Raw genomic sequence first — 57,671 nt, forward strand, 5'->3', positions numbered from 1 at the left:
GGGTTCTGTAATATGGAATAAGTTTTCCAGGTCATTGAATTCTACTAACATTTGAAAACCACCTGTCGTTTTTAATTAGGTAGTTTCCAGTATTTCCAGGTTCATTCATTTTAATCAGCGAAGAAGCAAAATGATTATTTACATAAGTTATCAAAGCAAATTGTCGAAAGCCAAGATATTATTTGTGTTGAAAACTTAAATGTAAAAGGATTAATGAAGAATCATAAATTAGCTGAATCAATCGCTGATGTATCGTGGTATGAGTTCACACGACAGTTGCAGTATAAATGTGAATGGTATGGGAAGAAACTAGTCAAGATTAATCGCTTCTTCCCTTCCAGTCAAATTTGTTCTAAATGTGGATGTCGATCAGGTAAAAAGACACTGGATATTCGTGAATGGAATTGTGACAACTGCGGAACTCATCACGATAGAGATATTAATGCGGCTAAGAACATTCTTAATGAAGGAATAAGACAGTTACAGACTGTATAAACAAAAACAACCGTTGGGACGACGGAGTTAGCCTATTAAAATAAATCTGCCTCTACTTATCGCTTTATCCAGATAAGCAAACAGATTGTTCATAGGAAATTCTAATTGAGAAGTTAGAAGCACACGACTTTAGTCGTGTGAGGTTCACGAATAAAATCTTTCATCTAGGTTAATACAGATAATGTTTAACCAGTTGAAGGCAAAGGAGACAGGCTGCATGACTACAGAAACAGAAATCCCCCGTGATGATGGGCTGGATAATAGTCTGGCTTTGTTAAGGGAAGGGTATGTGTTTATCCGAAACAGATGCCGTCAGTTGCAAACTGATATTTTCCAAACCCGTCTTCTCGCTCAGAATGTGATTTGCATGACCGGACCTGAAGCGGCAGAACTCTTTTATGATGAAGGGCGGTTTGTTCGCAGGGGAGCGGCACCAAAAAGAGTCCAGAAAACACTATTTGGACAGAACGGCGTTCAGGGACTGGATGGCGCCCGGCACAGGCACCGCAAACAAATGTTTATGAAGCTGATGAGTCCTGAACGTCTGCAGGTGATTGCCGATCTGACAAAAATACAATGGCGGGAAACGAGTAAAAAGTGGATGCAAAAGGATCGGGTTGTCCTCTTCGATGAAGTGCAGGAAATGTTGTGTAAAATCGCCTGCGAGTGGGCAGGCGTCTCAATCATCGACCAGGAAGTGAAAAACAGAGCGAACGATCTTGGCAAGATGGTGGACGCTTTTGGCGCAATGGGACCGAGGCACTGGCAGGGAAGAAGTGCCCGGGTAAGATCTGAACAATGGGCAGGACAAATCATTGAACACGTTCGAAAGGGAGAGATGGATCCCCCGGAAGATTCAGCCGCATACGCTATGGCCTGGTATCGCGAGCCAAATGGCAGACTTCTTGACACGCAAATTGCAGCAGTAGAACTGCTGAATATAGTAAGGCCGATTGTTGCGATTGCGACCTATATTACCTTTGGTGCCCATGCGCTTCATGAACATCCGGAATGTATGGACAAACTACAGTCCGGGAAAGGGGACGTCCGGCCATTTGTCCAGGAAGTGCGCCGCTACTATCCTTTTACTCCCTTTGTGGGTGCCCGGGTGCGCCGGGAATTCGCCTGGAAGCAGTATCCATTCAAGCGGGGCACACTGGTCCTGCTCGATGTATATGGGACCCATCATGATCCCCGCCTCTGGGATCGGCCGGATGAGTTTCGGCCGGATCGTTTTCATCACTGGGCGGGCGGTCTATTTGACTTCATTCCTCAGGGGGGAGGAGACAGAGATCATGGGCATCGCTGCGCTGGAGAATGGTTAACCCTTAAAGTCATGGAGGCGAGTCTGGATTTTCTGGCAAATCAAATCATGTATCATGTACCCGTTCAGGATTTGAGCATCAGTCTGTCGAGGATTCCCGCTTTACCCGCCAGCCGATTGATTATCAGTAACGTCAGGCAGAGAAATAACTGAAATGATCTAAGCACTCTGTCAGCATGAGCTGCATGATCGGCGAGTTTCAAAAAAATTTATGAGCCGAGAAAAAAATTTCAAAAATCATATTGACTTTATGCTACTTTGATATTATGCTTGGAGCATAGAGAAACCGTTTACAGAAGGAGCTTTCATTTTTGGAGCTCTTATTGTTAACAGTTTCTTGTGAAAAAGTTCACAAAGGAGATGCTGATTATGTTAAAGACGGTTAAACAAAACGACAAAGAGAAAAGTCTGGAACAGAAAGCTGCAGGTCGACCAAGCCGCCCGGAGGCAGATCTGGAATCCATTAAGAAATATATTGACAGTCTGGTTCAGAAATCAACAAAAGCTCTGGATACATTGGAACATTTTAACCAGGGTCAGGTGGATAAAATCTGTGAAGCGATAGCGATTGCCGCACTGGACAATCACATGAAACTGGCGAAGATGGCCGTAGAGGAAACCGGACGCGGGGTCGTTGAGGATAAGGCTGTCAAAAACATTTATGCAAGCGAATACATCTGGAACAAGATCCGCCACGATAAAACGGTTGGGATCATTGAAGAAGATGATCAGGAACAGATCGTTAAGATTGCTGAACCTGTGGGCGTCATTGCCGGGGTCACGCCGGTAACCAACCCGACATCAACGGTGGTCTTCAAGTCTCTGATTGCACTGAAAACACGTAATACGATCATCTTCGGGTTCCACCCGCAGGCGCAGAAATCCTGTGTGGAAACGGCCAGAATTATTGCCGAAGCGGCAGTGAAAGCCGGTGCGCCGCGAAACTGCATTCAGTGGATTGAAAAGCCAAGCATTCAGGCAACTGGCGCGCTGATGAATCATCCAGGCGTCGCGACCGTACTGGCAACCGGTGGCCCAGGCATGGTTAAGGCCGCATATTCCACCGGTAAGCCGGCGCTCGGTGTCGGCCCCGGGAATGGTCCCGCTTATATTGAAAAGACGGCAGACATCAAACAGGCGGTCAATGACATTACCCTTTCCAAAACGTTCGATAACGGTATGATCTGTGCCTCAGAAAACAGTGTGATTGTCGACGAGGCGATTTATGAGACGGTTAAGGATGAGTTTAAACGGCTGGGCAGCGTCGTCATTAATAAGAGGGATAACGACGCGCTTGGCGACGCCATGATGGATCCAAAGCGCGGGAGCGTCCGCGGGCCGATTGCCGGGAAATCCGCTTATGAGATTGCCAGATTAGCCGGGATCAGCGTACCGAAGGAAACCCGGGTACTGATTGCTGAGATCGATGGCGTGGGTCCGGACTATCCGCTGTCGCGTGAGAAGCTGTCCCCTGTGCTCTCCATGTACAAGGTAAAGGATCATGAAGAGGGACTTAAGATCACCGAACAATTACTGGACTTTGGTGGTGCCGGTCATACGGCGGCGATTCATACGAAGGATCAGGCACTGGTTAAACGGTTTGGCGATGAAATGAAGGCCTGCCGAATTATCGTCAATTCTCCTTCAGCTCTCGGCGGCCTGGGCAACATGTATAATAACATGGTTCCGTCGCTGACCCTGGGTACAGGCTCTTACGGGCATAACTCGATTTCGCACAACGTGTCTGACTTCGATCTGCTCAATATTAAGGTTGTTGCCAAACGGCGCAATAATATGCAGTGGGTTAAACTGCCACCAAAAATTTATTTTGAACGGAACGCGCTGCGCTATCTGAAACAGATGCCCGGTATCCATCGTGTCTTTCTGGTCTGCGATCCCGGCATGGTCAAGTTCGGTTATGCCGATCGCGTCGTTGACATGCTGAACCGGCGCAGAGAAGCACCATCGATTGAAGTATTCTCTCAGGTTGAACCGGACCCGACGACGGATACGGTCTATCACGGCGTGGACAGCATGAAACAATTCCATCCTGATACGATTATCGCCTTAGGCGGTGGTTCCGCGATGGATGCAGCAAAAGGGATGTGGCTGTTTTACGAACGTCCGGATGTCTTATTTACCGCCGCCAAACAGAAATTCCATGACATCCGTAAGCGGACCTATAAAGTGCCGGAACTGAAAAAAGTAAAATATATTGGTATCCCGACGACATCCGGCACAGGTTCGGAAGTAACACCCTATGCCGTGATCACGGATGCGAAAACGCATGTCAAATATCCGATTACAGACTATGCGCTGCAGCCTGACGTCGCCATCATCGATCCGCAGTTTGTTGAGACTCTGCCGAAACGGACGGTTGCCTGGACAGGGCTGGATGTGATGACGCATGCGGTGGAAGCTTATGTATCCGTCTACGCCTCGGATTATACACGCGGCTGGTCGCTTCAGGCAATCAAGCTGGTGTTCGAGAACCTGCGCGCTTCTTATGCCGGTGATCAGAATGCACGGGAGGCCATGCATAATGCCTCAACGATTGCCGGCATGGCTTTTGCCAATGCCTTTCTGGGGATTAACCATTCGCTCGCCCATAAGCTGGGCGGTGAGTTCGGTCTGCCGCACGGCCTTGCGATTTCGATTATGTTCCCGCAGGTCGTTCGCTACAATGCGAAGATGCCGACGAAGCTTGCCATCTGGCCAAAATATAATCATTTCAGAGCGGATGAGGATTATGCAACAATCGCCCGGTTCCTTGGATTTAAAGGAAGCACGACAGAAGAGCTGGTTGAAAGTTTTGTTCAGGAATTTATTAAACTGGCCCATGATGTCCATGTCACACTTAATCTGAAAGATAATCGGGTGGATAAAGAGCACTTTGACGCAACCGTGGACAAGCTCGCTGAACTCGCTTATGAAGATCAGTGCACCTCGACCAACCCTAAAGAACCCCTGATCAGTGAGCTGAAACAGCTTCTGACAAATGCGTACGAAGGAGTCGGCACAGAAGTCTGAAGATAAAGTGAAACGTCAATCCGTGGGGGGTTACTTCATCCCCCACGGATTGTTCGTTGAACCCATCGGGCGTTAATGCGGGATAAAAATATACACTAAAAAAACTGCTCTCCTGAGGAAGAGCAGTTTTTTGTGTCCTATGATTTTCCCTGTCAGCGCATTAACTCAAATAAAACGCCTTGATCATCTGTTTTCGTATAAGCCAGAATGTGGTCGCCTGCTTTCAGTACTGTATTTCCCCGGGCAACAATATTTTTGTTTCCTCTCTGAATGGCGATGAGTACGGTTTCATTCGGAATCGGAATATCTTTCAGGGCAAAGCCGTCTGCTTTGGCGCCGCCATGGACTGTTACTTCGACAATTGAATTGTCACCATGATTTAACCGCATCAGCGTGACCATATTATCCATATCAATCTGATCCGCAATGACGCGGGCCAGGAGGTTAGCCTGACTGATCTTGACGTCGACGCCCATTTCCGCTGTAAAAAGCCAGTCGTTTTTCGGATTATTGACACAGGCGATGACGCGATCTGTCTGGAATTCAAACTTCGCAATGGTCGACGCCACCAGATTGATCTCATCGGCATCTGTTACGGCGGCCAGAACATCTGCTTCGCTGATTCCGGCCTTCTCCAGCACTTTCGGGCTTGCTTCATCGCCCTCAATAATCAAATCATCCGGGAAATGATGTCGGATATCTTTGATCAGCTTTTCTCTGTGCTCGATTATTTTCACATCGTTTCCTGACGCTAACATCATCCGGGCAACGTAGGAACCAATCTGCCCGCCGCCTATTACGATAATTTTCATTCAGATTCCCTCCTTATAGATCCAGAATGCGGCTGATTTCATCCATCGAATCAGCTAACACGGATAGATAGACAATATCCCGATTTTGTAATTTTGTGTCAGGAGCAGGAATAAAGGAATGATTTCCCCGGTTAACGGCGACGAGTCCTGCTTCATTCACAGGAAAGGCTTCTCTGATGGTGTGACCCGAAAGCAGCGCGGGGATCACGACGCGGATGATTTCTACAGGGGTATTGCCGATGCTCATGACACGTTCCACACGATTAAAGGTGAGCAGTTCTTTGGTCCGGGCAATCCCCCACTGAACCGTTGTAATCACCTGGATCCCTAAAGAATTAAAGATCTCCTTCTTCCGGCTGTCGTTCAGCTGTGCAATCACTTTGGGCACCCGGTAGTGATTACGGGCAATTCTGGCGACCAGGGCATTGACTTCATCGCTTCTGGTACAGGAAATCAGGCTGTCGGTACGCTGAATTCCGGCCTTCTCCAGTGTGTCTTTATCATATTCCACCCCTTCAATCGTTTTTCCGGAAAAATCTTTTGCCAGTGGTTTGAACAGCTCAGCGTTTGAGCTGATTACAGTGACATTCTCCCCCTGACGGGATAATTCAAGTGCCAGTCCGGAACCAAGCCGGCCGCATCCGGCAATGATGATCTTCATTCAGATGACCTCCTTAAATCTTTTCTTCGAATCCATGCCTTGCGGGCTTCTTCCAGTGCCACAACAGGAATCGGACAGAGAATCAGGAACAGCCAGTCTGCCCAACTGAGCGGAGCCGTATTAAATAACCCGTGTAAAAAGGGAACGTACGATAAAAGACACAATAGAACGATTTCAGTCACAATCCCGATATTGATCAGCCGGTTACCGAACGGGTTTAATGAAAAAATAGACTGAGATTCGGTTCTGCAGTTGATGACCGCACCGATCTGGCAGAAAATAATCGCGCCAAGCGTCATTGTTGTTGCCTCGCGATAGATCTGCCCGGAATCTGCTAACTGGAATAATGAGCCGCTGTGCATCAGGTTGACGAAGAAATAGGCGGCCATGGCAATGATCGCTTCAATCATTCCATACCACAGGAAGGCTTTGACCAGAATGCGCCTGTTCAGCAGTGAATCGTTCATCTTTCGAGGGGGACGATTCATAATGCCCTTCTCAGGTAATTCAGTTCCAAGACCCAGAGCTGGTACCATATCTGTTCCAAGGTCGATGGATAAAATCTGCATGACAGTCAGGGGCAGGGGGATGCCTCCCCGTGAGAACAGGAAAGCAGCCGAAGGAACGGCTTCAGACGTGTTACTGTTGAAGATATACAGGAGGAACTTCCGGATGTTGTTGAAGACCGCCCGTCCTTCCTCAACGGCGTGGACAATGGAAGCAAAATTATCATCTGTCAGAATCATATCTGCTGATTCTTTGGCAACATCGGTTCCGGTCATCCCCATTGCTACGCCAATGTCGGCCTTTTTCAATGCAGGTGCATCATTGACTCCATCTCCGGTTACCGCAACAACATTATTCATTTCCTGAAGATTTGTGACGACACGATATTTCTGTTCCGGAGCCACGCGGGCAAAAATCACTTCATCTGACAGTGCGTCTTTCAGCTGCTCATCAGACATTTTTCCGAGTTCGATACCCGTTACCACTCTCGGGTGATCTCCCTGGACAATCCCGATCCGCCTGGCGATGCTTTCTGCCGTCAGTCCATAATCGCCTGTAATCATGATGATACGGATGCTGGCTTCGTGACATTTTTTAACCGCTGCAGCGACTTCAACCCGTGGCGGATCGACCATCACGACGAGGCCTGTAAATGTCATTTGCTTTTCAATCAGTTCAGGTGTGTATGCGCTCAGGGCTGCAGGAAGACCTTCTGCGTGGTCCAGTCCCCGGTATGCCACAGCCAGGACCCGCAGTCCATTGCGGGCATATCGATCATTTGCCGCCATGATCTTCTGACGGTCGTCATCTGTTATAGAGCGAACCTTGCCGTGGACGCGTATCTGACTGCAGGATTCCACAGTTTCCTTAGGAGCTCCTTTCACGCAGGCGATACGACTGGAGCCGTCCAGTGGTGATTTTAACTGATGGATCGTCGTCATCCGCTTACGGGTCGAATCAAAAGGAAGTTCCCTGATTCGCGGAGCCTCAGTCTCAATATCCTTCAGAGTGAGTCCGGCCTTTTGTGCGGCCACGCCCAGACAGGCTTCTGTCGGATCCCCCAGGACGGTGTAACGCGTATGCTGCTTATCGGGCGGGAGTATCCGGGCATTACTGCAAAGTGATGCGGCTGATAAGAGTAGTTTCAGATCGAAGTTTTCATTTGCGGAAACCTTCCGGCCCTGATCAAGTACCGATCCTTTCGGGGCGTATCCGGAGCCGGTGACCTTCAATTCCTGACCGGGCAGCCAGATATCATTCACCGTCATTTCGTTCTGCGTTAATGTACCTGTCTTGTCCGAACAGATCACAGATGTCGAGCCAAGCGTTTCCACAGAGGACAGCTTCTTGACCAGGGCGTGCTCTTTTGCCATCCGCTGAACGCCCATGGCCAGGGAAAGCGTTACGGTCGGCAGCAGCCCTTCAGGAATAAAGGCGACAATCATCCCCAGTGAAAAGATGAAGGCCTGTGCCATCGGTTCATCAACAAACAGGACAGCTGCGATAAAGAAGAAGATGCCGATTGAAATGGCGATGACGGAGATTTGCCGGGTCAATTTGTTCAGTTCTTTTTGCATCGGGCTCATGTCTTCATCCATTGATTGGGTGAGCCCGGCAATTTTACCGAATTCGGTCGCCATGCCAATTTTGGTCACAACAGCTTTACCGCTTCCGCTCGATACGGTGGTACCGGTAAAGATCATATCTTTAAATTCAAGTCGGGAGACATCCGGATCACTGACCGGTTCCGCATTTTTTCTCACCGGATTCGATTCCCCGGTCAGTGCGGCCTGATTAATCTGTAAATCGGTAGAAGCCACCAGACGTGCATCAGCTGAGATGCGATCGCCTTCTTCCACCAGCATGATATCACCCGGCACCAGTTCTTCTGCAAGAATCTTCTGCTCCTGGCCGTCACGGATGACTCTGGTGTAAGAGGGCAGCATGTTTTTCAGTGCCTCTGTGGCTTTGCTGGCCTTGTTTTCCTGAAAGAAGCTGAAAAGGCCGTTGATGATATTGACGAGCCATATGGCAAACCCCAGCTCAGGCGTTCCGGCGAAGAAGGCGACGGCACCGCCAACCCACAGCAGAATGGCCATTAAACTTATGAAATTTTTCACAAATTTAATAAAAGTCGATTCTTTTTTTGTCTCTGTGATTTTATTGGTGCCGTATTTGCTTCTTAATCCTTCCAGTTCATCCGCGCGACGCCCGTCGGAACGGGTTCCCAGAAGGCCAAACACATCTTTCGTCTGGGCTCTCTGGATGCTGATTTGCTCATCATGACTTGCTTTTTGATCTGTGCGCATATCCATCCTCCTTCCACAAATCGAACGACTATCAGGCAGGTCAGATCTGACTTTATACTGGAATGACCTTATATATATGTTTTCGCTTCCCTCATAATAAACGGTCTCGTTTTAACATAATATTTAAGACAGATCTGGGGGACACGTCCTTCCATTCAGAATGAAAGTTGGACAGTCCCATAGACGGGAATGAGGCTATTCATTGCGGGCAATTACCTTCCCGCTTTATTATCGGCTGATTTTCGATTATTATAGACTTAACATTGTGACAGAAATAGTACATTTTGAGTTTCGCCTTTTTGATGCAGGGACAGCAGCATCTAATGAAAAAACAGGGGATGAGGAAAGAGATCATGAGTATTCAGAAGAAAACAGACGTCATCTTAATCGGCGCAGGAATTATGAGTGCCACTTTGGGATCATTGTTGAAAGCGCTATCACCCGATTGGAATATCAAAGTATTTGAGAAACTTGACAAAGCAGGTCAGGAAAGTTCTAATGAGTGGAATAATGCCGGTACCGGGCACTCCGCTTTGTGTGAACTGAACTATACACCTGAGAAACCGGATGGTTCGGTCGATATTCGTAAAGCGATCACGATTAATGAGCGGTTTCAACTTTCAAGACAATTCTGGTCTTATCTCGTCAGAAACGATTTGTTACGGCATCCACAGAACTTTATTCGTCCGATCCCTCATATGAGTTTTGTTACAGGACAGCAAAATGTTTCTTTTTTGAAAAAAAGATTTCAGGCGCTCTCCGGTCATCCCCTTTTTAAGGGAATGGCGTTTTCCGAAGATCCGGCTCAGCTGGAAGAATGGATTCCATTGATTATGAACGGACGGTCATCACGGGAACCGGTAGCAGCAACGAAAATGGAATCAGGCACGGATGTGAATTTTGGAGCGCTGACACGCATGCTGATTGATCATCTGGAAAAAGAGAACGTCGAAGTCAGTTACAGGCATCGCGTTGAAAACATCCAGCGTTCGGGCGGACAGTGGAAAGTCAGGGTGCGCGATCTGGCCAGTGGGTATAATGAAGTCCATACAGCGAAATTCGTCTTTATCGGTGGCGGTGGCGGGAGCCTGCCTCTCTTGCAGAAAACAGGCATTCCCGAATCCAGACACATCGGTGGATTTCCGGTCAGCGGACTGTTTATGGTATGTAAAAATCCGCAGGTCATCGCTCAGCATCATGCGAAAGTGTACGGGAAGGCGAAAATCGGTGCTCCCCCCATGTCGGTGCCCCATCTGGATACCCGGTATATTGCCGGTAAACAGACCCTTCTGTTCGGACCTTTTGCCGGATTCTCACCGAAATTTCTGAAATCCGGATCAAATTGTGATCTCCTCCGTTCTGTCAGGCCGGATAATGTACTGACGATGCTGGCTGCGGGGGTCAAACAGAGAAAACTGACCCGGTATCTGATCCAGCAGCTGCTTTTATCGCAGGAGAAACGGGTGGATGCCCTGCGTGAGTTTATTCCGGCGGCAAACGGCGCGGACTGGAATCTGGTGACGGCCGGACAACGTGTACAGGTGATCAAAGACACCGCTTCCGGAGGCAAAGGAACCCTTCAATTCGGCACAGAAGTCGTGACGGGCTCAGACGGCTCGATTGCCGCATTGCTTGGCGCTTCACCCGGCGCATCAACTGCCGTTTACGTGATGTTGGATGTCCTGAACCGGTGTTTTTCGCAGAAGATGGCGGAGTGGACACCGAAAATTAAGGAAATGATTCCTTCTTACGGGTTGTCTCTGGCTGAACATCCGGCACTTCTGGATGAAATTCATGCCTCCACGGCGCAGGTCCTCAACATTAAATAAGCGGAAAAATCCCCTGTAATCAGGCGGAATGGTCCGCTCATTTCGGCAGACAGGGTGCGATTCCGGCACACGGCCGGCATGTCGGACGAATCCATCAGCCGGGCAGGGCAGGGTTTTTCAACCCTCCGGTAAAAGATGCGACCAGATGCATGACGATTTCAGCCGGTATTGACCCCTGGTTCAGGATCCAGTAGAATGGGCATTATCACACATTGATGGATTGGACGGACACACGTTTATGCGGGGCCATTCGGGCGCAGTTTTCTCAATAATATACGCTATAATTATTTTCAGCTCCTTTTCGGGTGTCACGACGCTTTGGGTGCCGCTTTCTGGCGGATCTGCTCCGGCGTATGAAAAGAAAATAACGATCATTTTCAAATCGTATGGAATTCGTCTCTTCAGCAGAGGGACGGATTCTTTTTGTCGTAAAAACCGATCAGGTCAATTTCTCAGAACAATCCATATAACGTGTTAAGGGCAACAATAAGATGGCAGTGATCGGCACATAATAGATCTATCTTACCAAAGGAACAAACATCCATCAGGGGGAATGCACAGTGATACGATATGAAGAACTGACAGAAAAAGATGCGGCGATTTACCGGAAACTGAGGCTGGAAGCCCTGCTGAAGAATCCGAAGGCTTTTGCATCGGAATATGCGATTGAGAAGGATTTATCTGTAGCCGATTATGCCGGGCGGCTTTCCCGAGGACATGCGATCACGGTCGGGGCGTTCGATGCAGACCAGCTGGTCGGAGTCGTGACGCTGGTTAAGGAAACATTGCCTAAAATGCAGCACAGGGCAACCCTCGAAGCAGTCTATGTCACACCCGATTACCGAAGAATGGGGATCTCCCGGAAGATGATCGAAAAATTAATGGAAATTGCCCGTGAAGAAGGCATCGTAAAAAAATTCTACCTCTACGTGATGGCCGCCAATGAAAGGGCCATCCAGGCCTATAAAAATATGGGATTTGAAATCTATGGAGAAGACAGGGAAGCCATGAGAGAAGGCGATGCATACGTGGATGAATATATGATGGCGCGGTTTATTTAGCTTCTGAAGATCCGGATTTTTTTTCATAACTCCGCCCGACCGATGGATGTAAAATAGCGCCGCCTTCATGGCGACGCTACATTCTTATTTGCCTGTCTTGCTGTAGGCAGCTTCATCCCTGATTTCTTCACGTAAACCTTCGATACTTTGTTCGCGGCGTTCATTTTTCTCCATGATCTGCCGCTTTTCTGCTTCACTCATCTGTGAGCCGTGCGCCTTCAGGTAATCATCCGCTTCATCCATGTTTTTCAATGTATGGCCGATGTTTTTTTCGATCTTTTCCATATTATCCGAACGATCATCCGGTTTTGCCATTGATATTGCCTCCTTTCAGTCAGGATTAGTATGCCGCCTGATCAGAGGAATATGAATGGGGGACAATCAGAATGTTTTATACTTCAGGAATTTACCATTTAACGTAATCACCACGCGATCGCCATGCGGATCTTCTTTTTTGTCCAGATCCATTTTGAAATCAATGGCGCTCATGATTCCGTCACCAAACTTTTCGTGAATCAGCGCTTTGATGGCATCACCATAAACGAGAACAATTTCATACAGCCGGTAAATGGTCGGGTCGGTCGGAGGGGAAGAAAAATTCATGCCACGATAAGGTATGGACTTTAAATCCCGCTCAGCTTCTTCCGGCAGATCCAGCAGATCGGTAACCGCTTTTGCCTGCTCGGGGTTCAGCGTTTGCTGACCGTAAATAGCGGCAGTGCAAAAGACCTCCGAACAGCCGGCCGTTTCCGCAATCTGCGCGAAGCTCAGATGTTTCTTTTCTTTTGCTTCCAGGATAAGTTCTGTTACTGAAGAATAGGCCATTTTTTTTGCCTCCAGTGTCTGCTTTTAGTAAAAAAGTATATCACTTCCTGAAAATTGTTATGGCTGGTTTGTGAAAAGATCTGACAAAGAATTTATTTCATCCTGTGTTGACCATCCGGTCAATAGATGCTATATTGGTCTTGACCAGGTGGTCAATCACGTTCCAACAAGGGGTGTTATCATGAAATCGGTCATTGAACTGAATCATATCAGTAAGTATTTTGGAAAATTTGCTGCCGTTAAAAATGTATCCTTTCAGGTTCATGAGGGTGAATTTTTCGGATTTATCGGACCAAATGGTGCCGGGAAGTCGACAACGATGAACATGATCCTCAATTTCATCAAGACAAGTGAAGGCAGTGTCAGGGTATTCGGGCAGCCGATGCCGGCCGCAAACCGTCTGGTTAAAAAACGGATTGGCTATGCACCAAGTGATGTACGATTTTATCCGCAGCTCAGGGTGCACGACCTGATCCGCTATACGCTCGACTTCCACCACCTGGCAGAGGACCGGCAGGAACTCGACCGTTACTGCGATCTGTTTCAGGTTGATCTGAATAAAAAATTCGGCGAACTTTCGCTTGGCAATAAGAAGAAGGTGGCTGTGATCTGTGCCCTGATTCATCATCCCGAATTGCTGATCCTGGACGAACCGACGAATGGACTTGATCCGCTGATCCATTCCAGACTGTTTCGACTCCTGAAGGAAAAGCAGAAAGCAGGTGTGACGGTCTTTCTGTCCAGCCACAACCTGAAAGAAGTTGAGGATTATTGCACCAAAATTGCTTTTATCAAGGCGGGACATCTGATCGGGGTTGAAGACCTGACACAAATGAATAAGAAGATCAAGATCATTACTCTGAAAGGGGACCGTCTGCCTGTGGATGAGATGAAAGCGATCGGAGCTGAACTGATTAAAAAAGAGGGTCACGAAGCGCATTTTGTTTATGAGAAAGGGCTGGACCGGCTTTTTGCCACACTGGCAGCGCTGTCCGTCAATCTCGATGATGTAACGGTAACCAACCGCGATCTCGAAGAACAATTTATGTCTATGTATGAAAATCAGGAGGCGGAACGTGTATGACACTTTTCAGACTCGAAAGTAAAACACATATCAAAAGTCTGTTGATCTGGGTGATTGTGGTTGTTGCGCTGATCTTCGGTATGATGGCACTTTTTCCTTCGATGCGTGACAGCATGGCCTCATTTGATATGAGCGCTTTCCCGAAAGAGATGCTGGAAGCTTTCAATTTGTCTGATATGGCGGTTCTTGGGACAGCGGAAGGCTTTTTCGGTTACTATTTTCAGTATATCCTGATCGCTTCAGCTATTTTTGCCGCGATGCTGGGTACGAACGCACTGGCAAGGGAAGAATCGGACGGAACGATCGGTTATCTGTATGCGCAGCCGATATCCCGGGCGTCTATTGTCTCATCGAAAATTCTGGCGAACGCGCTTGTTTATACACTATACTGGGTGGTCACGGTCGTCGCCTCTTTTCTGATTTGCCTGTTGTTCCTTGAGGAAGGTGCTTCGGCATCGGAAGTGTTTAAGGACTTTTCCGTTCTGCTGTTTGCCGGGGAAGTGATGGGCCTGACTTTTCTCAGCGTGGGCATCCTGATTTCTTCACTGCTTGCATCGAGTAAGTCGACGACGTCGATTTCGCTGGCACTGGTATTTTTAACCTATATTCTCGGCATTGTCGGCAGGCTCCAGGCTGACTATGAGTTCCTCGTCTATTTCTCGCCGGTGGACACCGCGCTTCCGAGTAATGTATTCAATCACGGCATTGAATGGAAATATGTGATTACCGATCTGATTGTGCTTGCCGTCTGCTTCCTTGCGACATACTGGATTTACAGGAGGAAGGATTTGAAAGCCTAAATGGATGAATCAAAAGAAAAAGCGATTTTAATGGCTGCTGTTCATGAGTTTGCTGTCAAAGGTTTCGATCAGGCTTCAACCAATCAGATGGCCAGGTCAGCCGGCGTTTCCAAAGGACTGATTTTTCATTACTTTGAGTCTAAGGAGAAGCTCTTTGAGGCCAGTGTGGATTACGCGCTTAAATTTACGCTGAAAGAACTGGATTATGAAAACTGGCATCTGACGAAGCACGTCATTGCGGATATTAAGCAGATCTGTGAGGCGGAATTCCGCTTTTACAAAACCTATCCGGATATTTACCGGTTCATTCTGAGTGCACTGATCAGACCCCCAAAGACCCTGTCAGTGAAAATGAAAAAGTTGTTCAGAGAACTGATGGATACCACGCCGGCGTTTGTTGAGCAGACCATTGACCGACTTGATCTCAAAGAAGGTGTCGACAGAGAGGTATTAAAAGCCGTGCTTGTATCTCATTACGACTATTATGCAAAAGAAACTTTGGGCTATTTTAAAACCCATCCGGGCGCTACTTTTGAAGAGATCATGCCGTATGTCGATAAGCTGCTGGCCATGCTGACGATGAGCCTGCACGGACTGGTGAAGAATGATGAAGATCTAAAATGAATGGTCAGGGGCAGGAAGAAAATAATCTGAGCGATGAGCCGGTTATTGGATTCCTGCCCCTTTTATTCTTTGCCCCGGTACGTTAACAGCCCGCATCACCATCTGGAGTTTGCATGTCAATTGACTCACCTCCTGAATATAATGAATAATAACAGTGGGAGAAGCGGACAGGCAGCCTGTAAAACGTGGACATGATCCTGCCCCATAAGCCGTTCTCCTGCTGGTCAAAACGCCATTTATCCAGTTTCGGTTCTGTTTTTACCTGATGTTTCTGTCACAGACGTCATTCGAAAAGAGGCCAGGACATGTTCAGAAGAAAAATACGGTGGCTTGTATTTGTATCGTTGTCGCTGATTCTTGTAGCCGGCTGCAACTCTGATTTCAGTCGGGGTTCAGACACCCGTGAGATGCCGCTTGCAAAATCGAGATTTTCTGAGGATCAGATGAATAAGAATCCGAATATCATCATGGAAACGGGGAGAAGCACCTATCCTGTCCATACAGACAGGATTACCGTGACCCTTGTAAACCGAACCGGAAAGACGCTCAGTTACGGTCTGAGTTATCAGATCGAAAAATATCAGGAGGGGACGTGGTTTCAGATCCCTTTCCGTGACGATGTGGCATTTATAGAGATAGCCAGGCTACTGAAACCGGGTCAAATGGCAGAGGAAGACATCAGCCTTTCAGAAAAAACCCTCAAATATCCGCTGACACGGGGAAAGTACCGGGTGATCAGAGAAATGTCCGACGGAGTTTTCGCCGCCAGGTTTGAATTGAAGTGAAATTTTACGCTCTATGCCCTCACTTTTGCATGTCATCTAATAAAAAAAGGCTTGCCGGCGGGCAAGTCCGAGGTGCGTCAGAGGCTCAGTTTTTCTGACGTCTTGAACTGAAAAAGGAAACGCCGGTTAACGGGGGCTTAATGATGCACTTTTCTATGGGATAATTCAGACATAAATTAAAAAAAGAAATCAGGATGCTGTCATCCTGATCAATAAAGTCTGAGTGTGAAAATCAATAAAAACCGCAGCCGGTCGTTCCCCATTAATATCCCCCTGTCATCACTTCAGAGAGGGATTCAAATTCGTAGTTTTCCGTTCGCTTTTCGGAATCTATACGCCACCTGGTTCCATCCTTAATCAGTTTGATCGGGTAGCTTTCGTCTGATTCTTTCACATCGGAGTTATTAAAAACATCGGCGATATGTTTGATCAGATACTTATTCCATGCCTTTTGGGCCGTATTATAATCCGGGTATTTCCCCCGGTTGTCATCGATAAACTGATCCCGGAGATCCTGAACCGCATCGTACATATCATTAAAATTCAGCACGGTGGGTGTCACTTCGACCTCAGCCGTTTCGGCGAAAGCCGTCTGCACATTCAAGTCAATTTTCCCTTTTTCACCGTTTGTTTTTTTAAACGCCTGCCAGGCTGCCTCTGTTTCTGATGGTGAGATGTCCTCGCCAAAATCTGCATTTTCCGTAAACAGGTCCCTGATCTGTTCCTCCTCTTTTTTCGCATCATTTGCGACAAGCTTTGCGTAGTTTGTCTCCTGTTTTCCGAAGAAAACGACATTCAGGTAGGCACTGGCGGCATCGAGGATATCCTTTTGCTGATCTTTATAATCCTTGCCGCTGATTTTGACAATAACAGGTTCGGCTTTTTTATCCGGATCGAAAACAGAGGGCTGATAGTGCAGTTCATAGGATTTGCTTTTATCAATTCTGAATGCAATGTATCCCGAGGCGGACTTCCCGTCTGGAAGATCGGCGCTGTCCATCACTTTGAATTTGCCTGAATCGTCATAAATCGTCTCCTCAGCCGGTACTTTCGTCTCATCGGAATCAAACAGCGTAAAATCCCCGGGGTAAAGTTCCAGTGTTTCTCCCATGTGGTTGGTGACGGTGAGATTGAGTGCAAGAAGGGCACTTTCTTTTGTGTTTTCCTGGCCTTCATGCGTGATATACAGTCCGTTTTTTACTTTAACGGATGCAACATCGGAGCTTCCCTTTCCATTTTCATCCTTACCGCATCCGGCGACAAGGAGTACGAGGACAAGACTGAAAATCAATAACCTGGCTTTGTTCTTAATAGTGATCAACCTCCAATTCCGTTTCATAAATAACCCTATAAAACTTCTACAAGGGGTTCTATGCGTCGGGAAAATGAAATAGAATGAACCGGTTTGTCCTTTTTCCCGCCGGAGAAATATACGGGATTTATCTGAGTAAAAATGAAACGGCGATGCCGCGGACAAACGTTCCCGGCATAGAATGCCTGAAGGGAGGGATAATATGCTTCGGAACTATTGGATCATTGCCGGCACGCTTGTCAGTATAGCTGCAGTCCTGTTTCTTCTCACCGGATGGCACCTGTCTGCTCCGGAACGTACGCTTGAAAGGTTTGAACAGGCCATACGGGAAAACAAGGCAGAGAAGCTGCAGGGCCTGATGATCTCCGCGGATAAAAAAACGGCATTCGACAAGAAAGCAGCCGGCGGACTGCTTCTTTATCTGAAAGAGGAGAAAGACGTGTTTACAGAGGCAATGCATGCATTAAAAGAGGAGATCAGAGAAGGCAGCTTTGATTCGGACGCGGTCCTGACTTTAACCCCTTCCGATAAATTCCTGTTCTTTTTTACAACGTACAGGGTAAAAATCAAGCCTCAGATGATCACGGTTTCCGGGCAACAGGAAGGGGACAGGGTGTCACTCAAACTGGAGGGGAAATCCGTTCCGCAGACGGAAGAAAAGGATCGTTTCGGGCCGGTATTTCCCGGAAAATACCGGCTTGAGAAATTTCTGACGAATGAACTTGGACTTTTTGTCAAAAAAGAACAGATAGCGCTCTGGGGAGATGAAGTGACGGTTCAGGCAGATACGGCGCAGTGGGTCCGCTCTGATCCGACTTTTCAGAAGCAGGTAATGGCCTCCGTTCATCAGTTTAATGCTGAGGTATCTGAATGGGAAACTGCTGATTATCATCCGGATAAACTGCCGTCGGCGACGGAAACATTCAGAATGCAGCAATCACAAAGCAGAATGGCCCAGTTTGCGACCATCAGAAGCCACCTTGAAGCCATTGAATCTTCCTATCTTGGTATGACGGTCAATCTTGATTCCATCGAGATTTCCCGGTATGGCGGAAGATGGAATGCATCGATTGAAACAGTTGTTTCCTATAAATATGTCTACTGGATAAAAGGGGATTCACATATGTATGATGACTCCTATCAGCGCGGGGTCGTGTTCCGGATGATCTGGGAGGCGGAGACCAGACAGTGGCTGATTCACGGAATGGACGACACCTGGGAAACGGAGGAGGCAGCAAAAAAATGGACACATAAAGAGAAAATCAGAGTTCAGAAGCCGGAAGTCAGTAGATGGCAGGCGGAGAAGGGGTCCAATCTGTAAGTGGTGCTGTGCGCCGGCGTCCTGTAAAGAACGAACAATCAAATTGAACTGGACTGTAAACGTTCGTTATTTGATTGACTCCTCTGTCTGCACACTGTTATAATGAACGTGCAAAAAAGAGTCTGTACCTCTTCAAAAGACATTCAGATCCTGTACCGGCCGCCTTTTTCTGCTCTTATTGGCTTTTCATAAACTCCGGGATATTCTTGAACGGGCGGCTTGTACCGGTTTCTTTCTGTTTCTAAGAGGACAGACGCTAACAGCTGCAAAAGGAGGATCATTGTGAACGAAAACTGGCTTTCACGTTATTTCCATTTTTCCGAACTGAAAACATCAGCAGGACGTGAATCACTGGCCGGACTGACGACATTTATTTCCATGGCCTACATACTGTTCGTCAACCCGGTTGTTCTTGCCAACGCGGGTCTGGACAAAGGGGCCGTATTCACAGCAACTGCCCTGTCGAGTGCCCTCGGCTGTCTGATCATGGGGCTTGTCGCTAAATATCCGATCGCGATTGCACCGGGCATGGGGGTTAACGCCTTTTTCGCTTTTTCTGTTGTCATTGGCATGAAGATTCCCTGGCAGACGGCGCTGGCCGGCGTGTTCATTGCTGCCGTTATTTTCTTCCTGATTACCATTTTTAAGATCCGGGAACTGATCATCGATGCCATCCCGCAGAGCCTGAAGCTGGCGATGGCGGCCGGCATCGGGCTTTTTATAGCTTTTATCGGACTTCAACAAGGCGGACTGATTGTCGCTAACAAGTCGACACTTGTCGCTTTCGGCCCACTGAACGTCGGCACAACCTGGCTGACGATTTTCGGACTGATCGCAACGATCATTCTGATGGTTCGCAAGGTACCGGGATCGGTTTTTATCGGTATGGTGCTGACAGCAATTGTCGGCATGATTTTCCAGCTGGTTCCGCTGCCCTCCGCGATTGTTTCGGCCGCACCGAGTCTCGCTCCGACTTTTGGTGTTGCCCTTACCCATATTGGTGATATCAATACGCTTCAGCTCGCTGTCGTTGTTCTGACTTTCCTTCTGGTCACCTTCTTCGATACAGCAGGGACACTGATCGGGCTCGCGGAACAGGCCGGATTTATTAAAAATAATAAAATGCCGCGCGTCGGGCAGGCCCTGCTTGCCGACTCGACATCAATGCTTGCCGGTTCTATACTGGGGACTTCACCGACTTCAGCTTACGTTGAGTCATCAACCGGAATTGCAGTAGGCGGCCGTTCCGGCTTTACAGCGGTCGTCACCGGGATTCTCTTCCTGTTCGGCCTGCTGTTCTCGCCGCTCCTGGCTGTTGTCACCTCGCAGGTCACTGCCCCGGCGCTGATCATTGTCGGCGTGCTGATGGCCACCGCGCTGAAGGGCATTCCGTGGGATAAATTTGAAATTGCTGTTCCGGCTTTCCTGACCGTACTGGGCATGCCGCTGACGTACAGCATTTCCGACGGTATCGCGCTCGGATTCATTGTTTATCCAATCACGATGATTGCCGCCGGCCGCGGAAAAGAAGTACACCCGATCGTTTACGGGCTGTTCTTTGTCTTTATCATTTTCTTCTGGGTCCTGAATATCTGAACGGATAGTGCAATAGATCCTTTCTCTGTAAAAAGAGAGAGGATTTTTTAGCTTTAAGGCATGCCTGAGTTGATGATCGCCGTTTTCTTCACAGGAACAGGCTTCTGCATAAGCCGGTCCGGTTACAGGCAAGATAGAAATAACCTCTGTAAAGGACGTGATGGACCATGATTTCATTGATTCTGGCGGTTATTTTCTGGATTGCCGGATTCGCCGTCCTGACGCTCGGATTTATACTGACCAACCGGCTCAGAACGGCAGGAAGAAAATTAATGATGCGTGCCGAGCACGAAAAAGGAAAGGACAATTCGGCAAGCATTGCGATGACGATCGAAGGCAGCGCGCTGAACCATATCCCCAGTTTTGTCATCCATGTTGTGACAGGTGTCACCGGAGCGATTCTGTTCGCATTTGGGTGCGTTGCACTTGGGTTTTATGTTTCCTGAAAAAGGTGGAATGGGTGCGCTCTGCACACGCCCACTGGTATAATAATCAGGATCGCTCATATCAGGTGGTGAAGTTGATTGAAGAAAAGCAGAAAGCAGCATGCGCATCAGAAACGTCATTCGGCCCGGAAGATCTTCATTGTTCAGGAAAATGAAACGATTGATGACTGTCTGGATCGGATGAAAAAAGAAGGATATGATCCCATTATGCGTTCACAGCGTCCTTTTTTCCGGGAAGGACCGGAAGGACCGGAAGTTGCCGGCCGGCATTGTGTGATTGAGGGGCGGCTGCGTCCGGCAAAAGGCGAACAATAAATTCAAAAGCTACGTGTAATGTTCGAATTTTGGTTGACACATTCTGAACGATACTGATATGATGAAGGTGTTAAAAAAGGACATAACAAACCCTGTCATATATTTTTGGGAATATGGCCCAACTGTTTCTACCCGGCGACCGAGAATTGCCGGACTATGAAGGGAAAAAAGAAACGTTTGACTTGCAGACCGCTGCCCGCGGTTTGACCAGACGGTCTGTTTTCTCTTCTCACGGAGAATCAGCTGTTCTGGGCTTTTTTATGTCTGTACGTGTTCACCAGGCAAAGATTTTAGGAGGCTGTAATGTGAGTCAGATAGCAGTTGGTGTAGTGATGGGAAGCACATCGGACTGGGAAACTATGAAGCGTTCCTGTGACATTCTGGACAAAATGGAGATTCCATATGAGAAAAATGTCGTTTCGGCGCATCGGACACCGGATCTGATGTTCCGCTATGCCGAGTCGGCAAGAGAACGCGGACTGAAGGTCATCATTGCCGGAGCCGGGGGAGCGGCACACCTGCCGGGAATGATTGCCGCGAAGACGACCCTGCCGGTTATCGGTGTTCCGGTTCAGTCACATGCGCTGAGTGGTATGGATTCACTGCTGTCGATTGTCCAGATGCCGGCCGGTATACCGGTTGCGACTGTAGCCATCGGCAAATCCGGTGCGGTCAATGCCGGACTTCTTGCCGCACAGTTCCTGTCGGCATTTGATGAGGCATTAAAAGACAGACTGGAACATTACCGGAAATCAATGGAGCAGAAAGTAAAGGAAAGTGAGTTAAACTGATGCAGAAAACCATTTTACCGGGACAAACTATTGGCATCCTGGGCGGCGGACAGCTTGGACGGATGATGGCGATTGCGGCGAAACAGATGGGATACCGCATTGCCGTGCTCGATCCGACTGAGGACTGCCCCTGTGCCCAGGTTGCCGACACAGCCATTGTTGCCGCATACGATGATCCCGAGGCAGCAAAGAAAATGGCCGCCTGTGCCGATGTGGTCACTTATGAATTTGAGAATGTGGACGTGAAGACAGCGGACTATCTGCAGAAACACAGCTATCTTCCGCAGGGCTATCATTTACTTGAAATAACAAAAGACAGGCTGCATGAAAAGGCAGCGATCCGTAAAGCCGGACTGCCGGTTGTTCCGTATCTGCCTGTGAGAAACAGCGACGAATTGAAAACGGCGCTTGCCAAAATCGGATTTCCTTCCGTATTGAAAACGACGGAAGGGGGTTACGACGGTAAGGGGCAGTATGTTCTGCATTCTGAAAATGACCTGCAGGAAGCCCTCCCGTACATCGGCAGGACGCCGTTTGAACTTGAAAAATGGCTGCCATTTGAGAAAGAGATTTCGGTCATTGTGGTTCGCAGCACGAAGGGGGAAACCTCGGTTTTTCCGGTTGCTGAAAACATTCACCGTCATAATATTCTTCATCATACCCTTGTTCCGGCCCGGATTACAGACGCACTCCGCGAAGAGGCGACACAGCATGCCCTGCGTCTTGCGGAGTCCCTGCATCTTGTCGGGACGCTCGCGGTTGAGATGTTTGTCGGAACGGACGGCACCGTCTACGTGAATGAGACGGCACCGCGCCCGCATAATTCCGGACATTTTTCCATCAATGCCTGTGAAACCTCGCAGTTCGAGCAGCATGTCCGCGCAATCTGCGGTCTGCCGCTTGCGGGCACGCAGCTGTTAAAACCGGTGATTATGGTCAATATCCTTGGCCAGCATGTGCAGCCGCTTCTGGATCACCTGGATCTGCTGTCTGATGCTCATCTGCATCTGTACGGAAAAGCGGAAGCAAGGTACGGCAGAAAAATGGGCCATCTGAACATCCTCGGCGATACAGTTGAGGACGCGATAGCGAAAGCTCAGAAATCAGGGATATGGAAAATCGAACAGGAAGCAGGTCGAAAGGCATGATTGATCGTTACACGCGGCCGGAGATGGGCGCAATCTGGACGGAAGAAAATAAGTACAGGGTCTGGCTCGAAGTAGAGCTTCTTGCCTGTGAGGGCTGGTCCGAAATCGGTGAGATTCCCAAAGAAGACTGCAGAAAACTGCGGGAGAAGGCTACATTTACAGTGGACCGGATTCACGAAATTGAAAAGATCACCCGCCATGATGTGGTGGCTTTCACCCGGACCGTTTCCGAATCGCTCGGCGATGAAAAAAAGTGGGTACATTATGGCCTGACATCGACGGACGTGGTCGATACGGCGCAGTCTTATCTGCTGAAACAATGCAATACCCTTTTGTTGAAGGATATCGAACATTTTATCGATGTCATCCGCGGCAAAGCGAAAAAATATAAAAATACTGTGATGATGGGCCGGACGCATGGTGTCCATGCCGAACCGACGACATTTGGCCTTGTCATGGCTCTGTGGTACGAAGAAATGAAACGGAATCTGGCCCGGTTTAAGGCGGCCGCGGAGGATATCCGTGTCGGGAAACTATCCGGCGCGGTCGGCACTTATGCCAATATTGATCCGTCCGTTGAGCGCTATGTCTGTGCGCATCTCGGTCTGAAAGCTTCTCCCATTTCGACTCAGGTGCTGCAGCGTGATCGCCATGCCCATTATATGGCAACGCTGGCTTTAATCGCGACATCGATCGAAAAATTTGCCGTGGAAATCCGCGGCTTGCAGCGCTCGGAGATTCGTGAAGTCGAAGAAGGTTTTGCCAAGGGCCAGAAGGGATCCTCTGCCATGCCCCATAAGCGCAATCCGATCGGTTCGGAAAATATGTGCGGCATGGCCCGGGTGATCCGCGGCTACATGCTCACAGCCTACGAAAATGTGCCGCTCTGGCATGAACGCGATATCTCGCATTCCTCGGCAGAACGCGTTATTCTGCCGGATGCGACGATTGGTCTCGATTATATGCTGCATCGTTTCGCAAACATTCTGGAAAATCTGACCGTGTTCCCAAAAAATATGCGTCGCAACATGAAACGGACATTCGGCCTGCCCTTCTCTCAGCATGTGCTTCTGGCACTGATTGAAAAAGGTCTGAGCCGGGAGGAAGCCTATGATATCGTTCAGCCGAATGCGATGAAATCCTGGGAGACGGAAACACCGTTCAGATCACTGCTGGATAAGGATACCCGCGTGACGGACCGGCTCTCACCGGCGGAACTGGATGCCTGCTTTGATGAAACCTATCACCTGAAGAACGTGAATCTGATTTTTGAACGGCTCGGCCTGAATGACTGAAGCCGGAGTAAATGATCGCGCCCATAATCATAGAAAAATATCGAACAAAAGGGGATAAAACCATGAGCCAGCTGCTCTACGAAGGTAAAGCGAAAAAAATGTTTACGACCGATGATCCGAATGTTCTGCGTGTCGTGTATAAAAACGATGCAACGGCTTTTAACGGGAAGAAAAAAGCTGTATTTCCGGGCAAGGGAAAACTGAACAATGCCATCTGCACCCGAATCTTTCATGTGCTTCAGGGCAAGGGTATTCCGACACATTTTATCGATAAAATCTCTGAGACAGAGCAGCTGGTCAAAGCTGTGGATATCATTCCAATTGAAGTCGTTGTCCGTAACGTGGTGGCAGGCAGCCTGGCGAAGCGCTTCGGGCTTGATGAAGGGGTCCGCCTCGGACGGACGATCATTGAATTTTATTACAAGAGCGATGAACTCGGCGATCCGATGATTAACGATGATCACGCGCAGGCAATCGGGCTCGCGTCAGAGAAAGATCTGGCGGAGATCCGCAGTCTGGCCGCCCGTGTCAACACGATTCTGCAGGACCTTTTCTCAGAAGCGGGCATTCTGCTGGTCGACTTCAAGATTGAGTTCGGCAGACTGAAAACAACAGGAGATATTGTCCTTGCTGATGAAATTTCCCCGGACAGCTGCCGCCTGTGGGACAGAAAAACACATGAGAAGCTGGATAAGGATGTATTCCGTCGCAATATCGCCGATCTCCCGGAGACTTATGAAAAATTGCTGAGCCGTCTGGAGGGTGTGAAATGAAAAAGGTGAAGGTATTCATTACGCTCAAGGAAAGTGTACTGGATCCGCAGGGACAGGCGGTCATGCAGTCGCTTCATAATATGGATTATAAAAAGGTGAAAGATGTCCGGATCGGGAAATTCATCGAACTCGAAATGGAGGATACGGCAGACGTGGCTCAGCAGGTGGATGAAATTTGCGACAAATTGCTGGCCAACACCGTCATTGAAAATTATCGTTATGAAATCGAAGAGGAGGCCCGCCCGTGAAAACCGCAGTCATCGTTTTTCCAGGATCAAACTGTGATCAGGACATGTACTACGCGATAAAAGACGGACTGGGGGAAGACGTGGAATACGTCTGGCACGGGGAGACCTCGCTTGAGGGGTTCGATGCCGTGATGATTCCGGGCGGCTTCTCGTACGGGGATTATCTCCGCTGCGGGGCGATTGCCCGTTTCTCCGGGATTATGCCGGCGGTGATCCGTGCAGCACGGGAAGGAAAACCGGTGCTCGGCGTCTGCAACGGTTTCCAGATCCTGACAGAGTCCGGACTTCTGCCGGGAGCACTCCTGAAAAACCGCGATCTGAAATTCATCTGTGAAACCGTCAATCTTAAGGTAGAGAATAACCGGACACTTTTTACCTCTTTATATCAAAAAGGGGAAACCATTCGCATCCCCATCGCTCATGGCGAAGGGAACTACTTCTGTGACGATCAGACGCTGAAGGAACTTAAGGAGAACCACCGGATTGTCTTTTCCTATGCCGGTGAAAATCCAAACGGCTCAATGGCCAATATTGCCGGAATTGTCAACAGCAGCGGGAATGTGCTCGGGATGATGCCTCATCCGGAACGGGCAGCTGATGCATTGCTTGGCAACGTCGACGGTCTCCGCCTTTTCAAGTCCATTTTGAACAACTGGAGGGAATCCGCTCATGCCGCTTACACATCTTGAACCGTCACCAGAACAGATTGAACAGAAAAAAATCTACAGAACCATGGGGCTGACGGAGGATGAGTTCCGGGAAGTCAAACGGCTTCTTGGACGCAAACCGAATTACACAGAGACCGGACTTTTTTCCGTGATGTGGTCGGAGCACTGCAGTTACAAGACGTCAAAACCACTTTTAAAAAAATTTCCAACCCGGGGTAAACGCGTGCTCCAGGGTCCCGGTGAAGGTGCGGGGATCCTGGATATCGGTGACGGTCAGGCGGTTGTCTTTAAAATCGAAAGTCATAACCATCCGTCGGCGATTGAGCCGTACCAGGGGGCGGCGACCGGCGTCGGCGGAATTATTCGGGATGTCTTTTCGATGGGTGCCCGCCCGGTGGCCCTGCTCGATTCGCTCCGCTTTGGTGATCTGAGTGATCCGCGTGTCCGTTATCTGTTTGAAGAGGTGGTCAGCGGCATTGCCGGATACGGGAACTGCATCGGGATCCCCACGGTCGGAGGTGAATTGCAGTTTGACCCGTGTTATAACGGCAATCCGCTTGTCAACGCCATGTGTGTCGGCATCATGAACCATCAGGATATTCAGGTCGGCCAGGCGCGCGGTATCGGCAATACGGTCATGTATGTCGGGGCGAGCACGGGGCGTGACGGAATTAACGGAGCAACCTTTGCCTCTGAAGAGATCTCAGCGAAGTCGGATGAGAAGCGCTCGGCTGTTCAGGTTGGTGACCCGTTTATGGAAAAGCTGCTTGTTGAAGCGTGTCTGGAACTTACGAGACACGAAGCACTTGTCGGGATCCAGGACATGGGGGCGGCGGGGCTCGTTTCTTCAGCCAGTGAAATGGCCGCCAAAGCGGGCGTCGGGATTGATATGAATCTCGATCTGATTCCCCAGCGTGAGACCGGGATGACGCCCTATGAAATGATGCTTTCTGAATCACAGGAACGGATGCTGATCGTGATTAAAAAGGGCAGTGAGAAGGAAATACAGTCGATCTTCTCCCACTGGGGCCTGCACGCGGTAGCAGTCGGCGAAGTGATTGAAGAAGAAGTGCTTCGACTGGAACACCGGGGAAAAGTCGTGGCGGAAGTGCCTTCGGATGCACTTGCTTCCGCTCCGGTCCGGCACATGCCGTCGCAAGTTCCCGCTGAATATAAAGAAAATCAGTCAGCCCCTGCATGGCATCCATCCATTACCGATTATGCCGGGACGATCCGAAAGCTGCTGATGCAGCCGACTCTGGCTGCGAAAGACTGGGTGACCCGTCAGTACGATTATATGGTGCAGACGAATACAGTCATCCCGCCAGGTTCTGACGCAGCCGTGATCCGCGTTCGCGGCACGAATAAGGGACTGGCGATGACGACGGACTGCAATGCGAAATATCTGGCCGTTGATCCAAAAGAGGGAGGCCGGATTGCAGTTGCCGAAGCAGCACGCAATATTGTCTGCTCCGGAGGCATCCCCCTTGGCATCACCGATTGCCTCAATTTTGGCAGTCCGGAAAATCCGGAAGTGTTCTGGGAAATGGAAGAAGCGGTGAACGGGATGGCGGAAGCCTGCCGGGTCCTTGAGACACCGGTCATCAGCGGAAACGTTTCGCTTTATAATGAGACGGATCATGAAGCCATTGATCCGACTCCGGTCGTCGGCATGGTCGGGCTCATTGAGCATCTGGATCACGTGACTTCGGCCGCATTTAAACAGGAAGGCGACGCTGTCTATCTTGTCGGGCGGGCGCAGGCTGAATTCGGAGGCAGCGCGCTGCAGCTGCTGTTGAAAGGAAAGGCATCCGGGAAGGCACCAAAGCTGGATCTTTCTCTTGAGAAAAAGCGTCAGAAGCAGATTCTCAAAGCGATTACATCCGGCCTTGTCTCTTCAGCACACGACCTGTCCGAAGGCGGCCTGGCCGCCGCTGTGGCCGACTCGGTATTCGGTACGGATTTCGGCGCCCGTCTTTCTTTTCACACGGATCCGGTGGTGGAACTGTTCTCCGAAACCCAGTCACGATACCTGATTTCCGTCCCTGAACCGGCTTCGGCCGCCTTTGAATCTACAGTTGAAGACGCCGTCCGAATCGGGACGGTGATCCGCAGTGAACAAATCATCCTGAAATTTGACTCTGAAACAGTGCGACTTAATCGACCGGAACTTGAAAAGGACTGGAGAGGAGTTCTGTCATGTATGATGTCGGCAAAGAACTGAACGAGGAATGTGGTGTTTTTGGAATCTGGGGGCATGAAAATGCAGCAAAGCTGACCTATTACGGACTTCACAGCATGCAGCACAGAGGCCAGGAAGGCGCCGGCATTGCTGTAACAGATGGAAAACATCTTTATGATCATAAAGGCCTCGGGCTGGTTAACGACGTTTTCGATCACGAAAAACTGGAAGCACTCAGCAAGGGTTATGCGGCGATCGGACACGTCCGCTACTCCACTCAGGGTGGAAACAGTTATGCGAATGTGCAGCCGCTTGTTTTTCGCTCACAGAAGGACTCCCTTTCGATTGCCCATAACGGCAACCTGGTGAATGCGCACAAACTGAAGGGGGAGCTCGAGGAACGAGGAAGTATTTTCCAGACCACCTCAGACACGGAAGTCATTGCTCATCTGATCAAACGGGATTTTTCTGACAACTTTATGGAAAGCCTGAAGCATGCACTGTCGGTGATCAAGGGGGCTTATGCCCTGACCATGCTGACGGAGCATCAGATGATTGCGGCACTGGATCCGAACGGTCTGCGGCCGCTTTCACTAGGCCGGCTCGGCAATAGCTGGGTGGTTGCCTCTGAGACCTGTGCCTTTGACCTGATCGGTGCGACGTATGTTCGCGATGTGAACCCGGGTGAAATCCTGGTGATCGATAATCAAGGGGTGCGTTCGGAATTTTTTACCAATCATACCGAACCGGCGATCTGCAGTATGGAATACATCTATTTCTCACGCCCGGACAGCAATATTCAGGGAATTAATGTTCATGCCGCACGTAAAAATCTTGGAAAAATGCTGGCCCAGGAAGCACCTGTTGAGGCAGATGTCGTAACCGGCGTTCCGGATTCCAGTATTTCAGCCGCGATCGGCTATGCCGAAGCCACAGGAATCCCCTATGAACTTGGAATGATCAAGAACCGTTATGTCGGGCGGACCTTCATCCAGCCGTCTCAGGAGCTTCGTGAGCAGGGCGTGAAGATGAAATTATCCCCGGTCCGGGCTATTATTGAAGGGAAAAGAGTCGTCATGGTTGACGATTCGATTGTCCGCGGGACCACGAGCCGGCGCATCGTCAACATGATGCGTGAAGCCGGTGCCACTGAAGTGCACGTACGGATCAGTTCGCCGCCGATTACCCATCCCTGCTTTTACGGGATCGACACGTCGACGTCGTCGGAATTGATTGCCGCCAAACATTCAGTGGAAGAAATCCGGGAAATCATCGGCGCCGACTCCCTTGTCTATCTCAGTGTGGACGGTCTGAAAAAGGCGATTGGCCGTGATCCGGCGCTGAAAAATTGCGGCCAGTGTCTGGCCTGCTTTACCGGCAGTTACCCGACGGAAATTTATCCGGATACGGTACTGCCACATGAAAAAGAACTGCTTGTCTGAGGAGGATCTGGAATGGCCGATGCATATAAAAAGGCCGGTGTGAATATTAAAGCCGGTTATGAGACGGTCGATCGGATCAGAAAACACGTCCGGCGAACGTTCAGACCGGAAGTCATCGGCGGCCTGGGCGGATTCGGCGGAGCCGTTGATCTGTCGAAGATGAACATAAAGGAACCGGTGCTCGTTTCCGGAACGGACGGTGTCGGAACCAAGCTGATGGTTGCCTTTAAAACCGGGCAACACGACACGATCGGGATCGACGCGGTTGCCATGTGTGTGAATGACATTGTCACGCAGGGGGCTGAACCGCTTTATTTTCTCGATTATCTGGCCTGTGGCTCACTGGAGCCGGAGAAAGCGGAAGCCATCGTAAAGGGGATTGCTGATGGCTGCGCAGCAGCAGGTTGCGCGCTTGTCGGCGGCGAAACCGCTGAGATGCCTGGCATGTATCAGGGAGAAGATTACGATATTGCCGGTTTTTCAGTCGGTGTGGTAGAAAAAGCGAAGAGAATCACCGGCGAGCGGATCGAAGCCGGAGACAGCCTGATCGGTCTTGCTTCAAACGGTCTGCACAGCAATGGATTTTCCCTGGTCCGGCAACTGATCACCGCGGCAGGTCTGGGTTATGACAGCCCGTTCGCGCCCGATCCGAAGCTCACGGTTGGTCAGGAACTGCTGAAACCGACGCGCATCTATGTAAAACCGCTGCTTAAGCTGATTCGCTCCCTGGATGTTCACGGGCTGGCTCACATCACCGGCGGGGGATTGTATGAAAATGTCCCGCGCATGTTCACCGGAGGGCTTGGTGCGGAAATTGATACAGACGCCTGGCCGCTTCCGGATGTGTTCCGGTGGCTGAAAGAGATCGGTAGTCTCGATCCGGACGACATGTTTCATACGTTCAACATGGGGATCGGTATGGTGATTGCCGTTTCCCCGCAGGACGAACAGAATGCTTTTGAGAAACTCCTTGAGTTCGGCGAGAGGCCTTATATCATTGGGCGTGTTGTGGAAAAACAGGGATTGACGCTGGTGAACCATCATGAAGCATAAAATAGCCGTCTTTGCGTCCGGAAACGGAACAAACTTTCAGGCGATCCTTGAAGCTGTGCGACTTGGCAAGATACCGGCAACGCTTGAACTGCTGGTCTGTGATCAGCCGGGAGCCCGGGTCATCCGCCGTGCCCAAGAGGCAGATGTGGCAAAACTTGTGGTCTCACGGAAGGACTTCCCTTCGAAGCGTGCCTTTGAAGAGCAGATTGTTGCTGCCTGCCGGAAACGCGGCATCGAATATATTTTCCTTGCCGGATATATGCGACTGCTTGGGCATACACTGCTTGACGCTTACCCGCACCGGATTGTGAATATTCATCCGTCGCTGCTGCCGTCTTTCACCGGTCTGGATGCGATCGGGCAGGCGTTTCGCAAAGGGGTTAAGGTGACCGGCGTGACCGTGCATTATGTTGACGAAGGCATGGATACCGGGCCGATCATCGCCCAGGCGCCCGTTCCTGTTGCGAGCGCCGACACCCTTGATACACTTGAACAGCGGATCCATGAAACAGAACACCGGCTTTATCCGAAAACCATTGAAAAATTACTGACAGATAAGTGAAAGGAAGTATCAACGTGGTAAAACGTGCTCTGGTTAGCGTTTCAGACAAAACTGGACTGATCGATTTTGTGAAAAAACTGGTGAATGCAGGGATTGAGATCATCTCAACCGGCGGGACCAAAAAAGAGATTGAAGCGGCCGGTATCCCGGTCAAATCAGTCAGCGACGTTACCGGTTTTCCGGAAATTCTCGATGGACGTGTCAAGACCCTTCATCCGGCGATCCACGGCGGACTGCTCGCTGTCCGTGATAAAAAGGCGCATATGGACGCGATCGCAGAACATGGCATTCAGCCGATCGATTTTGTTATTGTGAACCTTTACCCGTTTAAAGAAACGATTGCGAAGCCGGATGTCACCTATGACGAAGCGGTAGAAAACATCGATATCGGTGGTCCGAGTATGCTCCGCTCTGCAGCGAAGAATCATAAGAGCGTCACGGTTGTCTGTGATCCGGCCGATTATGATCGTGTTGCGGAAAGTCTCAATGAACATGCTGAAGTACCGTTTGAACTGAGACAGAAACTTGCGGCCAAAGCTTTCCGTCATACGGCTGCTTATGATGCGCTGATTGCCGATTACTTTACAAAGCAGACCGGTGAGGAGTTCCCGGAAAAGCTGACCATCACCTATGAGAAGAAGCAGGGACTGCGTTACGGCGAAAATCCGCATCAGAAGGCGGCATTCTACAGCGATCCCCTGTTAAATGAATCAACGATTGCCGCCGCAAAACAGCTGCATGGGAAAAAACTTTCCTATAATAATATCCGCGACGCTGATGCAGCACTCGGCATCATCAAAGAATTCAAACAGCCGGCGGCAGTGGCCGTCAAGCACATGAATCCATGTGGCATCGGAATCGGTGAGAATGTGAATGAAGCTTATGACAGAGCGTATGCTGCCGATCCGGTGTCCATTTTTGGCGGGATCATTGCACTGAACCGCGAAGTCGATGCGGCTCTGGCAGAGAAACTGCATCATATTTTCCTGGAAATCGTTATTGCACCGGCGTACTCGGATGAGGCGCTGACCATTCTTGAGAAAAAGAAGAATCTGAGACTCCTCCAGGTAAAACTGACGGACGATAAGCAGAATTTTGTCCAATATACGTCTGTACGTGGTGGTATGCTTGTCCAGGAACTGGATACCAAAGGCTATGATGATATCAGGGATCAGCTGAAAGTCGCGACGGAGCGCAAACCGACGGATGAAGAAATGGAAAGCCTGAAATTTGCCTGGACGATTGTCAAGCATGTGAAGTCAAACGCCATTGCGCTGGTTAATCATGGCCGGATGGTCGGTATGGGCGGCGGACAGACGAACCGCGTCGGTGCGGCAAAAATTGCACTTGAAGAAGCAGGGGACAAAGCAAAAGGTGCCGTCCTGTCATCTGATGCCTTCTTCCCGATGGGAGATACCGTGGAAGCAGCGGCAAAAGCCGGAATTACGGCAATTATTCAGCCGGGCGGCTCAATCCGCGACAAGGAATCGATCAATATGGCCAATAAATACCATATTGCCATGGTCTTCACCGGCATGCGCCATTTCAAACATTGATTAAAGGGGAATGGACTATGAACATATTGATTGTCGGCGGCGGCGGCCGGGAACATGCCATGGCCTGGAAAGTCGCTCAGAGTACGTTGGTCGATAAACTCTATGCGGCACCGGGAAGTGACGGAATCGCTTCAGTCGCCGAATGTGCGCCCATTGACGTGATGGATTTTCAAGGTCTGGCCGATTTTGCCGAGGGGCATGATGTTGATCTGACCCTAGTCGGGCCGGAACAGCCGCTTGTCGGTGGTATTGTTGATTATTTTTCCGCACGCGGGCTGAAAATTTTTGGTCCGTCAAAAGCCGCGGCACGCATTGAGGGCAGTAAATCGTTTGCGAAGGCCCTGATGAAAAACAATCAGATCCCGACTTCACACTATCAGACGTTTACAGATTATCAGCAGGCGGGCGACTATCTGCAGCAGGTCGGTGCTCCGATTGTTCTGAAAGCGGACGGGCTCGCTGCAGGAAAAGGAGTCATTGTCGCCATGACGATGGCCGAAGCTGAACAGGGGCTCAAAGCCATCATGAAGGATCGAAAATTTGCCGATGCCGGCGCGCGTGTCGTCATTGAGGAATATCTGGAAGGTGACGAGTTTTCTCTGATGGCACTCGTTAATGGGGAGACGGTGACGCCGCTTGCGATTGCACAGGACCATAAACGGTCCTTTGATGGGGATAAGGGTCCAAACACCGGCGGTATGGGTGCCTATTCGCCGGTTCCCCAGATTCCCGGGAAGATTGCCGATGAAGCGGTGCAGACCATCCTCAAACCTGCTGCTTCCGGGATGGCTCAGGAAGGCTGCCCTTTTACCGGTGTTCTTTATGCCGGTCTGATGCTGACGAAGGATGGCCCAAAAGTGATCGAATTTAACTGCCGATTTGGTGATCCGGAAACGCAGGTCGTTCTGCCGCGTCTGGAATCCGATCTTGTTCAGGTTGTCCTGGATGTGATGGATGGAGGGCAGCCGGCACTTTCATGGTCGGACAAGACAGCAGTCGGCGTTGTACTCGCAACGGCAGGCTATCCGGTCTCCTATCCCAAAGGCAGAAAACTGGGTGATCTGAGCGCACTGCCCGATGCGGCATTACTTTTCCATGCCGGAACGAAAAAGAACGGTAAGGACTGGCTGACCAGCGGCGGACGGGTGCTGCTTGTGACCAGGCTCGGTGATGATCTGCGCACCACACGCGACGCTGTGAATAAAGATCTAGAGCGTATCGCAACAGATGATGTGTTTTTCCGGAAAGACATCGGTCACCGGGCACTGGAAGCGGCGGAAAAGCCGTAACCGACATATAGAGGATCATGAAAAAGAGAGGCTTGTATACGGGCAATCATGGTGCACATCATGGTTGTTTTTTCTATCAGGAGTCAGGACTGTAAAGCCATCTTCTTTGGAGACCCACTGTGGATGCCTGCATGATGCGACTCCTGAACAGATCCTGGCAGACGGGGAAATGCATAAAAAACAGGTGCGCTCCAGGCACCTGTTTCGCTTTATTGAATTTTCTCCCCTGTTTGATGAACATAAGTGACAGCCGCCAGGTAATGCTTCACTGAGTAGTGACAAATACCTGCACTTTCTTTGGCCGGATGTAAGTCGGCTGACCGGCATGTAATTCAAGGGCAGCAAATTCCTCACGATTCAATTCAATGTTGAGAAAGTCATGAGTATCGGATCTTTCAACTTCAATCCGAATGGTGGGTCCTGCTGCATGGATGTGCTTTACTGTTCCGGGAATCGATTGTTTGCCGGAGCGGTTTTTTTCAATGATGAAATGATGGGGACGGACAAAACCCAAACCGCCGGATTCATGATCTGCATATTCCGGGACCTCGGTCTCAAACGCGCCATCGATGAATTTACCATGTGTAATTTTCCCTTCAAAACGATTCGCACTTCCGATAAAATCATAAACAAAAGGATTAGCCGGGTATTCGTAAACGTCTTCCGGTGTTCCGATCTGTTCAATCTTTCCGTCCCGGATGATGACCACCCGATCGGCCACTTCGAAGGCTTCTTCCTGATCATGCGTCACAAAGATGCTCGTCACTCTGACAGATTCATGCAGGTGACGCAGCCAGAAGCGCAGCTCTTTTCTCACCTTGGCATCGAGCGCACCGAAGGGTTCATCAAGCAGCAGAATTTTTGGCTCTATAGCCAGTGCCCGGGCGAGAGCGACGCGCTGCTTCTGACCGCCGGAAAGCTGAGAAGGGTAACGTTTTCCGTACGGCTCAAGACGGACAAGTCTGAGCAGGCGATCGACCCTTTCACGGATTTCCCTTCTGGAGGGCCGGATTTTTCTTGGACGGACACGCAGACCATAAGCAATATTGTCGAAAACCGTCATATTCTGAAACAGGGCATAATGCTGAAAGACGAAGCCGACCTGACGCTCTTTTATGCTGGCCTCGGTCAGATTTTCACCGTGAAAGATAATTTGTCCCTGATCAGGTTCTTCAAGACCGGCAACAATGCGCAGCAGAGAGGTTTTTCCCGAACCGGACGGACCGAGCAGGGCAACCAGTTCCCCCGATGGAATGGTCAGATTAATATCTTTCAGAATCTGGAAAGCATCATATGCCTTGGAAACATGTTTGATTTCAATACTCAAAACGATATCCCCCCCCGAGGGTGTAGTTTTTCAGCGCGATCCTTGTTTCACACGATTTTCCAGGATGACTTTGAGAATCATAGTCAGAACAGCCAGAAGGGACATGACTGAAGCCAGGGCAAAGGCGGCAACAAACTGATATTCGTTATACAGGTTCTCAATTTGCAGAGGCATGGTATTCGTCAGGCCGCGGATGTGGCCGGATACGACAGAAACGGCACCAAACTCGCCGATTGCCCGGGCATTGCATAAAATAATGCCGTAGAAAAGCGCCCATTTGATATTGGGCAGGGTGACCTTCAGAAAAGTTTGCCAGCCGCTTGCCCCAAGTGTCAGAGAGGCTTCTTCTGCTGAAGTGCCCTGGTTTTGCATGAGCGGAATCAGCTCGCGGGAAACAAACGGGAAAGTCACAAATAACGTCGCAAGGACAATACCGGGTACATTGAAAACAATATTGATATCATGCGCCATCAGCCATCTGCCGAATGAACTGTGCTGACCGAATATCAGGATAAAAATCAGACCGGCGATGACAGGAGAGACGGAAAAAGGCAGATCAATCAATGTCATGAGTACACTTTTCCCCCTGAAGGCGTACTTGGTCATGACCCAGGCGAACAGGATCCCGAAGATGGTGTTCACAGGTACCGCGATCAGGGCAACCAGCAGCGTCAGACGGATCGCTGACAGGGCATCAGGTTCCGTAATGGATGAAAAATAGAATCCTGCCCCCTGTCTGAATGCCTCGGTAAAGATCGCAACCAGCGGAATGACGAGAAAAAAGAAAAGAAACAGCAGAACAAGAGCGATCAGAGTCAGTCGTATGGCGGTATTTTTTACATTATGCCGGGCAATACCTGCCTGACGGGCAACACGAGACGCAACAGGACTTTCCATAAAGGACTCCCTCTCAGTATCTTTACCGGCCGGCGTAGCGAAGACGCGACCACCATTGAATCAGATTAATCAGCAGAATAAGCAGAAACGAGATGACAAGCATGACAACGGCTATGGCCGTCGCGGCAGAATAATCAAATTGCTCCAGTTTGGTCATAATCATCAGCGGCGCGATTTCTGTTTTATAAGGCATATTGCCGGCAATAAATACAACAGAACCATATTCGCCAAGTGAGCGGGCAAACGCCAGCGAGAATCCGGACAGCGCCGCCGGCATCAGCTGAGGGAAAATCACCTTTCTGAAGGTCTGAAAAGGTGTCGCACCAAGCGAAGATGAGGCTTCTTCCACTTCGCGTTCAAAATTCTGCAGAACCGGCTGAACCATGCGCACGACAAATGGCAGACCAACGAAAATCAGGGCAATCGTGATACCGATCGGTGTAAAAGAGACGTCGAAGGGCAGCCATCGCCCAATCCATCCATTTTCTGAGTAGAGTGTCGTCAACGTAATGCCGGCCACAGCGGTCGGAAGAGCGAAAGGCAAATCCACGAGCCCGTCGACTGCCCGTTTCCATGGGAAAGTATAACGGGTCAGTACCCAGGCGATCAGGACACCGAAAATCAGATTAACAAAAGCCGCCGCCAGGGCTGTCAGGAAACTCAGTTTGTACGATGCAACGACACGCGGGTTGGTGACGTCCTGCCAAAAGGACGCCCATCCGGATCGTGCTGAATAGATAAAGATAAATGACAGCGGGATCAGGACGAGCAGGGAAAGATAGAACGTCGACAGCCCCATGGTCAGTCCGAAACCGGGGATGGACCGTCCTTTTTTTAAATGTTGGGAAAAAGCCACAATACTCAACTCCATTATCTACGGATGGATTTACCCGGAGCTTGTTTATTTAGGCTGGTAAATCTGATCAAAGGTGCCGCCGTCGGCAAAATGCTCTTTCTGCGCCTTCGCCCAGCCACCGAAATGATCATCTACAGTGACTAGTTCAATTTTCGGGAACTGATCGCTGTACTTTGCCAGAATCTCCTTGTTACGCGGGCGGTAATAACTTTTCGCAATGATTTCCTGGGCTTCATCACTGTACAGGTACTTCAGATATGCCTCAGCCACTTTTGCTGTTCCGTTACTTTCCGCATTCTTATCAACAACGGCAACGGGCGGTTCAGCGAGAATACTCAGTGAAGGGCTGACCCTTTCAAATTTGTCCGTACCGAGTTCATCGATGCTCAGGAAGGCTTCATTCTCCCAGGCGATCAGCACGTCGCCGACACCTCTTTCCGTGAAAGTCGTGGTCGCTCCGCGTGCTCCGGAATCGAGAACTTTGACGTTTGCATAGATCTTTTTCACGAAGTCCTCTGCTTTCTTCTGGTCATTATTGAATTTCTTGTCGGCATAAGCCCAGGCGGCCAGATAATTCCATCGAGCCCCGCCTGAGGTTTTTGGATTGGGCGTAACAACAGATACATTTTTCCTTGTCAGATCATCCCAGTCCTTAATGTTCTTTGGATTACCGGCCCGGACAAGGAAAACGATGGTTGACGTATACGGTGTTGCATTCTGCGGCAGTCGTTTCTGCCAGTCCTTATCCAGCCTGTCCGTGTTTTCGGCAATGGCATCGATATCGCCGGAAAGGGCGAGCGTGACGACGTCTGCCTTGAGTCCGTCAATAACGGAGCGTGCCTGTTTTCCGGATCCACCATGAGACTGCTGAATCGTCACATCCTGATGGCCTGTCTTTTTCCAGTACTTCGCGAACAGTTTATTGTACTGCTGATAAAGTTCACGTGTCGGGTCATAAGAAACATTGAGCAGTCTGACCGGCTTTTTTGCTTCATCTGAGCCGGCTCCCTGAGCTGAACGGTCTGATCCGCAGGCGCTGAGTGCCCCGAGAATTAAGATGGATACGATGAACAGACTGATTTTTTTCATTTGTAAACGCCCCCTTGCAGTCGTTTTAAGACGTACATCCTGATTTCTGGAAAAATAAATGACTCTTACAAAAAAACATAGGAATACTTGGATTAACAGCAAATACATCTTGCGCCCCCCGCGCTCACCTCCGGGAATGACTGGTTTACCAGACCAGGAAAAACGTACTGACTCACAGGTCGCAGGCACCGCCGGAGGCTTTGTTTTTTGGCCCTTTTCCCCACAAAACTTTTGCGCTCTCTATGCGTATAAAAAAACCTCATTCCGAAAGGATGAGGAGTGCTGTACGTGATTTGTTCACACTGCATCTCCTTATCTTTCAGGATAACCTGTTGGACGTGGCACCTGTACGATCACGTCTGTCATCGTGGTTGCCGGGCTTCATTGGGCCAATTCCCTCCGCCGCTCTCGATAAGAATCAATGAAATTGGTTTAATCCTATCATGCAGGTTGGAATAATGCAAGAAAAAAATTAATTCTTACTAAAACAGGATGATTAATTGACAATTCGATGCATCCCCTTTAAAATGAAAGCCAATTCAATAACTATCCAGAGTGATTGAGGGACTGGCCCGATGACATCCGGCAACCTGCACAGCATGTATTTCTCTGTAAGGTGCTAATTCCAGCAAAATGGCAGACCATTTTGAAAGATAGGAATCGTGACGCGAAGCTTTTTCCTGACTTTCTGGATGGAAAAAGCTTTTTTTCATTGATCTTTAGAGGAGGTGACTGAAGTGGCTTTTGTGATCACATCGGCCTGTAAAGGTGAAAAAGCGGGAGAATGTGTGGAGACCTGCCCGGTGGATTGTATCTTTGAAGGAGATGAGATGTTTTATATCAATCCGGATGACTGTATTGATTGCGGGGCCTGTGAAGCGGTCTGTCCGGTTGAAGCTATTTATCCGGAAGACGAAGTCCCGGACGGAGAGCGCCAGTACATTCAGCTCAATCGCGATTTCTTTTCCTGAGCTTTTCATGCTATTTGATTAAGAGAAGAGGTGAGGACAACGAAAATTCCAACATACAGCACCTGGAAAGACGTGCAGCTGCCGGATTTTAATCCGCAGTCGACATCTAAAGGTGCCCGGGAGGTCCTGGAGTGGGCGTATCGTTCTTATGGCGGTAAAGTCGTTTATTCCTGCAGCTTCGGGGTTGAGGGCATCGTCCTGATCGACTTGATTTATTCAGTAAAAAAAGAGGCTTCAGTCATCTTCCTCGATACCGATTTTCACTTCAAAGAAACCTATGAGCTGATCCGTCGTGTGGAAAACCGGTACCCGAAGTTGCATATCATCCGGCTGAAGCCGGCGCTCACGCCGCAGCAGCAGGCAGAAAAATACGGAGACGCGCTTTGGGCGAGACGTCCGGATCTTTGCTGCAATATACGGAAAATTCAGCCGCTTGCCGCAAGGATCGGAGCCTATGATGCCTGGATTTCCGGACTCAGACATGAGCAGTCTCCGACAAGACGTTCGGTTGCCTATGTCAACAGGGATGAAAAATTTCATTCCGTTAAAATCTGTCCGCTGATCTACTGGACCTGGGACGACGTCTGGGATTACGTGCACAGCCGTCAGCTGCCTTATAATCCCCTCCACGATCAGAATTACCCCAGCATCGGCTGCACGTTCTGTACGCGTGCGGTAAAGCCTGGTGAATCTCAGCGGGCAGGAAGATGGAGTGCTTTTGATAAAACGGAGTGCGGTCTCCATCTGAATAAATGAGAAGAAGATGCGAAACATGGCTGCAAGGTATCAACAATGAAATAGCGTATGGGAGGCTTTTCTATGACAAGTAAACCGCACGGCGGTATCCTGATCAACCGCCAGAGCTTCGGTCAGACGGCTGCAGGTTATGATCAGATCATTCCAATAGATCGCGTTGCTTTGAGCGACCTCGAACTGATTGCGAATGGCACATACAGTCCACTGACCGGATTTCTCGATCAGGAAAACTATGAATCTGTGGTCGAGAAAATGAGACTGAAAAGGGGTCTTGCCTGGACCATTCCGGTCACCCTGCCGGTCAGTGAGGAGGCAGCCGCTCAGGTGTCGGCGGGAGACAGAGCCCGTCTGGTCTATCAGGGCGTGGTCTATGGGACACTTGCGGTCACCGGTAAATTTCGCCCGGATAAGGAAAATGAAGCCCGGAAAGTGTATGGAACAACCGACCGCGAGCATCCGGGCGTAAAGCGGTTGTTCGATCGGGGAGCGGTTTATCTTTCCGGCCCGGTCCGGCTTCTGAGACGTTCACCGCGCCCGCAGGCCTTCGCCGCGGACTTTCTCGATCCCGTGGAAACACGCCGGCTGTTTGATCAGAAAGGGTGGAAGACGATCGTCGGTTTCCAGACCCGGAACCCGATTCACCGGGCACATGAATATATTCAGAAGACTGCCCTTGAGACGGTGGACGGCCTTTTCATCAATCCGCTGGTAGGGGAGACGAAGAAGGATGATATTCCGGCCGATATCCGTCTGCGCAGCTACCATGTTCTGATAGACAACTATTATGTTAAAGAACGGACGGCACTTGCCGTCTTTCCGGCCGCCATGCGCTATGCCGGTCCGCGTGAAGCGGTGTTTCACGCGATCTGCCGTAAGAACTTCGGATGTACCCACTTTATCGTCGGCAGGGATCATGCGGGTGTCAAAGATTACTATGGTCCTTATGATGCACAGAAAATTTTTTCTCATTTTACACGTGAGGAGCTGGACATTCAGACGCTGTTCTTTGAAAACAGTTATTACTGCACGAAATGCGGCAGTATGGCATCGAATAAAACCTGCCCGCACGATGCTTCCTATCATGTGGCTTTGTCCGGAACGAAAGTCAGAGCGATGCTGCGCGACGGCATCCGGCCGCCGGAAACATTCAGCCGGCCGCAAGTCGTGCAGGTGCTGATCGACGGACTGAAAGAAAAAGCCGGCCAGGCTAAATAAGGAGCGTGTATGGCATATGGCAGGTTCAGAGAATATTGTCTGGCATAAAACGACGGTGACCCGGGCGGACAGAGAAGCAAGGAGCGGACATCGTGGCGCAGTGGTCTGGTTCACCGGACTTTCCGGCTCCGGCAAATCTACGCTCGCCAATCGTGTCGAAGCTGAGCTGTTTAAGAAGGGGATTCGGACGTATCTGCTGGATGGCGACAACATCCGGTCCGGACTGAACCATGATCTCGGATTTACTGATGCTGACCGGAAGGAGAACATTCGCAGAATCAGTGAAGTTGCGGCCCTCTTTGTCGACAGTAATGCCGTTGTTCTGACTGCCTTTATCTCACCGTTTACCTCCGAGCGCAGGGCCGCCCGCGAAAAAGTATCCGAAGATGAATTTTTTGAAATTTATGTCAAGTGTCCGCTTGACGTCTGTGAAGCACGTGATCCCAAGGGACTGTACCGAAAAGCACGTGACGGGGAAATTGAAGCTTTTACCGGTATCAGTTCCCCCTACGAAGAACCGCCGGCCCCGGAACTGGTTGTCGATACCTCAGAAGAGACACTCGATCAAAGCACGGCCCGTGTGATTGCGTTATTAGAAAAGAACAAAATCATCGGTGCGTAACCCGGCACGTGATCTGTTGCAAAGGAGGAACCTGCGAAAATGGCTTATGAAAAAGTCTGGGCTCAGAATGAAAGACTGAATAAAAATGAAATCAATAAGCTGAAAAAAGACGGCCTGTCGATCTTTGACGATATTCCAAAATATGCAAAAAACGGGTTTGAATCAATTCCCAGGGATCAATATATGTATTTTAAATTTGCGGGACTGACTGTACAGAAACCGCAGGATAAAGGGCTTTTTATGATGCGTGTGAAGGTGCCGTCCGGGGTTCTGAGGAGCGAGCAGGCGATCGTTCTGGCAGACATTGGTGATGAATTCGGGCGCGGCTTTCTGGATCTGACCACCCGCCAGGCCATCCAGTACCACTGGATCCCGCTTGAGCACCTTCCGGAAATCTTTGACCGGCTGAAGGCAGTCGGGCTGACGACAAGTGAGGCGGAAGGCGACGCGCCGCGTAATATTGTTGGAAACCCGCTCGCCGGCATTGATCCGGATGAACTTTTTGACACGCGTCCGATTGTTGACCGGGTTTTCCACTACTTTCAGGATAATCCCGATTTTTCCAATCTCCCGCGTAAGTACAAGATATCCATTAATTCGAATGTATATAATGTCGGTCAGGCTCAGATCAACGACCTTGCCTTCATGCCGGCCACTAAAGTGATCGACGGCAAAAAAGTCAGCGGTTTCCATGTCCTGGTCGGGGGCGGGCTTGCTGCCAGACCCTATCTTGCTAAGAAGCTGAATGTCTTTATCCATACGGCAGATGAGGTGATCAAAGTAGCTGATGCCGTAACCAGGCTTTACCGAGACTTTGGCTATCGGAAAAGCCGCGCCCGGGCCCGGCTTAAGTATCTGATCGCCGACTGGGGGATTAAGAAATTTGAGGAGAAAGTTCTGGAGTTAACCGGACCCCTGACCCCGGCCGGCCATGACGAGACCAAAGGATGGAATGCCGGATATTTTTACGGCGTGCATCCTCAGAAACAGAACGGCCTGAGTTATGTCGGCGTCAGCGTGCCGGTCGGTCGCCTTTCAGCAAATGATTTCCGAAGCTTTGCCCGCCTGGCCGGAGCATATGGAACAGGCGAACTGCGTACAGCCAACTCTCAGAATCTGATTCTGCCTAATATACCGAATGAAAAAACGGATCAATTGCTTGCCGATGATCTTTTCAAAAAGTTTCCGATTCATCCCTCCCACTTTATGGGCTATGCTGTGGCCTGCACGGGGAATGAGTTCTGTAACCTTGCCCTGACCAATACAAAAGACCGGATGCGGGAAATCGCTCAATTTCTGGACAGAGAAATTGATATCGATGTACCGGTGCGTATAAACATGGTTGGCTGCACGAATTCCTGCGGCCAGCGACAGATTGCCGATATCGGTATCCAGGGACTCAAACTGCGCACGAAGGATAAACAGCTGGTCGATGCTTATGAACTGTTTGTCGGCGGGTCGCTGAAAGGGACGGGTCATTTTAATGAACGGCTTAAAGGGCGGATACCCGATTATCTGCTTCCCGCTGTACTGAAGGATTTTCTGGTCTATTTTAAGGAGCATAAGGGAAAAGGCGAGTCGTTTTTCTCTTTTAAAAACCGCGTGGGAACCGATTTTCTTCAGCATCTGCTCAATAAAATTATGGGGGACCATTCAGAGGAAGCCGGGTGAAAAAACTATGGAATTATATCGTTTTATCGTCACCTCCGAAGAGCAGGAAATCCCGGTGGTCGCTGTTGCGGAAAATGAAGACTCGGCATTCAGGATTGTTGACCGGGAGCTGGATCGAACCTTTCTGAAAAAAATCCGTGTGGATGATATTGCACTCGTGGAAAAGAAAAGAATTCTGAAAAACGGCGCCGGATTTGTTCTGCATAAGAGAAAATCATTTGAATGAAGGGGGCATAGCTGATGGGCAAAGTCTATCTTGTCGGTGCCGGTCCGGGTGATCCGGAACTGATCACCGTGAAAGGGCTGCATCTGATTCGATCTGCAGATGTGATCCTCTATGACCGGCTGGTGAACGAGGAACTGCTTGATGAAGCCAGGCCGTCGGCGGAACGGATTTACTGCGGGAAACTGCCGCACGCGCATCCGCTGAAACAGGAAGCGATTAATCATCTGCTTGTGAATCAGGCCAGAAAGAAAAAAAGAGTGGTACGCCTGAAGGGTGGTGATCCGTTTGTTTTTGGTCGTGGCGGTGAGGAGGCGGCCTTTCTTGCCAAAGCAGGTATCCCGTTTGAAATTGTTCCCGGCGTCACAGCAGGGATTGCCGCGCCGGCTTATGCCGGTATCCCGGTCACTCACCGTGATTATTCCAGTTCGATCGCATTTGTGACCGGTCATGCGAAAAAAGATGGGAAAGAGACGGTTGACTGGTCGAAACTGGCGACAAGTGTGGATACGCTGGCGATTTATATGGGCGTCAGCAGCCTCGCCCATATCACTGCGGAGCTGATGGCACACGGCCGTCAGCCCGCAACGCCGGTCGCACTGATTGAATGGGGCACGACCGATCATCAGCGGACGATCACCACGTCATTGAAAGAGGCATCTGAGGAAGCAGGAAGACGGCACCTGCTGAATCCGGCCATGATCATTGTCGGCGAAGTGGTTCGGCTCAGGGAGACATTAAAATGGTTTGAGGCCGTCCGTCCCTCGGTCAATACGGCAAGGGAGGCTTACTGAGATGCTGGGCGTGCTTTATGTCAGCCACGGAACCCGGGTCAAAGAAGGACTCCATCAAGCCAACCGTTTTTTACAGAAATGCATGCTGCAGGTTCATGTACCGATTCAAAAAGTCTGTTATCTTGAACTGGTTCGGCCTAATATTCAGGAGGGGATCCGTCGATGTGTGGCAGCCGGAGTGCGTACACTTCTTGTTCAGCCGCTGCTGCTCCTGACGGCGGGACACGCGAAGCGGGATATTCCCGGGGAAATTGATAAGGCCAGGAAGAAGTACCCCCATGTGCATTTTATCTGTGGCCGTCCGTTCGGGGTGGATGATATCATCATCCATCTGTTAATGGAGCGTCTGCATGAAAAACAGCAGGATCTTCCGGAACGCTCCTCAATCCTGCTGGTCGGCCGTGGATCAAGTGATCCGGATACAAAACGTGATTTTGCCGCAATCCGCCGACTGCTGCTGAATAAAGGCATCCCGTCCGTCATTGTCTGCTATATGGCAGCCGCATCGCCCTCTTTTCAGGAGGGTCTTGAGCGGGTGGTTCGGGAAAAACGGGGACAGACATTTGTCATCCCCTACCTGCTGTTTACCGGTGTGCTGATGAAAACGATCAGCAGATCTGTTCGCGAAAAGAATGAAGCCGGGGCAGCGTTTGTTCTGTGCCGTCCGCTCGGTTATCATCCGGCTCTGATTCAGTTAATGAAAAAACGCATCAGGGAGTCGCTGCAGGATGTACCTCCCCATTATGCTTGACATGAAAGGGAGAAAAGCGGTTGTTGCCGGAGGCGGACGGGCGGCTGTCCGAAAAATACAGGCGCTCCTGAGCGGGGGCGCATTTGTGACGGTGATCAGTCCGGCAGGATCAGCACAGCTTGAAAAATGGGCGGCTGCCGGGCAGATCAAATGGTTACGGAGAGCGTGGCAGGAAGGCGATGCCAGAGGTGCTTTCCTGACTTTTGCAGCAACGGATGATGCGGAACTGAATACTGAGATCGCCGGACAGGCAGGGCCGAATCAGCTGGTACATATCGCCGATGATTATGAACAGGGGGACTTTATCCTGCCGGCGGTTCTGCGTCGAGGCCGGCTCACCCTTTCTGTTTCAACAGGCGGGGCGAGTCCCGGTCTTGCGCGGCAAATCCGCGACAGCCTTTCTGATCAGCTTCCTGAAGATACGGAAACCTGGCTTGAGTTTCTGTTCCAGGCACGCCGCAAAATCAGGCAACGCCTGCACGATCCGGAAAGTAAAAAGAAGTGTTTCAAAAAAATGATGGATCCGGCTTTTCGTCAGCCTGAACGGCAGGCAGAGCTGCTTGCGGATGTCGATGGATTCATCAGAATCTGTCTGACTGGCGGAACATTTTAATAAAACAGCGGTTTTTTTTTTCAAAGCAGAGCATGAGAAATCCGGCTCTGTTTTTTTCTTTACCCGGAGGCGTCTTGATACCAGATAACGCAAGGTGTAAAATAACGTCACACAACACAGAAAAAAAGGATAGACGATCAGAAAAAGGAGAGGGTTACTCATGAGTCATACAGTCAGAAAAATCGGTATAGTCGGAATTGGAAATGTAGGGAAAGCGGCAGCTACAGCTATTCTTCATGAAAATGTGGGGGACGAACTTTACATTTCTGATATTGACAGTGAGCGGGCTAAAGGTGAAGCGTGGGACTTTGCGGACAGCATTGAAACTAATCCTTCGCGTACGCGTGTTTATGAAGTGCCCCTTGAGGGTCTGGTGCCATGTGATGTTATTCTGGTTACTGTAACAGACAGGTCGCTGATCGCGACCAGTTCGCGGCTTAAACTTCTGAAAGGCACCTCGGCTATTGCCTATGATATCGTGCCGAAACTTCGTCAGGCCGGATTCAACGGTTTTTATGTCATCGCAACCAATCCGTGCGATATTATTACCTATTTATTCTATCATCTGTCCGGACTGCCCAAGAACCATGTGATCGGAACCGGCACGGCACTTGACAGTATGAGGCTGCGCAGGCAGATCTCCAAAGCAGTCGGCGACATCGACCCGCGCAGCATCAGTGCCTACATGCTGGGCGAACACGGAGACTCACAGTTTGCCGCCTGGTCGCACGTCCGGATTGGCGGGCAGTCCATCGACGATTATGAGGCTGAGAACAGGGCCAGGTTTGGGAAACTTGACCGTGATAAGATTGAAGACGCCGCCCGTCACTTTGGCTGGGAGATTCATAAGCGCAAAGGCAATACACAGTTTGGTATCGGCAACCAGCTCGCTTTCTTTGCTAAAACAATTTTGAATCAGGCCCATACGATTACGCCTGCTTCGGTTATTCTGGAAGGGGAGTACGGGCAGCATCATGTCTCTATCGGTGTTCCGATTGTGCTTGGTGGAAACGGTGTGGAAGAAATCCTTCATTTTCACCTGAACGAAAGAGAGACCAAATCATTCAATGCTTCAGCGAAACTGATCAGGGACCACATTGATCAGACCCTGACCGATCACGGGGATGCGGTTGCGGAATAATCATCTGTATGATAATAGAGCGCCGCTGCGCTTTTTTACTGTAGCGGCGCTTTTATATTTTTGTAATGATACGAGCGCCACAGGAAAATCAAGCAACGGGTGAACGGGCTTTAACCGTTAAAGAAAATTACTGATTCTGCCTCTGGCAACGGGCAGATGAAAGGGCCGGATGCGGCCAATCAAATCCATTAATGCAACGGAACAACATTAAAAAAGTTCCGGTAATCCTCCAGATAAAAATCTGCTCCGGGTTGTCTGTTCTGGAAGAGACAGGTCCTGCTTCCAATTTTTCGCCCGGGAATAATGTCAAGCAACCGGTCACCGATCACGAGATCGATGCCGTATTTTCTGTCGAGATAAACATAGGAAGCGGGGTCCGGTTTTTTAGGAAATCCGTCCTCATAGGCGACGATATCATTGAAATATGAATCAAGCTGATGATATTTCAGTACCTGGAGCACATCATGTCGGTTGTTGTGTGTCATGATGACATGCTTTTCGGCAGAGGACAGGACATTTTCCAGGCCATCGAAAGGCTGGACTGCTTTCGCGGGGACCTGGTGCATGAGGTCACGGAACGCTCGGATCTGTGACACCGTCATGTGGAAATAGCTGAAGGCGTGGGTGAATGAAATTTTAATATGGGCGAGAATTTCTTGTTCAGACCGGTCGGGCAGGACCTCCTTCATCAACTTCTGATAGATCGGATAGGTGTTAAAAAGTGTACCATCAAAATCCCATAGTATATGCATCATGAGTCAGCTCCATGTCTTAAGGCGGGATCAGAAAAATCTTTGTCGTCTGTGTTCATTATATAATAACTCTGTTCCTGGCGTTTCGGGTTTGCTGAAAAATACAGAGGGAGTCCGCCCTTATCGGTTGGGGGATCGAGTTAAGCGCATGATCAGATGAATAGACGGAAAACTTCCGGTTACTTAAGTCATTCAATTTAAAAACAGCTAGAATAGACGGAGAGATTCCGTCTATTGACTGGAGGAATGGGAAAATGGCGCTTGTTGCCTGGCATAAGCGGAAAAATTCCGCTTATATCCCTCCCGAAAGGCGTGCCGTTCTGCCCCTGACCGGAAAATCTCCGCTTATTTTACTTTTTGCTCTCAGGACAAAACCTCTTATGACAAGTAAGCGAGATGAAAGCCCCTGCAAGATGGGTTGATTGGGTTAACCGTTGAAAAAATCCCACCGAATCAGAAGGCAAACCTTTGACCATCTGGAAAAGCTGCGCCGCTCAGATTGGCGTGATAAAAAAATCAATATCGCAAAAGGCGCGGTTTCCAATGATCTTTTATTTGATGTAAAATGATAAATGAAATGCTTTTACGGATTAGTGTGCGACAATCGTTCAGAGGGAGTGCAGTATGGATCGGAACGGGTATTGGACAATAGGTGACATGCGCAGGCAGTCGGCCATCCTCAGTGGTACAGTAGCGCCGACCTTAGTCCTGCAGTCTGCAGTTTATCTGAATACGTATCTGAAAACCTGGATCAAAGCGAATATTTGGACAGACCGGGACCGGATCGTCTACGTCGGCAATAACATGCCGGTGAAAACGGAGTCGACAGAGATTATTGATTGTTCAGGACTGACACTTGTGCCCGGGTATATTGAACCGCATGTCCACCCCGGGCAGCTGTATAACCCGCAGACACTGGCACAATATGCCGCCCCGCTGGGTACGACCGCATTAATCTGTGACAATGCGCTTCTGGTCAGAAGTCTCACAGATGAAAAGGCCTTTCAGATTATCGAAAAACTGGAACGGCTGCCGGAGACTTTCTACTGGTGGTGCCGGTATGATCCTCAATCGGAGGTTTATCACTCTCCTTTTACTGATGAGCGTATTTACCGCTGGCTGCACCACCCGCGCGTGGTGCAGGGCGGAGAACTGACAGGCTGGCCGCGTGTCGTTCATGGTGATGATCAGATGCTCTCGTGGATGCGTGCGACCAAGCATTTAAGAAAGCCGATTGAGTCCCATCTGCCCGGGGCTTCCGAGCGGACACTGACCCGGCTGAAACTGTTCGGGGCCGATGGTGACCACGAAGCGATGACCGGAGATGAAGCGCTGGCGCGTCTGAAGCTGGGCTATATGGTCTCGCTGCGTTATTCACCGATCCGCCCGGATTTACCGGAGATTCTTCGCACGTTGTTAAAAAAAGGCGTGAGATCTTTTGATCATGTAACGATGACCCTTGACGGGGCAACCCCCGGCTTTTTAAAGAAAGGCGTGTGCGATCAGCTGATTCAGATTGCACTTGAAGCGGGCATCACGCCCACAGACGCCTATATGATGGTTTCCGCCAATATCGCTTCTCACTATCATCTTGGCGACCGGATCGGGCATATTGCGCCGGGACGGATCGCAAATATCAATTTTCTGAATGATTCACTCGATCCGCGACCGGTTTCGGTACTTGCCAAGGGACGCTGGGTGCGGCGCCACAACAAAATGGTTGCAGACGCCTTCTCCGGATATGACCTCGCTGAAGATCTTACGCCGCTGGAGATTACGGCATCGCCTGATACAGACAGCCTTCAGGCATCGACGCGGACCGGCATCGACATGGTTAATGATGTGATCACAAGATCCTTTGAACTGGAGCCTGGAAAACAGCTCCCGGACTCTGTATTGTACCTGACACTTTTAGATAAAAAGGGCACCTGGATCCGCAATACGTATCTGCGCGGCTTTGCGGCGCGCCTGTCCGGCTTTGCCGGCAGTTTCACGGCTACAGGAGACCTGTTGCTGATGGGCAGAAATAAAAGCGATATGATCACAGCTTTCAGAAGGCTGAAGGAGATTGGAGGCGGCCTGGTCATTGCCGGGGGCGGAAGGGTGCTTGCGGAACTCAGTCTGCCGCTTCTCGGATGCATGTCCGAGGAGCCAATGGAGCGGCTCATGCATGATGCGGGGCAGTTTGAGCAGGTACTGCGCCGCTTTGGCTACGGAGCCGGCAATCCATATTTCAGCCTGCTGTTCCTGTCTTCCACCCATCTGCCCTATATCCGGCTGACACCCAAGGGGCTGTATGATGTCATGCGCAGAAGCCTCATGGAGCCCGAATAAGTGAGCAGTGAAGATGAATCATTCTCACTGAATATTTAGTGAACCTGAAAGGAATGGACAATGTGCAGATCGATAAATTGAGAGGTAAAACACTGAATCAGCTGTTTGATGCTATTCTGACCTTAAAAGACCGTGAGGAATGTTACCGTTTTTTCGATGATTTATGCACCATGGGCGAGATTCAGTCGCTTTCACAGCGGCTGGAAGTGGCGCGAATGCTGATGGCCGGTCTGACCTATCATCGCATTGAAGAGGATACCGGCGCCAGCACAGCGACCATTTCCCGTGTCAAACGCTGCATAAATTTTGGTAATGACGGTTATCAGATGACCCTCAAACGGCTAAACGATAAAAATCATTGAGAGACTTATATATTAGGATGTGGTTTTTTGGAAAAAATGTCACAGGAACTGCTTGAAGGACTGAATCCGGAGCAGCTGAAGGCGGTCAGGCATCATGAAGGTCCACTTTTGATTATGGCCGGCGCGGGGAGCGGAAAGACGCGCGTCCTGACGCATCGCATGGCCTGGCTGATGCTTGAGCGGGATGTCGCTCCCTGGAATCTGCTCGCCATCACATTTACCAACAAGGCGGCAAAAGAAATGCGGGAACGTCTGGCGGAACTCGTTGGTCCGCTGGCGGACGATGCCTGGGTGTCCACATTTCACTCGATGTGCGTACGTATACTCAGAAGAGACAGTGACAGAATCGGCATCAGCCGGAATTTTTCGATTCTCGACGGAACAGATCAGCAGTCCGTGGTCAAGCATATTCTCAAAGAGCAGAACCTTGATCCGAAAAAATTCACGCCGCGAAGCATTCTCGGACGAATCAGCGGAGCGAAAAATGAGCTGAAAACGGCAGCGGATTTTGCAAAGACAGCCTCCGGTCCGTTTGACGAGGTGGTCCGCGATGTCTATAAAGCATACGAAAAGCGCCTGCTGCAGAATCAGTCGCTCGACTTTGATGATCTGATCATGACAACCGTACATCTTTTTCAAAGAGTGCCTGAATCGCTGAGTTACTATCAAAATAAATTTCAATATATCCATGTCGATGAATATCAGGATACCAACCGCGCTCAGTATCTGCTCGTCCATATGCTGGCCGACCGGTTTAAGAATCTGTGCGTTGTCGGTGATTCCGATCAGTCGATATATGGCTGGCGCGGAGCGGATATTCATAACATTCTTTCCTTTGAGGAAGACTATCCCGATGCAACGGTGATTAAACTCGAACAGAACTACCGCTCAACAAAGAAAATTCTTGAAGCGGCGAATCATGTCATTGAAAACAACCAAAACCGTAAGCCGAAGAATCTCTGGACGGAGAACGCGGATGGAAAGAAAATTGCTTATTACCGGGCCGGAACGGAACACGATGAAGCCTATTATGTGGCCGGAAAGATGCGCGACCTGGCCAAAGACGGGTACCGTTATTCGGATCTTGCCGTTCTGTACCGCACGAATGCCCAGTCCCGTGTTATTGAAGAGACGCTTGTCAAATCAAATATCCCTTACCGGATGGTTGGCAGTATTAAATTCTACGATCGTAAGGAAATTAAAGATATTCTTGCCTATCTGAAACTGATTGCCAATCCGGATGATGATATCAGTCTGGCCCGTGTGATCAATGAACCGAAGCGCGGAATCGGGGCTTCTTCCATGGATAAACTGGCAGACTATGCACTGGCCGGAGATCTCTCGCTGATGAAAGCGATTGGTGAAGTCTCCCAGACAGGCATTGCCGCGCGAACGGCACATAAAATGGAAAGCTTTTCTGAAATGATCGTGAACTGGTCGAAGATGCAGGAGTTTCTGTCGATTACCGACCTGGTTGATGAAGTGCTGGATAAATCCGGCTATCGTGAAGCGCTGAAATCCGAACGGACGATTGAATCTCAAAGCCGCCTGGAAAACCTTGATGAATTCCTGTCCGTGACCAAAGAATTTGAATCATCTCATGAGGATAAATCGCTGATCACCTTCCTGACTGAACTTGCCCTCGACACCGATCATGATGAAGAAGATCCGGAGGCGCCTTCTGATGCCGTGACACTGATGACGCTGCACTCGGCTAAGGGCCTTGAGTTCCCTGTTGTTTTCCTGATTGGCATGGAAGAAGGGATTTTCCCCCATGCCCGTGCGCTGGATGATCAGGAAGAGATGGAGGAAGAGCGGCGGCTTGCCTATGTCGGGATTACCCGGGCAAAAAAGCGCCTGTTCCTGACATCCGCCCAGATCCGCATGCTTTTCGGTCAGACGGTCACCAACGCCGAATCCCGCTTCATCCGGGAAATTCCTGAGGAACTGCTTGACGTTCAGGAACCGGAACATCGCCCGCAGGCGGGCCCGTTCCCCTGGAGCAAAAGGAGCAATACCCCTTACAGCAGGCAGACGGCGCCGGTTTACCGCCAGCCTGTCCCCATGCTGAAGAAACAGTCCGGCGGCGAGAAACACTGGCAGGCCGGTGATAAGGTGATGCATAAGAAATGGGGGAAGGGAACCGTCGTCAGCACCAGGGGGAGCGGCGACAGTATCGAACTTGACATCGTCTTTCCGAATCCCACCGGTCTGAAGCGTCTCCTTGCTTCATTCGCGCCGATTGAAAAAATATGAATCATCTTCTGTTAGTTAAAGGAGAAACGAACATGGCAGAGCAATTATCAGAGCGTCTCCGCAGCCTGCGGGCACTGCTTGACCAATACAGCTACGAATATTATGTGGAAGATAATCCGAGTGTTCCGGACAGTGAATATGACCGGCTGATGCAGGAGCTGATTGCCATTGAGAAGGCACATCCTGAGTGGATTACACCGGACTCGCCGACTCAGCGTGTTGGCGGCCGGCCGCTCAAAGCCTTTTCCAAGGTGACCCATGAGATTCCGATGCTCAGTCTCGGCGATGTATTCAGTAAGGAGGAATTACTCGATTTTGACCGCCGGGTCCGTCAGACGGTCGGAAATGATGTGACCTATGTCTGTGAATTGAAAATTGACGGACTCGCCATATCTCTGACTTATGAAAAAGGACAGTTTGTTCTTGGAGCCACGCGCGGAGATGGAACAACCGGAGAAGACATTACCAATAATCTGCGGACTGTACGCGCCCTGCCGCTGACTCTTCCGGAACCGCTGAATATCGAGGTGCGCGGAGAGTGTTACATGCCAAAACGGTCTTTCGAAAAACTCAACGAAGACCGCAGAAAAAACGGAGAACCGCTTTTCGCCAATCCGCGCAACGCCGCAGCCGGTTCACTCCGTCAGCTGGATCCGAAGATTACCGCGCGGCGGCGCCTCTCCATTTTTCTGTACAGTGCCGGTACCTTCGATCGTGAGAAGATCACCACACACTACGGACTGCTCGAAGCCATCAAATCGTACGGACTCCCTGTCAATCCGGAGTCGCGTCGCTGCGCCACGATGCAGGAAGTTTTCGACTATATTGATGCTTATACGGAAAAACGCGATGCGCTGCCGTACGGGATCGACGGGATCGTCGTCAAAGTCGATTCCATGGCTCAGCAGGCGCAGCTCGGGCATACAGTCAAATCGCCACGCTGGATGATTGCTTATAAATTTCCGGCTGAGGAAGTCGTATCGACGCTGGAAGATATTGAAGTCAGCGTCGGAAGAACCGGCGCCGTCACACCGACTGCCGTACTGACTCCGGTACAGGTGGCCGGAACGACGGTCAAAAGAGCCTCTCTGCATAACGAAGACTTGATCCGGGAGAAAGATCTGCGGATCGGTGACCGGGTGGTGATCCGCAAAGCCGGTGACATTATCCCTGAAGTGGTCAATGTTCTGACTGAACAGCGGTCCGGAAATGAAAAACCGTTTTCGATGCCGACACATTGTCCGGAATGCGGCAGTGAACTCGTCAGACTGGATGAGGAGGTCGCCCTGCGCTGCATCAATCCGAAATGCCCGGCGCTGATCCGGGAGGGTCTGATTCACTTTGTCTCCCGAAATGCGATGAATATTGACGGACTCGGTGAAAAAGTAATCACACAGCTTTTTGAAAAGCATCTGATCCACGATGTGGCGGATCTTTACAGCCTGACTTACAATGATCTGATTTCAATGGAAAGAATGGGGGATAAATCAGTCACCAATCTGCTACATGCGATCGAGCGCTCCAAACAGAACTCACTCGAGCGGCTGCTCTTCGGGCTCGGTATCCGGTTCATCGGTGCAAAGGCTGCCCGGATTCTTGCCATGGCATTCAGGACAATGGATGACCTTTCCCGTGCAAGCGTAGAAGAACTGACGGCGGTGGATGAAATTGGTGATAAAATGGCAGATTCCCTGGTCACCTATTTTTCCAAGCCTGAATTCCAGTCGCTGATTGCCGAACTGAAGGCCCACGGACTCAATATGAACTATCTTGGCCCCGATCCGGAAACCATCGCAAACGCCGATTCACCTTTTAATGGAAAGACTGTGGTCCTGACAGGAAAACTGGAACAACTGACCCGCTCCCAGGCGAAGAAGGAAATTGAAAGCCGCGGAGGCAATGTGACCGGCAGCGTCAGCGCGTCGACAGATCTTGTGATTGCAGGTGAAGCCGCGGGATCAAAATTGAAGAAAGCAAGAGATTTGAATATAGAAATATGGGACGAGGGGCGTTTTCTTGAAACGCTCAGATAGACTGAGGAGGTATCCGGATGAAAGGCAAAAAAGCAGCAGCTGTCTTATCCGTCCTGATCAGCATACAGCTGGTCGTAGCCGGCTGCGGATTTGGCGGCAGTGATCAAAGTAAAGTGGTTGATCAGAAAAACGGAAAAACGAAGACCGCTCAGCTCGTTCCGGGAGCAAGCGATAAAGAATATACCTCACTTCGCCCGCTCGGCAATGACCGGGTACGTGGTTATATCCAGTACGGAGCTAAGAATCAGGCGGACAGCGACCAGCTGGAAACGGGTTTAATGCAGATGTCAAAAGACGTTTTCAGTCCGGATAATTACGTCTTTCAAAGCGGGCAGTATCTGAAAGAAGACGATATTAACGGTATACTTTACCGGCGCGGTCAGGAACCCCGGAAACTGAATGATCAGGGAAAAAAGATCAAACCTCTGCCAGGTCTCAATCCGGCGCTCGGAAAGGGAAAAAACAAAGTAGAGCAGTCCAGGAACAGTCCGAAAATGATCAACTATGTTCTGGAACAGGATTATCTGAAAAAGGGGTCCGGTGGGAAATATACACTCAGCGGGGTATCTATCGCCATTTCGCTTAATTCGGTCTATGCCGATAAAATTATGGACAATAAGAAGATGATTCATAATGTCAATGTCCCTTTGAAAGCCTCCGACGTGCAGGCGTGGGGAAAAGCCCATGCGCCGCAGATTATTCAGCGCATCCGTAGTGTCGAAGGTCTGGAAAAGGTACCGATTTTTCTCGCACTTTATATGACGGCGGCCCCGGATTCACTTGTTTCCGGAGACTTCTTTGCCCATACTGAAATTCCGCAGGGGTCCTCATCCATTAATAAATGGACCAATGTAAATGAGGACCACGTCCTGTTTCCTTCCAGTCAGGCTTCATCAAAATATAAGGCCGACCTGGACAAGTTTAACGTCTTTGTAGATGACATCAAGAGTTATTATCCGGATTATGTAGATGTGATCGGTAAAGGTTTTTATCGAGATAAAAAGCTTCAGGATCTTACGTTGACCGTCAATCTGGATAAGTTCCGGGACAAGACGGAAATCATCGGCTTTACCAACTATATTGCCTCCGTGCTCAACACGCGTTTCCGTTTTCCCCGCACGGTCAGTGTACACATTTATCTGACAACAGGCGATGTGCAGGAAGCACTGATCGAAAGGACACCGGACATGGATGATGCCTACGTCTCTGTTTATAATAACTGACCCCGCGCGTCATCAGGATCGCGATGATGTTCTCATAAAGTGAAACTATTATCAGTGGAGGTCTTACGGCCCGTTAATGCGAGATAAAGTGAAACTTCAATCAGTGGGGGTTTCTTCCACCGGATTGATGATAAAAGGTTCTGCAGGTCACAAAAACAGGCGGCGGATTGATCGGCGCTGTCATTGCATCATAACCCTTTAATTTGGTATGATAGAGGCATTGTCGGGGGCCCGCGGAACGCTGGACGCGCCCCCGGGTTAACTTTTTGACGGAGGTGATTTTATGAGCCGGATTTCTGAAGAACAAGTGAAATATGTCGCTAACCTGGCACGGCTTTCTTTTAATGAAGAGGAAATCAGCACGTTTACGACACAGCTCGATGATATTATCGGTTTTGCTGAACAGCTGAATGAACTCGATACCGAGGGTGTTGAACCAACAACGCACGTTCTCGATATGCATAATGTGATGCGTGACGATGTCGTTGTTCCGTCTCTGCCTAGAGAGGAAGCGCTCAAGAACGCCCCTGTCCAGGAAGACGGACAGATTAAAGTACCGCAGATTATGGAAGCAGACTGAGCGATACAGAAGGAGGAAAACGGAAGATGCCACTTTTTGAAGAAGGCCTTGTGTCTCTTAAAGAAAAGATACATAAAAAGGAAATTAAGGCATCCGATCTCGTTGATGAAGCATTCTCACGCATTAATGAAGTCGATGATAAAATCAAAGCTTTTCTGACTTTAAACGAAGAAGCAGCCAGAAAGGCAGCAGGAAAGATAGATGAGGGAGGGACTCCTTCCGATACGCTGCTTTTCGGCATGCCGATCGGCCTCAAGGATAATATCGTGACCAAAGGGCTGAAAACCACGTGTGCGAGCCATATTCTTGAAAACTATGATCCCATCTACGATGCCACAGTGGTTAAAAAGATCTCTGATCAGAAAGGGATCGTGGCCGGCAAGCTGAATATGGACGAGTTCGCGATGGGGTCCTCAACAGAAAATTCAGGCATGGCGATCACACATAATCCATGGGATCTTGAGCGGGTTCCCGGTGGATCAAGCGGGGGTTCCGCAGCCTCCGTCGCAGCCGGGGAAGTCCTCTTCTCTCTTGGATCCGACACAGGCGGATCCATCCGCCAGCCATCGGCCTTCTGCGGTGTTGTCGGGATGAAACCGACCTATGGCCGCGTTTCCCGTTACGGACTGGTGGCCTTTGCCTCCTCTCTTGACCAGATCGGACCGATTACCCGGACCGTTGAAGACAACGCCTACTTGCTCGAGGCCATATCCGGACTCGATCCGTGGGATTCGACGAGTGCGAATATCCCGGTGCCGCATTATGCAGATGCGCTGACGGGTGACATTAAAGGCCTGCGCGTGGCAGTCCCAAAAGAATATCTGGGCGAAGGCGTCAGCGAGCCGGTCAAGGACAAAATTAAGGCGGCCGTCCGTCAGCTTGAAGCGCTTGGCGCGGTCTGTGAAGAAGTTTCGCTGCCGCATACCAAATATGCGGTGCCGGCTTATTACCTGATTGCGTCATCGGAAGCCTCGGCGAACCTCGCCCGTTTTGACGGGGTCCGCTACGGGGTACGTGCGGATTCCGATGATCTGATCGAGATGTATAAAAAGTCGAGAAGTG

At 49.9% G+C, this 57,671-nt stretch carries 52 protein-coding genes, 1 pseudogene and 3 riboswitches (1 of these 56 running past the window's edge); of the genes and pseudogenes, 42 read left to right on the top strand and 11 right to left on the bottom strand.

Annotated features, from left to right (window positions below; translation table 11 throughout):
* Positions 1-129 precede the first annotated feature (129 nt).
* The 3 genes and pseudogenes from EWH91_RS09165 to adhE all read left to right on the top strand — a co-directional run.
* Positions 130-495, top strand: a pseudogene (locus tag EWH91_RS09165) (RNA-guided endonuclease TnpB family protein); the annotation flags it as partial.
* Between the two features lie 217 nt (positions 496-712).
* On the top strand, positions 713-1,972 hold the full coding sequence (cypC, locus tag EWH91_RS09170) for a CYP152 family fatty-acid peroxygenase CypC (protein WP_129929748.1): 1,260 nt from the start codon (positions 713-715) through the stop codon (positions 1,970-1,972).
* 216 nt (positions 1,973-2,188) lie between these two features.
* Complete coding sequence (adhE, locus tag EWH91_RS09175; RefSeq protein ID WP_129929749.1) at positions 2,189-4,849, top strand: bifunctional acetaldehyde-CoA/alcohol dehydrogenase; 2,661 nt, start codon at positions 2,189-2,191, stop codon at positions 4,847-4,849.
* Positions 4,850-5,001: 152 nt separating this feature from the next.
* Here adhE and EWH91_RS09180 read toward each other — a convergent pair whose 3' ends face one another.
* Genes EWH91_RS09180 through EWH91_RS14865 form a run of 3 tightly spaced genes read right to left on the bottom strand, consistent with a single transcriptional unit; the run spans position 5,002 to position 9,138 of the window.
* Positions 5,002-5,661, bottom strand: coding sequence for a potassium channel family protein (locus tag EWH91_RS09180; RefSeq protein ID WP_129929750.1), 660 nt, complete (start codon positions 5,659-5,661; stop codon positions 5,002-5,004).
* A gap of 13 nt (positions 5,662-5,674) precedes the next feature.
* Positions 5,675-6,322 (bottom strand): potassium channel family protein, encoded by a 648-nt coding sequence (locus tag EWH91_RS09185; RefSeq protein ID WP_129929751.1) that lies wholly within the window; start codon positions 6,320-6,322, stop codon positions 5,675-5,677.
* Positions 6,319-9,138 carry a cation-translocating P-type ATPase gene (locus EWH91_RS14865; protein WP_129929752.1) on the bottom strand — a complete coding sequence of 940 codons (2,820 nt, stop codon included), beginning with the start codon at positions 9,136-9,138 and terminating at the stop codon, positions 6,319-6,321. The genes EWH91_RS09185 and EWH91_RS14865 overlap by 4 nt, the downstream gene beginning before the upstream one ends.
* Positions 9,139-9,476: 338 nt before the next feature.
* Between EWH91_RS14865 and EWH91_RS09195 the strand changes: the two genes are divergently transcribed.
* Together EWH91_RS09195 and EWH91_RS09200 are read left to right on the top strand one after the other, a co-directional pair.
* Complete coding sequence (locus tag EWH91_RS09195; RefSeq protein ID WP_129929806.1) at positions 9,477-10,967, top strand: malate:quinone oxidoreductase; 1,491 nt, start codon at positions 9,477-9,479, stop codon at positions 10,965-10,967.
* A 560-nt stretch (positions 10,968-11,527) separates the two neighbouring features.
* The gene (locus tag EWH91_RS09200; protein WP_165364290.1) at positions 11,528-12,028 is read left to right on the top strand and encodes a GNAT family N-acetyltransferase; all 501 of its coding nucleotides are present in this window, start codon (positions 11,528-11,530) and stop codon (positions 12,026-12,028) included.
* Between the two features lie 84 nt (positions 12,029-12,112).
* On the opposite strand, the gene tlp is transcribed toward EWH91_RS09200, so the two are convergent.
* Together tlp and cynS are read right to left on the bottom strand one after the other, a co-directional pair.
* The gene (tlp, locus tag EWH91_RS09205; RefSeq protein WP_129929754.1) at positions 12,113-12,343 is read right to left on the bottom strand and encodes a small acid-soluble spore protein Tlp; all 231 of its coding nucleotides are present in this window, start codon (positions 12,341-12,343) and stop codon (positions 12,113-12,115) included.
* 66 nt (positions 12,344-12,409) lie between these two features.
* Positions 12,410-12,853: a cyanase gene (gene cynS, locus EWH91_RS09210; protein WP_129929755.1), complete on the bottom strand. Its 444-nt coding sequence runs from the start codon at positions 12,851-12,853 to the stop codon at positions 12,410-12,412.
* Between the two features lie 181 nt (positions 12,854-13,034).
* Here cynS and EWH91_RS09215 point away from each other — a divergent pair, with 181 nt between their 5' ends.
* From EWH91_RS09215 to EWH91_RS09230, 4 genes are all read left to right on the top strand, one after another.
* Positions 13,035-13,937, top strand: coding sequence for an ABC transporter ATP-binding protein (locus EWH91_RS09215; RefSeq protein WP_129929756.1), 903 nt, complete (start codon positions 13,035-13,037; stop codon positions 13,935-13,937).
* A complete protein-coding gene (locus tag EWH91_RS09220) occupies positions 13,934-14,737 on the top strand; it encodes an ABC transporter permease subunit (RefSeq protein WP_129929757.1) in 804 nt (267 codons plus the stop codon). Before EWH91_RS09215 ends, EWH91_RS09220 begins: the two co-directional genes overlap by 4 nt.
* Positions 14,738-15,361 (top strand): TetR/AcrR family transcriptional regulator, encoded by a 624-nt coding sequence (locus EWH91_RS09225; protein WP_129929758.1) that lies wholly within the window; start codon positions 14,738-14,740, stop codon positions 15,359-15,361.
* Positions 15,362-15,666: 305 nt separating this feature from the next.
* Positions 15,667-16,146, top strand: a complete 480-nt coding sequence (locus EWH91_RS09230) for an immunoglobulin-like domain-containing protein (RefSeq protein ID WP_129929759.1) — start codon at positions 15,667-15,669, stop codon at positions 16,144-16,146.
* Between the two features lie 262 nt (positions 16,147-16,408).
* Here the strand turns inward: EWH91_RS09230 and EWH91_RS09235 are convergent, their stop codons facing one another.
* The gene (locus tag EWH91_RS09235) at positions 16,409-17,485 is read right to left on the bottom strand and encodes a DUF5105 domain-containing protein (RefSeq protein WP_129929760.1); all 1,077 of its coding nucleotides are present in this window, start codon (positions 17,483-17,485) and stop codon (positions 16,409-16,411) included.
* Positions 17,486-17,660: 175 nt separating this feature from the next.
* On the opposite strand from EWH91_RS09235, the gene EWH91_RS09240 reads away from it, so the two are divergent.
* From EWH91_RS09240 to purD, 16 genes are all read left to right on the top strand, one after another.
* Positions 17,661-18,779: a TcaA second domain-containing protein gene (locus tag EWH91_RS09240; protein ID WP_129929761.1), complete on the top strand. Its 1,119-nt coding sequence runs from the start codon at positions 17,661-17,663 to the stop codon at positions 18,777-18,779.
* A gap of 282 nt (positions 18,780-19,061) precedes the next feature.
* A complete protein-coding gene (locus tag EWH91_RS09245) occupies positions 19,062-20,375 on the top strand; it encodes an NCS2 family permease (protein ID WP_129929762.1) in 1,314 nt (437 codons plus the stop codon).
* A 167-nt stretch (positions 20,376-20,542) separates the two neighbouring features.
* Entirely contained in the window at positions 20,543-20,821 is a 279-nt protein-coding gene (locus EWH91_RS09250) for a hypothetical protein (protein ID WP_129929763.1), read from the top strand.
* 78 nt (positions 20,822-20,899) lie between these two features.
* A complete protein-coding gene (locus EWH91_RS09255; RefSeq protein ID WP_129929764.1) occupies positions 20,900-21,136 on the top strand; it encodes an NETI motif-containing protein in 237 nt (78 codons plus the stop codon).
* Between the two features lie 75 nt (positions 21,137-21,211).
* Positions 21,212-21,313: riboswitch (purine riboswitch) on the top strand.
* Positions 21,314-21,468: 155 nt separating this feature from the next.
* Entirely contained in the window at positions 21,469-21,927 is a 459-nt protein-coding gene (purE, locus tag EWH91_RS09260; RefSeq protein WP_240697320.1) for a 5-(carboxyamino)imidazole ribonucleotide mutase, read from the top strand.
* Positions 21,927-23,075: a 5-(carboxyamino)imidazole ribonucleotide synthase gene (gene purK, locus EWH91_RS09265; RefSeq protein ID WP_165364292.1), complete on the top strand. Its 1,149-nt coding sequence runs from the start codon at positions 21,927-21,929 to the stop codon at positions 23,073-23,075. The genes purE and purK overlap by 1 nt, the downstream gene beginning before the upstream one ends.
* Positions 23,072-24,370, top strand: coding sequence for an adenylosuccinate lyase (gene purB, locus EWH91_RS09270; protein WP_129929767.1), 1,299 nt, complete (start codon positions 23,072-23,074; stop codon positions 24,368-24,370). Before purK ends, purB begins: the two co-directional genes overlap by 4 nt.
* Positions 24,371-24,432: 62 nt before the next feature.
* Positions 24,433-25,143, top strand: coding sequence for a phosphoribosylaminoimidazolesuccinocarboxamide synthase (gene purC, locus EWH91_RS09275; RefSeq protein WP_129929768.1), 711 nt, complete (start codon positions 24,433-24,435; stop codon positions 25,141-25,143).
* The gene (gene purS, locus EWH91_RS09280; RefSeq protein ID WP_129929769.1) at positions 25,140-25,391 is read left to right on the top strand and encodes a phosphoribosylformylglycinamidine synthase subunit PurS; all 252 of its coding nucleotides are present in this window, start codon (positions 25,140-25,142) and stop codon (positions 25,389-25,391) included. The genes purC and purS overlap by 4 nt, the downstream gene beginning before the upstream one ends.
* Positions 25,388-26,080, top strand: a complete 693-nt coding sequence (gene purQ / locus EWH91_RS09285) for a phosphoribosylformylglycinamidine synthase subunit PurQ (protein ID WP_129929770.1) — start codon at positions 25,388-25,390, stop codon at positions 26,078-26,080. Before purS ends, purQ begins: the two co-directional genes overlap by 4 nt.
* Positions 26,061-28,283, top strand: a complete 2,223-nt coding sequence (gene purL, locus EWH91_RS09290; RefSeq protein ID WP_129929771.1) for a phosphoribosylformylglycinamidine synthase subunit PurL — start codon at positions 26,061-26,063, stop codon at positions 28,281-28,283. Before purQ ends, purL begins: the two co-directional genes overlap by 20 nt.
* On the top strand, positions 28,259-29,683 hold the full coding sequence (gene purF / locus EWH91_RS09295; RefSeq protein WP_129929772.1) for an amidophosphoribosyltransferase: 1,425 nt from the start codon (positions 28,259-28,261) through the stop codon (positions 29,681-29,683). Before purL ends, purF begins: the two co-directional genes overlap by 25 nt.
* 12 nt (positions 29,684-29,695) lie before the next feature.
* Positions 29,696-30,736 carry a phosphoribosylformylglycinamidine cyclo-ligase gene (gene purM / locus EWH91_RS09300; protein ID WP_129929773.1) on the top strand — a complete coding sequence of 347 codons (1,041 nt, stop codon included), beginning with the start codon at positions 29,696-29,698 and terminating at the stop codon, positions 30,734-30,736.
* Positions 30,726-31,298 (top strand): phosphoribosylglycinamide formyltransferase, encoded by a 573-nt coding sequence (purN, locus tag EWH91_RS09305; protein ID WP_129929774.1) that lies wholly within the window; start codon positions 30,726-30,728, stop codon positions 31,296-31,298. Before purM ends, purN begins: the two co-directional genes overlap by 11 nt.
* A gap of 14 nt (positions 31,299-31,312) precedes the next feature.
* On the top strand, positions 31,313-32,854 hold the full coding sequence (gene purH, locus EWH91_RS09310; protein ID WP_129929775.1) for a bifunctional phosphoribosylaminoimidazolecarboxamide formyltransferase/IMP cyclohydrolase: 1,542 nt from the start codon (positions 31,313-31,315) through the stop codon (positions 32,852-32,854).
* A gap of 17 nt (positions 32,855-32,871) precedes the next feature.
* Positions 32,872-34,143 (top strand): phosphoribosylamine--glycine ligase, encoded by a 1,272-nt coding sequence (gene purD / locus EWH91_RS09315; protein ID WP_129929776.1) that lies wholly within the window; start codon positions 32,872-32,874, stop codon positions 34,141-34,143.
* Between the two features lie 265 nt (positions 34,144-34,408).
* Here purD and EWH91_RS09320 read toward each other — a convergent pair whose 3' ends face one another.
* Genes EWH91_RS09320 through EWH91_RS09335 form a run of 4 tightly spaced genes read right to left on the bottom strand, consistent with a single transcriptional unit; the run spans position 34,409 to position 38,312 of the window.
* On the bottom strand, positions 34,409-35,470 hold the full coding sequence (locus EWH91_RS09320; protein WP_129929777.1) for a sulfate/molybdate ABC transporter ATP-binding protein: 1,062 nt from the start codon (positions 35,468-35,470) through the stop codon (positions 34,409-34,411).
* A 30-nt stretch (positions 35,471-35,500) separates the two neighbouring features.
* Positions 35,501-36,367 (bottom strand): sulfate ABC transporter permease subunit CysW, encoded by an 867-nt coding sequence (gene cysW / locus EWH91_RS09325; RefSeq protein WP_129929778.1) that lies wholly within the window; start codon positions 36,365-36,367, stop codon positions 35,501-35,503.
* Between the two features lie 22 nt (positions 36,368-36,389).
* Positions 36,390-37,223, bottom strand: a complete 834-nt coding sequence (gene cysT / locus EWH91_RS09330) for a sulfate ABC transporter permease subunit CysT (protein WP_483315833.1) — start codon at positions 37,221-37,223, stop codon at positions 36,390-36,392.
* Between the two features lie 45 nt (positions 37,224-37,268).
* Complete coding sequence (locus EWH91_RS09335) at positions 37,269-38,312, bottom strand: sulfate ABC transporter substrate-binding protein (RefSeq protein WP_129929780.1); 1,044 nt, start codon at positions 38,310-38,312, stop codon at positions 37,269-37,271.
* A gap of 309 nt (positions 38,313-38,621) precedes the next feature.
* Positions 38,622-38,730: riboswitch (SAM riboswitch) on the bottom strand.
* A gap of 125 nt (positions 38,731-38,855) precedes the next feature.
* A riboswitch (SAM riboswitch) is annotated at positions 38,856-38,972 on the top strand.
* 77 nt (positions 38,973-39,049) lie between these two features.
* On the opposite strand from EWH91_RS09335, the gene EWH91_RS09340 reads away from it, so the two are divergent.
* The 10 genes from EWH91_RS09340 (at position 39,050) to EWH91_RS09385 (ending at position 47,069) form a co-directional block, all read left to right on the top strand.
* On the top strand, positions 39,050-39,283 hold the full coding sequence (locus tag EWH91_RS09340) for a 4Fe-4S dicluster domain-containing protein (RefSeq protein ID WP_129929781.1): 234 nt from the start codon (positions 39,050-39,052) through the stop codon (positions 39,281-39,283).
* A gap of 30 nt (positions 39,284-39,313) precedes the next feature.
* A complete protein-coding gene (locus EWH91_RS09345) occupies positions 39,314-40,039 on the top strand; it encodes a phosphoadenylyl-sulfate reductase (protein WP_129929782.1) in 726 nt (241 codons plus the stop codon).
* Between the two features lie 63 nt (positions 40,040-40,102).
* Entirely contained in the window at positions 40,103-41,254 is a 1,152-nt protein-coding gene (sat, locus tag EWH91_RS09350) for a sulfate adenylyltransferase (RefSeq protein ID WP_129929783.1), read from the top strand.
* A 16-nt stretch (positions 41,255-41,270) separates the two neighbouring features.
* The gene (gene cysC, locus EWH91_RS09355; RefSeq protein ID WP_129929784.1) at positions 41,271-41,876 is read left to right on the top strand and encodes an adenylyl-sulfate kinase; all 606 of its coding nucleotides are present in this window, start codon (positions 41,271-41,273) and stop codon (positions 41,874-41,876) included.
* 39 nt (positions 41,877-41,915) lie between these two features.
* Positions 41,916-43,547, top strand: a complete 1,632-nt coding sequence (locus EWH91_RS09360) for a nitrite/sulfite reductase (RefSeq protein WP_129929785.1) — start codon at positions 41,916-41,918, stop codon at positions 43,545-43,547.
* Positions 43,548-43,554: 7 nt separating this feature from the next.
* Positions 43,555-43,773: a DUF3906 family protein gene (locus tag EWH91_RS09365; RefSeq protein ID WP_129929786.1), complete on the top strand. Its 219-nt coding sequence runs from the start codon at positions 43,555-43,557 to the stop codon at positions 43,771-43,773.
* Positions 43,774-43,787: 14 nt separating this feature from the next.
* Positions 43,788-44,564, top strand: coding sequence for a uroporphyrinogen-III C-methyltransferase (gene cobA, locus EWH91_RS09370; protein ID WP_129929787.1), 777 nt, complete (start codon positions 43,788-43,790; stop codon positions 44,562-44,564).
* A gap of 1 nt (position 44,565) precedes the next feature.
* Positions 44,566-45,315: a sirohydrochlorin chelatase gene (locus tag EWH91_RS09375; protein WP_129929788.1), complete on the top strand. Its 750-nt coding sequence runs from the start codon at positions 44,566-44,568 to the stop codon at positions 45,313-45,315.
* On the top strand, positions 45,308-45,928 hold the full coding sequence (locus EWH91_RS09380; RefSeq protein WP_165364293.1) for a precorrin-2 dehydrogenase/sirohydrochlorin ferrochelatase family protein: 621 nt from the start codon (positions 45,308-45,310) through the stop codon (positions 45,926-45,928). The genes EWH91_RS09375 and EWH91_RS09380 overlap by 8 nt, the downstream gene beginning before the upstream one ends.
* Before the next feature lie 160 nt (positions 45,929-46,088).
* Positions 46,089-47,069 carry an L-lactate dehydrogenase gene (locus EWH91_RS09385; protein ID WP_129929790.1) on the top strand — a complete coding sequence of 327 codons (981 nt, stop codon included), beginning with the start codon at positions 46,089-46,091 and terminating at the stop codon, positions 47,067-47,069.
* Positions 47,070-47,257: 188 nt separating this feature from the next.
* On the opposite strand, the gene EWH91_RS09390 is transcribed toward EWH91_RS09385, so the two are convergent.
* A complete protein-coding gene (locus tag EWH91_RS09390; RefSeq protein WP_240697316.1) occupies positions 47,258-47,824 on the bottom strand; it encodes an HAD-IA family hydrolase in 567 nt (188 codons plus the stop codon).
* Between the two features lie 621 nt (positions 47,825-48,445).
* Between EWH91_RS09390 and EWH91_RS09395 the strand changes: the two genes are divergently transcribed.
* From EWH91_RS09395 to gatA, 7 genes are all read left to right on the top strand, one after another.
* Entirely contained in the window at positions 48,446-50,155 is a 1,710-nt protein-coding gene (locus EWH91_RS09395; RefSeq protein WP_129929791.1) for an adenine deaminase C-terminal domain-containing protein, read from the top strand.
* Between the two features lie 62 nt (positions 50,156-50,217).
* Complete coding sequence (locus EWH91_RS09400) at positions 50,218-50,517, top strand: YerC/YecD family TrpR-related protein (RefSeq protein WP_129929808.1); 300 nt, start codon at positions 50,218-50,220, stop codon at positions 50,515-50,517.
* Between the two features lie 27 nt (positions 50,518-50,544).
* Entirely contained in the window at positions 50,545-52,773 is a 2,229-nt protein-coding gene (pcrA, locus tag EWH91_RS09405; RefSeq protein ID WP_129929792.1) for a DNA helicase PcrA, read from the top strand.
* Between the two features lie 32 nt (positions 52,774-52,805).
* Positions 52,806-54,806 carry an NAD-dependent DNA ligase LigA gene (gene ligA, locus EWH91_RS09410; protein WP_129929793.1) on the top strand — a complete coding sequence of 667 codons (2,001 nt, stop codon included), beginning with the start codon at positions 52,806-52,808 and terminating at the stop codon, positions 54,804-54,806.
* A gap of 17 nt (positions 54,807-54,823) precedes the next feature.
* Complete coding sequence (locus EWH91_RS09415; RefSeq protein ID WP_129929794.1) at positions 54,824-56,029, top strand: CamS family sex pheromone protein; 1,206 nt, start codon at positions 54,824-54,826, stop codon at positions 56,027-56,029.
* 283 nt (positions 56,030-56,312) lie between these two features.
* Positions 56,313-56,609: an Asp-tRNA(Asn)/Glu-tRNA(Gln) amidotransferase subunit GatC gene (gene gatC, locus EWH91_RS09420; RefSeq protein WP_129929795.1), complete on the top strand. Its 297-nt coding sequence runs from the start codon at positions 56,313-56,315 to the stop codon at positions 56,607-56,609.
* 26 nt (positions 56,610-56,635) lie between these two features.
* A protein-coding gene (gene gatA / locus EWH91_RS09425; RefSeq protein WP_129929796.1) for an Asp-tRNA(Asn)/Glu-tRNA(Gln) amidotransferase subunit GatA crosses the window boundary here: on the top strand, positions 56,636-57,671 show its 5' portion. The gene runs 425 nt beyond the window's last position; the window shows 1,036 of its 1,461 coding nt (coding positions 1-1,036); it begins with the start codon at positions 56,636-56,638; its stop codon lies beyond the right edge, outside the window.

The organism is Sporolactobacillus sp. THM19-2 (assembly GCF_004153195.1).
In the GTDB taxonomy this organism is placed as follows: domain Bacteria; phylum Bacillota; class Bacilli; order Bacillales; family Sporolactobacillaceae; genus Sporolactobacillus.

Coding starts and splice junctions, on each gene's coding strand:
- cypC (WP_129929748.1), top strand. CDS start 713: ATGACTACAGAAACAGAAATCCCCCGTGATGATGGGCTGGATAATAGT.
- adhE (WP_129929749.1), top strand. CDS start 2,189: ATGTTAAAGACGGTTAAACAAAACGACAAAGAGAAAAGTCTGGAACAG.
- EWH91_RS09180 (WP_129929750.1), bottom strand. CDS start 5,661: ATGAAAATTATCGTAATAGGCGGCGGGCAGATTGGTTCCTACGTTGCC.
- EWH91_RS09185 (WP_129929751.1), bottom strand. CDS start 6,322: ATGAAGATCATCATTGCCGGATGCGGCCGGCTTGGTTCCGGACTGGCA.
- EWH91_RS14865 (WP_129929752.1), bottom strand. CDS start 9,138: ATGCGCACAGATCAAAAAGCAAGTCATGATGAGCAAATCAGCATCCAG.
- EWH91_RS09195 (WP_129929806.1), top strand. CDS start 9,477: ATGAGGAAAGAGATCATGAGTATTCAGAAGAAAACAGACGTCATCTTA.
- tlp (WP_129929754.1), bottom strand. CDS start 12,343: ATGGCAAAACCGGATGATCGTTCGGATAATATGGAAAAGATCGAAAAA.
- cynS (WP_129929755.1), bottom strand. CDS start 12,853: ATGGCCTATTCTTCAGTAACAGAACTTATCCTGGAAGCAAAAGAAAAG.
- EWH91_RS09215 (WP_129929756.1), top strand. CDS start 13,035: ATGAAATCGGTCATTGAACTGAATCATATCAGTAAGTATTTTGGAAAA.
- EWH91_RS09220 (WP_129929757.1), top strand. CDS start 13,934: ATGACACTTTTCAGACTCGAAAGTAAAACACATATCAAAAGTCTGTTG.
- EWH91_RS09225 (WP_129929758.1), top strand. CDS start 14,738: ATGGATGAATCAAAAGAAAAAGCGATTTTAATGGCTGCTGTTCATGAG.
- EWH91_RS09230 (WP_129929759.1), top strand. CDS start 15,667: ATGTTCAGAAGAAAAATACGGTGGCTTGTATTTGTATCGTTGTCGCTG.
- EWH91_RS09235 (WP_129929760.1), bottom strand. CDS start 17,485: ATGAAACGGAATTGGAGGTTGATCACTATTAAGAACAAAGCCAGGTTA.
- EWH91_RS09240 (WP_129929761.1), top strand. CDS start 17,661: ATGCTTCGGAACTATTGGATCATTGCCGGCACGCTTGTCAGTATAGCT.
- EWH91_RS09250 (WP_129929763.1), top strand. CDS start 20,543: ATGATTTCATTGATTCTGGCGGTTATTTTCTGGATTGCCGGATTCGCC.
- purE (WP_240697320.1), top strand. CDS start 21,469: ATGGGAAGCACATCGGACTGGGAAACTATGAAGCGTTCCTGTGACATT.
- purK (WP_165364292.1), top strand. CDS start 21,927: ATGCAGAAAACCATTTTACCGGGACAAACTATTGGCATCCTGGGCGGC.
- purB (WP_129929767.1), top strand. CDS start 23,072: ATGATTGATCGTTACACGCGGCCGGAGATGGGCGCAATCTGGACGGAA.
- purC (WP_129929768.1), top strand. CDS start 24,433: ATGAGCCAGCTGCTCTACGAAGGTAAAGCGAAAAAAATGTTTACGACC.
- purS (WP_129929769.1), top strand. CDS start 25,140: ATGAAAAAGGTGAAGGTATTCATTACGCTCAAGGAAAGTGTACTGGAT.
- purL (WP_129929771.1), top strand. CDS start 26,061: ATGCCGCTTACACATCTTGAACCGTCACCAGAACAGATTGAACAGAAA.
- purF (WP_129929772.1), top strand. CDS start 28,259: ATGTATGATGTCGGCAAAGAACTGAACGAGGAATGTGGTGTTTTTGGA.
- purM (WP_129929773.1), top strand. CDS start 29,696: ATGGCCGATGCATATAAAAAGGCCGGTGTGAATATTAAAGCCGGTTAT.
- purN (WP_129929774.1), top strand. CDS start 30,726: ATGAAGCATAAAATAGCCGTCTTTGCGTCCGGAAACGGAACAAACTTT.
- purD (WP_129929776.1), top strand. CDS start 32,872: ATGAACATATTGATTGTCGGCGGCGGCGGCCGGGAACATGCCATGGCC.
- cysW (WP_129929778.1), bottom strand. CDS start 36,367: ATGGAAAGTCCTGTTGCGTCTCGTGTTGCCCGTCAGGCAGGTATTGCC.
- EWH91_RS09335 (WP_129929780.1), bottom strand. CDS start 38,312: ATGAAAAAAATCAGTCTGTTCATCGTATCCATCTTAATTCTCGGGGCA.
- sat (WP_129929783.1), top strand. CDS start 40,103: ATGACAAGTAAACCGCACGGCGGTATCCTGATCAACCGCCAGAGCTTC.
- cysC (WP_129929784.1), top strand. CDS start 41,271: ATGGCAGGTTCAGAGAATATTGTCTGGCATAAAACGACGGTGACCCGG.
- EWH91_RS09360 (WP_129929785.1), top strand. CDS start 41,916: ATGGCTTATGAAAAAGTCTGGGCTCAGAATGAAAGACTGAATAAAAAT.
- EWH91_RS09365 (WP_129929786.1), top strand. CDS start 43,555: ATGGAATTATATCGTTTTATCGTCACCTCCGAAGAGCAGGAAATCCCG.
- cobA (WP_129929787.1), top strand. CDS start 43,788: ATGGGCAAAGTCTATCTTGTCGGTGCCGGTCCGGGTGATCCGGAACTG.
- EWH91_RS09375 (WP_129929788.1), top strand. CDS start 44,566: ATGCTGGGCGTGCTTTATGTCAGCCACGGAACCCGGGTCAAAGAAGGA.
- EWH91_RS09380 (WP_165364293.1), top strand. CDS start 45,308: ATGCTTGACATGAAAGGGAGAAAAGCGGTTGTTGCCGGAGGCGGACGG.
- EWH91_RS09385 (WP_129929790.1), top strand. CDS start 46,089: ATGAGTCATACAGTCAGAAAAATCGGTATAGTCGGAATTGGAAATGTA.
- EWH91_RS09390 (WP_240697316.1), bottom strand. CDS start 47,824: ATGATGCATATACTATGGGATTTTGATGGTACACTTTTTAACACCTAT.
- EWH91_RS09395 (WP_129929791.1), top strand. CDS start 48,446: ATGGATCGGAACGGGTATTGGACAATAGGTGACATGCGCAGGCAGTCG.
- ligA (WP_129929793.1), top strand. CDS start 52,806: ATGGCAGAGCAATTATCAGAGCGTCTCCGCAGCCTGCGGGCACTGCTT.
- EWH91_RS09415 (WP_129929794.1), top strand. CDS start 54,824: ATGAAAGGCAAAAAAGCAGCAGCTGTCTTATCCGTCCTGATCAGCATA.
- gatC (WP_129929795.1), top strand. CDS start 56,313: ATGAGCCGGATTTCTGAAGAACAAGTGAAATATGTCGCTAACCTGGCA.